At 68.8% G+C, this 57,671-nt stretch carries 27 protein-coding genes and 4 pseudogenes (2 of these 31 running past the window's edge); 23 read left to right on the top strand and 8 right to left on the bottom strand.

Annotation, left to right across the window (positions count from 1 at the left end; all coding sequences use genetic code 11):
* From LK06_RS25670 to LK06_RS25655, 4 genes are all read right to left on the bottom strand, one after another.
* Window positions 1–10,503 carry the 5' portion of a type I polyketide synthase gene (locus LK06_RS25670; protein WP_086083503.1) on the bottom strand. 8,073 nt of this gene lie to the left of the window's left edge, so 10,503 of the gene's 18,576 nt are visible here — the first part of the coding sequence; it begins with the start codon at window positions 10,501–10,503; its stop codon lies off the left edge, out of view.
* Between the two features lie 91 nt (window positions 10,504–10,594).
* Window positions 10,595–12,148, bottom strand: a complete 1,554-nt coding sequence (locus LK06_RS25665) for a long-chain-fatty-acid--CoA ligase (RefSeq protein ID WP_043432538.1) — start codon at window positions 12,146–12,148, stop codon at window positions 10,595–10,597.
* Window positions 12,145–13,413 carry a 5-aminolevulinate synthase gene (gene hemA, locus LK06_RS25660; RefSeq protein ID WP_043432510.1) on the bottom strand — a complete coding sequence of 423 codons (1,269 nt, stop codon included), beginning with the start codon at window positions 13,411–13,413 and terminating at the stop codon, window positions 12,145–12,147. Before hemA ends, LK06_RS25665 begins: the two co-directional genes overlap by 4 nt.
* Window positions 13,414–13,470: 57 nt before the next feature.
* Entirely contained in the window at window positions 13,471–15,054 is a 1,584-nt protein-coding gene (locus tag LK06_RS25655; RefSeq protein ID WP_043432507.1) for a class I adenylate-forming enzyme family protein, read from the bottom strand.
* Window positions 15,055–15,738: 684 nt separating this feature from the next.
* On the opposite strand from LK06_RS25655, the gene LK06_RS25650 reads away from it, so the two are divergent.
* The 13 genes and pseudogenes from LK06_RS25650 (at window position 15,739) to LK06_RS25595 (ending at window position 30,546) form a co-directional block, all read left to right on the top strand.
* Window positions 15,739–16,491: a thioesterase II family protein gene (locus tag LK06_RS25650; protein WP_043432505.1), complete on the top strand. Its 753-nt coding sequence runs from the start codon at window positions 15,739–15,741 to the stop codon at window positions 16,489–16,491.
* Window positions 16,492–16,577: 86 nt separating this feature from the next.
* Window positions 16,578–16,808 carry a hypothetical protein gene (locus LK06_RS25645; protein WP_043432503.1) on the top strand — a complete coding sequence of 77 codons (231 nt, stop codon included), beginning with the start codon at window positions 16,578–16,580 and terminating at the stop codon, window positions 16,806–16,808.
* Between the two features lie 92 nt (window positions 16,809–16,900).
* Window positions 16,901–17,693: pseudogene (locus tag LK06_RS25640) on the top strand (IS256 family transposase); the annotation flags it as partial.
* A 19-nt stretch (window positions 17,694–17,712) separates the two neighbouring features.
* Window positions 17,713–19,805, top strand: a pseudogene (locus LK06_RS25635) (ISAzo13 family transposase).
* Window positions 19,801–20,277 (top strand): annotated as a pseudogene (locus tag LK06_RS25630) (IS256 family transposase); the annotation flags it as partial. The pseudogenes LK06_RS25635 and LK06_RS25630, both read left to right, overlap by 5 nt.
* A 43-nt stretch (window positions 20,278–20,320) precedes the next feature.
* Window positions 20,321–20,497, top strand: coding sequence for a transposase (locus LK06_RS35345; protein ID WP_078859023.1), 177 nt, complete (start codon window positions 20,321–20,323; stop codon window positions 20,495–20,497).
* Window positions 20,413–20,850, top strand: coding sequence for a hypothetical protein (locus LK06_RS25620; RefSeq protein ID WP_043434933.1), 438 nt, complete (start codon window positions 20,413–20,415; stop codon window positions 20,848–20,850). The genes LK06_RS35345 and LK06_RS25620 overlap by 85 nt, the downstream gene beginning before the upstream one ends.
* A 351-nt stretch (window positions 20,851–21,201) precedes the next feature.
* Window positions 21,202–21,663: a CU044_2847 family protein gene (locus LK06_RS25615; protein WP_234367503.1), complete on the top strand. Its 462-nt coding sequence runs from the start codon at window positions 21,202–21,204 to the stop codon at window positions 21,661–21,663.
* Complete coding sequence (locus LK06_RS25610; protein WP_043434930.1) at window positions 21,656–23,755, top strand: VMAP-C domain-containing protein; 2,100 nt, start codon at window positions 21,656–21,658, stop codon at window positions 23,753–23,755. The genes LK06_RS25615 and LK06_RS25610 overlap by 8 nt, the downstream gene beginning before the upstream one ends.
* A 48-nt stretch (window positions 23,756–23,803) precedes the next feature.
* Window positions 23,804–24,808, top strand: a complete 1,005-nt coding sequence (locus LK06_RS25605; protein ID WP_043434927.1) for a MoxR family ATPase — start codon at window positions 23,804–23,806, stop codon at window positions 24,806–24,808.
* Window positions 24,805–26,289, top strand: a pseudogene (locus tag LK06_RS34940) (SAV_2336 N-terminal domain-related protein); the annotation flags it as partial. The gene LK06_RS25605 and the pseudogene LK06_RS34940, both read left to right, overlap by 4 nt.
* A gap of 1,071 nt (window positions 26,290–27,360) precedes the next feature.
* Window positions 27,361–28,044 carry a molybdopterin-dependent oxidoreductase gene (locus LK06_RS25600; protein WP_078859022.1) on the top strand — a complete coding sequence of 228 codons (684 nt, stop codon included), beginning with the start codon at window positions 27,361–27,363 and terminating at the stop codon, window positions 28,042–28,044.
* Between the two features lie 1,050 nt (window positions 28,045–29,094).
* The gene (locus LK06_RS25595) at window positions 29,095–30,546 is read left to right on the top strand and encodes a hypothetical protein (protein WP_234367502.1); all 1,452 of its coding nucleotides are present in this window, start codon (window positions 29,095–29,097) and stop codon (window positions 30,544–30,546) included.
* Between the two features lie 64 nt (window positions 30,547–30,610).
* Here the strand turns inward: LK06_RS25595 and LK06_RS25590 are convergent, their stop codons facing one another.
* The 3 genes from LK06_RS25590 to LK06_RS25580 all read right to left on the bottom strand — a co-directional run bounded on the left by LK06_RS25590 (window position 30,611) and on the right by LK06_RS25580 (window position 32,819).
* A complete protein-coding gene (locus LK06_RS25590; RefSeq protein ID WP_043434925.1) occupies window positions 30,611–31,699 on the bottom strand; it encodes a tyrosine-type recombinase/integrase in 1,089 nt (362 codons plus the stop codon).
* A 66-nt stretch (window positions 31,700–31,765) separates the two neighbouring features.
* The gene (locus LK06_RS25585) at window positions 31,766–31,972 is read right to left on the bottom strand and encodes a helix-turn-helix domain-containing protein (RefSeq protein WP_043434922.1); all 207 of its coding nucleotides are present in this window, start codon (window positions 31,970–31,972) and stop codon (window positions 31,766–31,768) included.
* A gap of 229 nt (window positions 31,973–32,201) precedes the next feature.
* Window positions 32,202–32,819 (bottom strand): tyrosine-type recombinase/integrase, encoded by a 618-nt coding sequence (locus LK06_RS25580; RefSeq protein WP_052319025.1) that lies wholly within the window; start codon window positions 32,817–32,819, stop codon window positions 32,202–32,204.
* 924 nt (window positions 32,820–33,743) lie between these two features.
* Between LK06_RS25580 and drmD the strand changes: the two genes are divergently transcribed.
* The 10 genes from drmD to LK06_RS25530 all read left to right on the top strand — a co-directional run bounded on the left by drmD (window position 33,744) and on the right by LK06_RS25530 (window position 56,845).
* Window positions 33,744–36,893, top strand: a complete 3,150-nt coding sequence (drmD, locus tag LK06_RS25575) for a DISARM system SNF2-like helicase DrmD (RefSeq protein WP_234367501.1) — start codon at window positions 33,744–33,746, stop codon at window positions 36,891–36,893.
* Complete coding sequence (locus tag LK06_RS25570) at window positions 36,890–40,918, top strand: Eco57I restriction-modification methylase domain-containing protein (protein WP_043434915.1); 4,029 nt, start codon at window positions 36,890–36,892, stop codon at window positions 40,916–40,918. Before drmD ends, LK06_RS25570 begins: the two co-directional genes overlap by 4 nt.
* Window positions 40,918–44,667: a DISARM system helicase DrmA gene (gene drmA / locus LK06_RS25565; RefSeq protein WP_043434912.1), complete on the top strand. Its 3,750-nt coding sequence runs from the start codon at window positions 40,918–40,920 to the stop codon at window positions 44,665–44,667. The genes LK06_RS25570 and drmA overlap by 1 nt, the downstream gene beginning before the upstream one ends.
* Window positions 44,664–46,691: a DUF1998 domain-containing protein gene (gene drmB / locus LK06_RS25560; RefSeq protein ID WP_043434909.1), complete on the top strand. Its 2,028-nt coding sequence runs from the start codon at window positions 44,664–44,666 to the stop codon at window positions 46,689–46,691. The genes drmA and drmB overlap by 4 nt, the downstream gene beginning before the upstream one ends.
* The gene (gene drmC / locus LK06_RS25555; protein WP_043434906.1) at window positions 46,684–47,415 is read left to right on the top strand and encodes a DISARM system phospholipase D-like protein DrmC; all 732 of its coding nucleotides are present in this window, start codon (window positions 46,684–46,686) and stop codon (window positions 47,413–47,415) included. Before drmB ends, drmC begins: the two co-directional genes overlap by 8 nt.
* Window positions 47,416–47,683: 268 nt before the next feature.
* Window positions 47,684–48,034, top strand: coding sequence for a hypothetical protein (locus tag LK06_RS25550; RefSeq protein WP_052319024.1), 351 nt, complete (start codon window positions 47,684–47,686; stop codon window positions 48,032–48,034).
* A complete protein-coding gene (locus LK06_RS33430; protein ID WP_159025338.1) occupies window positions 48,031–48,825 on the top strand; it encodes a hypothetical protein in 795 nt (264 codons plus the stop codon). Before LK06_RS25550 ends, LK06_RS33430 begins: the two co-directional genes overlap by 4 nt.
* Window positions 48,826–48,911: 86 nt before the next feature.
* Window positions 48,912–50,177 (top strand): restriction endonuclease-related protein, encoded by a 1,266-nt coding sequence (locus LK06_RS25540; protein WP_043434904.1) that lies wholly within the window; start codon window positions 48,912–48,914, stop codon window positions 50,175–50,177.
* Entirely contained in the window at window positions 50,174–53,461 is a 3,288-nt protein-coding gene (locus LK06_RS25535; protein WP_234367500.1) for a hypothetical protein, read from the top strand. The genes LK06_RS25540 and LK06_RS25535 overlap by 4 nt, the downstream gene beginning before the upstream one ends.
* Before the next feature lie 201 nt (window positions 53,462–53,662).
* Window positions 53,663–56,845, top strand: a complete 3,183-nt coding sequence (locus tag LK06_RS25530) for an RNaseH domain-containing protein (protein ID WP_052319021.1) — start codon at window positions 53,663–53,665, stop codon at window positions 56,843–56,845.
* Between the two features lie 646 nt (window positions 56,846–57,491).
* Here the strand turns inward: LK06_RS25530 and LK06_RS25525 are convergent.
* Window positions 57,492–57,671 carry the final stretch of a class I SAM-dependent RNA methyltransferase gene (locus tag LK06_RS25525; RefSeq protein ID WP_043434898.1) on the bottom strand. The gene runs 1,149 nt beyond the window's last position, so the window shows 180 of its 1,329 coding nt (coding positions 1,150–1,329); its start codon lies beyond the right edge, outside the window — the gene reads right to left on this strand; its stop codon occupies window positions 57,492–57,494.

Below are 57,671 nucleotides of genomic sequence, written 5' to 3'. Positions count from 1 at the left end.
TGCGAGCAGGGTCCGGGTGGCCTCCTCCAGCCGGACGGTTTGGCGCAGATTGCTGAACCAGTACGAGCCGTCGAGCTCCGTGCCGTCCAGCTGCTGCCCGGTGACGGTGGAGAGGAAGGGCACATCGACGGCGCGCGGGGTGAGCGAGGACAGGGCCTCGAGTAGCTCGTCCCGCACGCTGTCCACGTGCGCGGAGTGGGAGGCGTAGTCGACCGGGATCCGCTTGGCGCGCAGGCCGTTGGCCTTGCAGTGGGCGACCAGCTCCTCCAGGGCGGTCACCTCTCCGGCGACCACCACGGAACGCGGACCGTTGTGCGCGGCGATGTCGATCGCGCCGTCCCACCGCGCGACGAGCTCACCCACCTCACCCGCAGGCAAGGCCACCGAGACCATCCCACCCGTACCCGCCAGCCGCACGATCGCTCGACTGCGCAACGCCACGACCTTCGCCGCGTCCTCCAGCGACAACGCCCCCGACACCACCGCAGCCGCGATCTCACCCTGCGAATGCCCCACCACCGCATCCGGCTCCACACCCACCGAACGCCACAACGCCGCCAACGACACCATCACCGCCCACAACGCCGGCTGCACCACGTCCACCCGATCCAGACCAGGCGCACCCTCCACACCCCGCAACACATCCAGCAACGACCACCCCGTGAACGGCACCAACGCCCGCTCACACTCCCCCAGACGAGCAGCGAACACCGGCGACACCTCCACCAGCCCCACCGCCATACCCCGCCACTGCGACCCCTGACCCGGAAACACGAACACCGTCGTGCCCGGACCGGTGACGGTGCCCCGCACCAGGTTCGGCGCGGGCCCGCCCGAGGCCAGCGCGTCGAGACCGGCGAGCAGTTCGTCGTGGCCGGCGCCGGAGACCGCCGCCCGGAAGGGGAGGTGCGGGACGCGCGTGGCGAGAGCCGACGCCACCCGTGCCGGGTCGACGGTCTCCGGGGCCATCAGCTCGCGCACCTGGCCGGCGCGCGCCGCCAGGGCCGCCTCGCTCTTCGCCGAGACCACCAGCGGAAGCCCCGCCACCACCGGCTCGCCGGCCGCGGCGGGCTCGGGGCCCTGCTCCAGGACCACATGGGCGTTCGTACCGCTGATACCGAACGAGGACACGGCCGCGCGGCGCGGACGCGCCACCTCCGGCCACGGCCGGCGCTCGGTGACCAGCTCCACCGCACCCGCCGACCAGTCGACGTGGGGTGTGGGCTCGTCCACGTGCAGCGTCGGCGCGAGCTCCCCGTGGCGCATCGCCATCAGCATCTTGATGATGCCCGCGACACCCGCGGCGGCCTGCGTGTGACCGATGTTCGACTTGACCGAACCCAGCCGCAGGGGCTCCTCGCGTTCCTGGCCGTAGGTGGCGAGCAGCGCGTTGGCCTCGATCGGGTCACCGAGCCGGGTGCCGGTGCCGTGCGCCTCGACCGCGTCCACCTCGTGCGGGGCGAGACGGGCGTTGGCGAGGGCCTGGCGGATGACGCGTTCCTGCGAGGGCCCGTTGGGGGCGGTGAGGCCGTTGCTCGCACCGTCCTGGTTGACCGCGGAACCCCGGATCACCCCCAGCACGGTGTGTCCGAGCCGCTGGGCGTCCGACAGCCGCTCCAGCACCAGCATGCCCGCGCCCTCGCCCCAGCCCGTACCGTCCGCCGACGCCGCGAACGACTTGCAGGTCCCGTCCGGCGACAGACCGCGCTGACGCGAGAACTCGACGAAGGTCGTCGGCGTGGACATCACGGTGACCCCGCCGGCCAGTGCCATCGAGCACTCGCCCTGGCGCAGCGCCTGAGCGGCCAGGTGCACCGCCACCAGGGAGGACGAACACGCCGTGTCCAGCGTCACCGCCGGTCCTTCCAGACCGAACGTGTAGGCCACCCGGCCCGACAGGACACTGGAGATCGTGCCCGTCAGCAGATGCCCCTCGAAACCCTCCGGCGCACGTCCCAGCCGCGACCCGTAGTCGTTGTACATCACACCCGCGTAGACACCGGTCGAAGTGCCGCGCAGCGATGCGGGGTCGACTCCCGCACGCTCCAGCGCCTCCCAGGCGACCTCCAGCAGCACCCGCTGCTGCGGGTCGGTCGCGATCGCCTCACGCGGACTCAGGCCGAAGAACTCGGCGTCGAAGTCGGCGGATCCGTAGAGGAATCCGCCCTTGCGGGTGTACGACGTGCCGGTCTTGTCGGGGTCCGGGTCGTAGAGGCTCTCCACGTCCCATCCTCGGTCGGCCGGGAACTCGTCGATCGCGTCCCGGCCCTCCGCGACGAGCCGCCACAGGTCCTCCGGCGAGGAGACTCCGCCCGGATAGCGGCATCCCATACCGACCACGGCGATCGGCTCGTCCGTTCCCTGGGCGTGGGCGGCCACCGACGGGACGACGGCCGTCCCGGTCTCGTCGAGCCGGTCCAGCAGGAAGTCCGCCACCGCCCGGGGCGATGGGTAGTCGAACACGAGGGTGGTGGGCAGGCGCAGCCCGGTCACCGCGCTGAGCCGGTTGCGCAGTTCGACACCCGTGAGGGAGTCGAAGCCGATGTCCATGAACGCCTTGACCGGGTCGATGCCGGCGTCGGCCCCGTGCCCGAGGACCAGCCCCACGGTCTCCCGTACGGTCCGGAGCACGGCCTGGGCCCGCTCCTCCGCGCCCAGCGCGTTCAGCCGCCCGGCCCACGACGAGCCGGCGCCGGCGGTGGCGGCCTGCCGGCGGCGGACGCGGACCAGGCCGGTGAACAGTTCGGGGAGCGTGTTCTCAGCGGCACGGGCCCGCAGGGCGCGCAGGTCGAGTTCGGCGGGGACCAGCAGCGGCTCCGTCGAGGCGAGCGCCGCGTCGAAGAGGTCGAGGCCCAGTTCCGGGGTCAGCGGGACGATCCCGTTCCGCCTCCACCGCGCGACATCGGCGTCGGCGAGGGTCGCGGCCATGCCGTCGGCGCTGTCCCACAGGCTCCACGCGAGGGAGGTGGCGGGCAGGTTCCGGGCGCGGCGGTGCTGGGCGAGGGCGTCGAGGAAGGTGTTCGCGGCGGCGTAGTTGGCCTGGCCGGCGTTACCGATGAGACCCGCGATGGACGAGAACATCACGAACGAGGCGAGGCCGTGGGACTCGGTGAGGCGGTGGAGGTTCCAGGCCGCGTCCACCTTCGGACGCATCACGCGCTCCAGCTGACCGGCCGACAGCGAGGCGACCGTCGTGTCGTCCAGGACACCCGCCGTGTGCACCACGGCGGTCAGCGGACGCTCGGCCGCGACCTCGTCCAACAGTCCGGCCAGCGCGCCGGGGTCCGACACGTCACAGGCCGCCACGCGCGCCCGTGCGCCCGCCTCCGCCAGCTCCGCCACGAACTCGGCGGCCCCCGGCGTCCCATCCCCGCGACGCGACACCAGCAGCAGGTGCCGGGCACCGTGATGCGTCACCAGGCGGCGCGTCACCAGCCGGCCCAGCGTACCCAGAGCACCGGTCACCAGGACCGTGCCCTCCGGGTCGAGATCCTCCGCCACGCCCGCCGCGACACCCTCGGCACGCGTCAGGCGCGGCACGAACAGCGCGCCGCCGCGCACCGCCACCTCGGGCTCACCCGACGCCAGCACGGTGGGCAGCAGCTCCGCCCCGCCCTCGTCGACGTGGACGAGGACCAGCCGGCCGGGCTGCTCGGTCTGCGCGGTGCGGATCAGGCCCACGAGCGGGGCCGTGTGCAGCGCGCCGTCCGGGACGACGAGGACGAGGCGGCTGTCCGCGAACCGCGGGGCGACCAGCCACTCCTGCACCGTCTCCAGCCCACGCGAGGCGGTGGAGTGGGTCCGGTCGAGTACGTCACCGATGCCGTCGTGGACGAGTTCCCGCTCGCCGATCACCACGAACTCCGGCACATCTGATCCGGCGTCGAGCGCGGCGCCGAGGGCGGCGAGGTCGGCGTAGGGCGCCTCGCCCAGCCGGACCCACCGCCGTCCGGCGACCGGCTCGGCCGCCGGGACGGGCTCCCAGGCCATCCGGTACAGGGACTCCGCGGCCGGGCCGGCGACGGCGATCCGGTCGCGGGCGACCGGCCGCAGGGTGACCGACTCGATGGTGGCCACCGGAGCGCCGGCACCGTCGGCGAGAGCGAGACGGGCCGTGTCCTGTCCGGTCCGGGTCCAGTGGACCCGCACCACCGTGGCGCCGACCGCATGCGGCGCGAAGCCCGCGAACGAGAACGGCAGTCGGATCGTGGTGTCGTCCTGCGCCGAGGCCGCGGCCTCCAGCACGAGCGGGTGCAGGACCGCGTCGAGCAGGGCGGGATGCACCCCGAAGCGCGCGGCTCCCGGATGGAGCTGCTCGGGCAGGACGGCCTCGGCGAACAGGTCGTCACCGGCGCGCCAGGCGGCACGCAGCCCCTGGAAGGCCGGCCCGTAGCCGTAGCCCAGGTCGCCGAGGCGGTCGTAGACGCCGTCGAGCGGGACGGGCGTGGCGCCTGCTGGGGGCCAGGCCTCCAGGGAGACACCCGGCGAGGGGACGGCGGAGGTGAGCAGGCCGGTCGCGTGGACGGTCCACTGCTCCTCACCGGTCCGTGCGTACACGGTGAACCGGCGGTCACCCCGCACGTCGGCCCGGTCGACGGTCAGCCGCAGCTGAGCGCCCGTCGTCCCCGGGAGAGCCAGGGGGGCCTGGAGGGTGAGCTCCTCGACGCCTGCGTATCCCAGCTGTTCGGCCGCGGCGCCCGCGAGTTCCAGGAAAACCGTCCCCGGTACCAGGACCGTCCCCCCGATCGCGTGATCGGCCAGCCACGGGTGCGAGGACGACGAGACCGAAGCCGAGAACTGGACCGCGTCACCGTCCGGCTCCGTGATCACCGCTGCCAGCAGCGGGTGATCCACAGCCGTCAGACCCAGACCCGCCGCGTCACCGTAGCGCGGCGCGTCCAGCCAGAAGCGTTCGCGCTGGAAGGCATAGGTCGGCAGCTCCACCACACCGGAGCCCGGCAGGAACCGCTCCCAATCCACACCCGCGCCGTGTGCGTGCACAGCGCCCAGGGCGGCGAGCAGGGAACGCTTCTCGGGACGGTCCTTGCGCAGCACCGGAACCGTGACGACGCCCTCGGCGCCGTCCAGGCACTCGCCCGCCAGAGCCGCGAGCGTCCCGTCGGGGCCCAGCTCCACGAACGCCGTCACACCGAGACCGGCCAGCGTGGCGATGCCGTCGGCGAAACGGACCGCCGAACGGGCCTGCACGGCCCAGTACTCGGGAGTGAACTCCTCGACCACCTCACCGGTGACGTTCGAGACGACCGGGATCCGGGGAGCCGAATGGGTCAGGGTCCGGGCGATCTCGGTGAGCTCCGCCAGCATGCCGTCCAGGTGCGCGGAGTGGAAGGCGTGGCTCACCTTCAGCCGTGTGGCCCGCACGCCCTCCCCGCGCGCCAGCTCCAGGACGTCGAGCACGGCCGTCTCGTCACCCGAGATCACGGTGGCGGCGGGGCTGTTGACCCCGGCCACCTCCACCCCGGAACGGCCCTCCAGCCACCCGGCGACGCGCGCCTCCCCCGCGTTCAGGGCGGCCATCGTCCCGCCCTCGGCAACACCCTCCATCAGACGCGCCCGCGCGCACACCAGACGCGCGGCGTCCTGGAGCGACAGCACACCCGCCACATGGGCCGCCGCCAGCTCACCCACCGAATGACCCACCAGATAGTCCGGGGTCACCCCGTAACGGGTCAGCAGACGGAACAGGGCCACCTCGACCGCGAACAACGCCGGCTGGGTGTAGAGGGTCCGCCGCAGCAGCTCCGGCTCACCCTCGATCACTTCGGCGAGCGAACGGTCCAGGTGGACGTCCAACGCCTCCGCGACCTCGTCGAACGCAGCCGCGAACACCGGCTCCGCCGCGTACAGCTCACGGCCCATGCCCACCCGCTGACTGCCCTGCCCCGAGAACAGGAACGCCACCGGGCCCGCCGATGCGGCCTCACCCGGAGTCAACGCCCGCAGGGCGCCGAGGAGTTCCTCACGGGTCTCCCCCACGACCACCGCGCGGTGGGCGAATCGGGCACGTGACACGGCCAGCGCACGGCCCACGGCCGCGGCGTCCAGCTCCGGCCGTTCCTCCAGGTACGACACCAGCCGTTGCGCCTGCTCCGACAGAGCGGCCCGCGACCTGCCCGACACCACCCACGGCACCGGTCCCGGCACCGCCACCGGGGCTTCGATCTCCGTCACCTGCTCGACGATGAGGTGTGCGTTGGTACCGCTGATGCCGAACGACGAGACGGCTGCCCGGCGCGGGCGACCGCGCTCCGGCCACTGCTCGGCCCGCGTCAGCAGCTCCACCGCGCCGGCCGACCAGTCGACGTGCGGGGTCGCCTCGTCCACGTGCAGCGTCGCCGGGAGCACCCCGTGCCGCATGGCCATGACCATCTTGATCACGCCCGCGACACCCGCCGCGGCCTGCGTGTGACCGACGTTCGACTTCAGCGAGCCGAGGCGGAGCGGCTCCTCGCGGTCCTGGCCGTAGGTGGCCAGGAGCGCCTGCGCCTCGATCGGGTCGCCGAGCCTGGTGCCCGTGCCGTGCGCCTCCACCGCGTCCACCTCGGACGCCGACAGGCGGGCGTCGGCCAGCGCGGCGCGGATGACCCCCTCCTGCGCGGGCCCGTTCGGGGCCGTCAGGCCGTTGCTCGCCCCGTCCTGGTTCACGGCGGAACCACGGATCACCGCGAGCACCCGGTGCCCGTTGCGTTCCGCGTCCGACAACCGCTCCAGCACCAGCAAGCCCACGCCCTCGGCCCAGCCGGTACCGTCCGCCGACGACGAGAACGCCTTGCAACGCCCGTCCGGCGACAGCCCGCGCTGCCGGGAGAACTCCACGAACATGCCGGGCGTGGCCATGACGGACACACCGCCGGCCAGCGCCATGGAGGACTCGCCCTGGCGCAGCGACCGCGCGGCGAGGTGGAGCGCGACGAGTGAGGACGAGCAGGCGGTGTCGACCGTCACCGCCGGGCCTTCGAGACCGAAGGTGTAGGCCAGCCGACCCGAGGCCACACTGGCGGTGTTGCCCGTCAGCAGGTAGCCGTCGTGTCCGCCGGACGGCTCGTGCAGCCTCGGCCCGTACTCCTGCGCCGTGGCGCCCACATACACACCGGTTCGGGTGCCGCGCAGCGCGGCGGGGTCGATGCCCGCCTGCTCCAGAGCCTCCCAGGCCGTCTCCAGCAGCAGCCGCTGCTGGGGCTCCATCGCCGCCGCCTCCCGGGGGCTGATGCCGAAGAACTCGGCGTCGAACCGGTCCGCGTCGTGCAGGAAGCCGCCCTGGGTGGCATAGGTCGTGCCGGGGCTGTCCGGATCGTCGGTGAAGAGCGCGTCGAGGTCCCAGCCCCGGTTGGCCGGGAATGCGCCGATCGCGTCGACCTCGTCGCTGACCAGGTTCCACAGGTCCGCGGGGGAGGCGACCCCGCCCGGCAGCCGGCACGCCATGCCCACGATCGCGATCGGCTCGTCGAGCGCCACGGCCTCGTAGGCGTCGCCGTCCAGGCCCTGGTCCTGGCCTTCGTACAGGTCCTCGTACAGCTCCCCGTCCGGTTCCTCGGCCAGGTCCGGGAGCTGAGTGCCGAGGTGTGCGGCGAGTACGGCCGGGGTCGGGTGGTCGAAGAGGAGGCCGGTGGGCAGCGACAGCCCGGTGGCCCTGTTCAGCGCGTTCCGGAGCTCGACGGACGAGACGGAGTCGAAGCCCAGGTCCTTGAAGGTCGTGTCGATGTCGACGTCACGCGCCGAGCCGTGGCCGAGCGCCGCCGCCGCGTGCGCACGCACCAGCTCCAGGGCGTCGCCGCGCGGCGCCGACCTCTTCCGGCCGCTCCGCCGTGCCACGGCGGTCCGGACCGGGGCCGGCCCGGCCGCCGGGCCCTCCAGCCAGTAGTGCTCACGCTGGAAGGCGTACGTGGGCAGATCCACCAGCCCCGGACCCGGCAGCAGACGCTCCCAGTCCACCTCCACGCCGTTGGCGTGCGCCTCCGCGACCGAGGTCAGGAAACGGTCCTGCCCCCCGTCGTCGCGGCGCAGCGATCCGACGACGACGGCGCCGCCGACTCCGGCCTCCTCGGCCGTGTCACTGAGGGCCGAGGTGAGCACCGGGTGGGTGCTGACCTCGATGAAGACGTGATGCCCGTCGTCGAGCAGAGCGCGGGTGGCCTCCTCCAGCCGGACGGTTTGGCGCAGGTTGCTGAACCAGTACGAGCCGTCGAGCTCCGTGCCGTCCAGCTGCTGCCCGGTGACGGTGGAGAAGAACGGGATGTCACCCCCACGCGGCGTGACATCGGCCAGCAGTTCCCGCAGCTCGTCCCTCAGCAGGTCGACGTGGGCGGAGTGGGAGGCGTAGTCGACCGGGATGGTGCGGGCACGGTACCCCTCGGCCTCACCGCGCTCGACGAGGTCGGCCAGGGCCTCCGGGTCGCCGGAGACGACCGTGCTCCGGGGACCGTTGTGCGCGGCGATGTCGATCGCGCCGTCCCACCGCGCGACGAGCTCACCCACCTCACCCGCAGGCAAGGCCACCGAGACCATCCCACCCGTACCCGCCAGCCGCACGATCGCCCGACTGCGCAACGCCACGACCTTCGCCGCGTCCTCCAGCGACAACGCCCCCGACACCACCGCAGCCGCGATCTCACCCTGCGAATGCCCCACCACCGCATCCGGCTCCACACCCACCGAACGCCACAACGCCGCCAACGACACCATCACCGCCCACAACGCCGGCTGCACCACATCCACCCGATCCAGACCAGGCGCACCCTCCACACCCCGCAACACATCCAGCAACGACCACCCCGTGAACGGCACCAACGCCCGCTCACACTCCCCCAGACGAGCAGCGAACACCGGCGACACCTCCACCAGCCCCACCGCCATACCCCGCCACTGCGACCCCTGACCCGGAAACACGAACACCGTCCTACCGGGGCCTCCCGGTACCGCACGGCCCGTCACCACACCAGCCGCGGGCAGCCCCTCGGCCAACGCCCGCGCACCCGCCAGCAGTTCGTCGGGGGTCTGCCCCACGACCACCGCACGGTGATCGAATCGGGCACGCGACGCCGCGAGCGAGCGGCCCACCGCCTCGGCGTCCAGCTCCGGCCGCTCCTCCAGGTACGACACGAGCCGCCCGGCCTGGCCGGCCACGGCTTCGGCCGACCTGCCCGACAGCACCCACGGCACCGCACCCGTGCCGGACGCGGCGGCAGGCGGACCCTCCGCAGGCCCGGTGCGCCAGTCCGACAGCACGACGTGGCAGTTCGTACCGCCCACGCCGAACGAGCTGACGCCTCCGTAGAGCGGTTCGTCCGGCCGCGGCCACGCCTCGACGCCGCGCTGCACGGCCAGCTTCAACGCGTCGAAGGGGATGCCGGGGTTCGGGGTCTCGAAATTGAGGCTCGGCACGAGCTCGCGGTGACGGATGCAGAGCGCCGCCTTCAGCAGGCCGACGATGCCGGCGGCACCCTCCAGGTGCCCGACGTTCGTCTTCACCGATCCGACCCGCAGTGCGGCTCCGTCCGCGCGGCCGTCGCCGAGCACCGCGCCCAGAGCCGACGCCTCGATCGGGTCCCCCACTTTGGTGCCCGTGCCGTGCAGTTCGACGTACTGGACCTGCTCGGCGGCCACGCCGGCACGCCGGTACGCCTGCCGCAGGACCTCCTGCTGGCCGGCCGAACTGGGCACGGTGAGGCCCTCGGTGGTCCCGTCGTTGTTCATCGCGCTGCCGCGCAGCACGCAGTAGACCGGGTCCCCGTCCGCCACGGCGGCGTGCAGTGGCTTGAGCAGGACGAACGCGCCGCCCTCACCGCGTACGTATCCATTCGCCCTCGCGTCGAACGTGAAGCTGAGGCCGTCCGGTGACAGGGCGCCGAGCCGCTCGGCGCTGGTGGTGCTGTCCGGCACCAGGTTGAGGCTGACCCCGCCGGCCAGGGCCATGGTGGACTCGCCGCGGCGCAGGCTCTCGGCCGCCAGGTGCACGGCGACCAGTGAGGAGGACTGGCCGGTGTCCACGGCCGCGCTCGGCCCGTGCAGACCCAGGGTGTAGGAGATCCGGTTGGCGATGACACCACGGTTGAGACCGGTCAGGGTGTGGCGGGTGACGCCGTCGCCCGCGTGCTGACGCGTGAGCGCGGCGTAGTCGTCGGCGATGACACCGACGAAGACACCGGTCCGGCTGTCGGCGAGCGCGGACGGGACGATCCTGGCGTCCTCCAACGCCTCCCAGGCCAGCTCCAGCATCAGCCGCTGCTGCGGGTCCATCGACGCCGCCTCACGCGGGCTGACGCCGAAGAAGCCCGCGTCGAAGCCGCTGACGTCCTCCAGGTAGCCCCCCGGCCGGGAGGGCAGTCCGGGGCGCCCCGCCGGTGGCGCGCCGATCGCACTGCGGCCCTCGCGCAGCAGCCGCCACAGTTGCGCGGGGTTCTCCGCGTGCGGCAGTCGGCAGGACATACCGACGACGGCGATCGCCTCGGCCGATATCGACGTGTCAGCTTGGAATTCAACCATGGTCGAGTACGCCCTACCTATTGATCCGTACGATTCCTGAGCAGGGGCACAGCACCCGCAGCCGTGCCGCGGGTGCTGTGCCGATGTGCCTCTATTTCGTCTGCAATGACGAGCCGGCCGTCTCGTAGGCCGCGACCAGCATCCGTTTGAGGACTTTTCCGCTGGATCCCAACGGGAGGGCGTCGGTGAACTCGACGCGCCGTGGGTATTTGTAAGCGGAAAGGCGCTGTCTGCCCCATTCGATGATCTCGGCACCCGTTCCGGCGGTGACTTCCTCCGGCCGGGCGGGCACGACAACCGCCCAGACCTCTTCACCGAGTTCCGGGTGCGGGACACCGATGACCGCCACCTGCGCGACGGCCGGATGCCCGGCGAGGATCTCCTCGATCTCCCGCGGATGGACGTTGTAGCCACCGCGGAGAATCAGGTCCTTCTTCCGGCCCACGACCGAGAGGTAACCGTCGCCGTCCAGCGTCCCGAGATCACCGGTGAGGAACCAGCCGTCGGTCAGGACCTCGGCGGTGATGTCCGGGCGACCGAGATATCCGGCCATGACGTTCGGACCACGCACCACGATCTCGCCCACCTCGCCGGCCGGCAGGAGATCGATCCTGTCGGTGTTCGGCCGGGCTATACCGACCGTGACGCCGGTGATGGGAACACCGACCGTTCCGGGGCGGAACGTCACGCCCGGATAGTGATAGGCCACGCTGCACGAGGTCTCGGTCATCCCGTAGCCCTCGTACACAGGACATCCGAACGTGCTCCGGACCTCTTCGAGGGTCTTCACCGGGAGCGCCGATCCCCCGCTGTACACGCGGTCGAGCCGAGGGGCCTGCTCACCCCGCGCCACCGCGTCGAGCAGCTTGACGTACATGGTCGGTACGCCCATGAACACCGTGCACCGGTGTTCCGTCATCAGCGCGAGTGCCTCCCGCCCGGAAAACCTCGGCATCAGGACGATCGAGATACCGGCGCGGAAGCCGGTCAGCATGCCGCAGATCTGACCGAAGCCGTGCGACAGCGGCAGGCAGCCGAGCAACACGTCGTCACTGCGGAACATGTACGGAGTGGCGACCATCCTCTCGACGTTGTGCAGGATGTTCCGGTGGGTGAGCATCACCCCCTTCGGCTCGCCCGTCGTGCCGGACGTGTAGAACACGACCGCCACGTCGTCGGCTTCCCGCACCGCGGCGTCGCCGATCGGCGCCGTGTCCTGTGCCGCGCTCTCCAGGTCGACCGCGCCCCCGGGGCCCGGCCCGACGGTGAGGAGCACCGTGCCGAGCGGCTCCGCCGCCTCTCTCGCCCCGGCGAGCAGGGGGACGTCGCACACTAGGAAACGGGCGTCGGCATCGGTCAGTACTTGACCGATCTCCGAGGGGGTCGACATGACGTTCAGCGGAACCACGACCGCGCCGGCCGCCAGCACGCCGAAGTACACGACGGGGAACCGCGGGGTGTCGGTCAGGAGCACGGCGACCGCGTCTCCCGGCCGCGCCCCGCCGGCCCGCAGTACGGCGGCGTAGCGACGTGCCTGGTCCCACAGCCACCCATAGGTGACACGCTCGGAGCCCTGGATCACGGCCGGGTGGTCGGGTCGCCGCGCCGCCGCGCCGGCGAGTACGCCCGCGACAGACATGGTCATCCGGCGGTGCGGGCGCCGCGGCCCCGGAGAGCGGACGTGGCCCACTCCCGTGCACTCGCGGTCGGGATCTCCAGTTCCTTCCAGATCCCGTGCAGGGCGTCGGCGAAGGTCTCGACATCCTTCTGCTCGTGCACGGCGGACGGAGCGATCCGCAGGATCTCCTCGCCCGCGGGCACGCTGGGGGCGTTGATGGACTGGACGTAGATCCCGTGCTGCTCGAACAGCAGCCGGGACGCCCGCTTGCACAGTTCGTCGTCACCGACGAAGGCCGCGACGATGTGGGAGTCCGTCGAGACGAACGGGATGTCGGCCTCGATCAGAAGGCTGTGCAGCAGCCGCGCGTTCGCCGCGAGGGCCTCCCGCTCGGTGTCGGAGGACCGCAGGTACTGGACCGACGCCAGCGCAGCAGCCGCGACCGCCGGCGGCGGGGAGGTGGTGAAGACGAACGAGCGCGAGTAGGTCCGCACCGCGTCCACGAGGGCCGCCGGGCCCGCGATGTAGCCGCCGACCGTGCCGTAGCCCTTCGCCAAGGTGCCCATCACGACCGTGAACCGGTCGGCTATGCCTTCCCGCGCGGCGATGCCGGCGCCCTGCGGTCCGTACATGCCGACCGCGTGGACCTCGTCGATGAAGGTGGTGGCACCGTACTTGTCCGCGATGTCGGCGATCTCGGCGAGCGGCGCGACGTTGCCCGACATGGAATAGACCGATTCCACGGCGATGAGCTTCGGGCAGTCGGCGGGAGCAGCCGCGATCAGTTCTTCCAGGTGGGCGACATCGTTGTGCCTGAAGATGTGCTTCTTCGCGCCGCTATGCCGGAGGCCGTCGATGATCGAGGCGTGGTTCTTCGCGTCGGAGAACACGACGGTGTCTTCCGGCAGCCCCGCCAGCACGCTGAGGGAGCCCTCGTTGGCGGTGTATCCCGAGGTGAAGAGGAGAGCGGATTCCTTGCCGTGCAGATCCGCCAGCTCATTTTCGAGAAGGACGTGGTAATGGTTGGTTCCGCCGATGTTCCGGGAACCTCCGGAGCCCACGCCATGGGTGTCTATCGCGGCGTGCATGGCGGCGACGGCCTGGCTGTTCTGGCCCATGCCCAGGTAGTCGTTGCTGCACCAGACGCTTACTTCCGAATCCACCCCGTCGCGCCGCGCAGTGGCCATGGGGTAATCACCGGAACGCCGGCCGATCTCCAGGAACTCCCGCTTGCTTCCGGCGAGATCGCCGGCGGTGGTCCCACTCAGATATGATGCCAGGTGAACGTTCATGCACTCGCCTTCTCGACGTAGTGGTCGAATTGACCTGCGAACCGAAGGTTTCACGGTCTAGGAATACTGGGACTTCAGGAGCACCTTGTCGGGCTTGCCGTTGCTGTTCATCGGCAGAGCGCTCAGGACGTGTACTTTCTCGGGCACGTGAATCGGAGAAAGCCTCTCGGCGATCCGCGTACGGATGTCTTCCACGTCGACCACCGCGGCCGGGTCGCATTCGACAGCGGCGTGGATGTGATCGCTTCCGTCCTCGTCCTGCACGCCGTAGACGGCCGCGTGCAGAACTCCGGGGTGGGAGAGGATTTCCGCCTCGAGAACGATGGGATGAACCTTGACGCCGCCGACCTTGATGACGTGGGCCACCCGCCCCAGGAGAGTCAGATACCCCCGCTCATCGAGGCGCCCGATATCACCGGTGAAATACCAGCCGTCCCGGATGACCTGTGCGGTCAGTTCCGGGTTGCCGTTGTAGCCGTCCATCATCTGAGGCGAGCGGACACGGACCTCGCCGATCTCTCCCGGCGCCAACTGCGCGCCGGTGTTGGAGTTGCAGACGGCGACCTCCACCTCGGGAAAGGGCCGGCCGACCGTGGCCGCGAGTTCCGGTTCGCCGTGCTCCAGAGGAGTCAGGATCGTGATCCGGCCGCTCTCACTCGTGGCGTAACCCTGCGCCATGGCAGGGCCGAACAGCTGAAAAGCCTGTGCGATGCGCGCGGGTGCCGCAGGGCTTCCGCCGTAGACGATCCGCTTCAGCGAGGAAAGGCCTGCGGCTTCCAGATCGGCAGTGTCACGAATTCCGCGCCCAGCCAGATGGTCCATGACCTGGAACACGTGGTTCGTCGCCATGAACGTCCACGAGATCTCCTTCTCGGCGGAGACGGCGTCCACGAACTTCTCGGCATCGAAGCTCTCATGGAGATGGAGCGCTCCGTCCAGCGCGAAGACCGCGTCCACCATCGCAGCGACGCCGTGACTCAGCGGGGTCGTCACCAGGATCGACGCACAGTCGTATTCACCACCGACATCCATCCACGCGCGAACCGTGGCTTCCCACGCGCGACCCGACAGCCGGATGCCCTTGGGCCGGCCGGTGCTGCCACTCGTGAAGCCGATGAAGGCCAGCGCCTGCGGGTCCCATGACGCGAGCTCCGGGGCACCCATACCCTCGGCCAGGCCGGCCTCTCCGCTTCCCCCGTCCTGAACGCGCGTGAGAGGAAGCCCACCGGCCTCGGCCAGCTCGGTCGCGCGCTCCGAGCACTCCTCGTCGGCATAGAGGGTCACCGCATCGGTTTCGCGCAGGATCTGCATCTGGTGATCCAGCGGAAGTACCGTTGTCCTGGTACCCGGATTGGTGGTTCGCAGATAACACACGGCGCCGCCGAGCAGATGGGTCGCGTAGCGCACGGTGAGCATCTCGGGGCTGTTGGGTGCGACGAATATCGCCACCACATCGCCCTTGCCCACTCCACGGTCGCGCAGCGCAAGGAATGCGTCCGTGACGGACCGGACCATTTCACCACCGGAGAACGCCTTACCGCGCCAATGAACGACATCCCGGTCCGGCGTGGCTGCGAACAGCGTGAGGATCTCCGAGACATAACTCCGACTTGCGCTCCACCAATGCTGCGGCAGGCTCATGGGACCTTCCTTTTACCTTGCCAACTGTCACGACGTCGTCCGATCGGGCATTCAATCTTCACCGTGCGGGGGAAGGAGGCGGTAGATCGTTCGACCGGCTACAACGGAGAGCCGGAAGGCATCCCGATCGGGGTAGCCGTTCGGGGCACACGCCGGGCCGCCTCTCGGGGCGTCGGCGCACCCGGCGAGGTGACCGCACCTCCGGAGCCGGGGAGGGAGCGGGAGTCCTGGGCCACCGAAACTCCTCGGCCGACGCGCCCCGGCACTTACGGCCCGCACTCTGCGCCGGGAGGAACACTTACGTGCCTTACGCGGAAACAGCAGGTCAAGCCCTTCGTCTCCTGCGGCTCTGCTCGCGCCGGCCAGGGTTTCCGCGAGCCGGCACGCGCAGAGGGCCGCGCCCTGGCTGACCGCGATGACCGGCGAACTCGCGGGCTTCGCCGAGGTCATCGACGGCGGGGGACCACACGGTTCCGGGGCGGCAAAGTCTGGCCGGCACCGGTTCGCCCGCAAAACGGAGGGCGTCGCCGGCGACGGGAGGGCTACAGCGGCCTCGATGTGACCATGGACTGGCGCTGATCCCCGGTGCCCCGCGTCGCACACCGACACGGGCGCCGACCGAACCCGGCGGCAGCCTCACCCCGCCGGGCGAGACACTCTCCTGCTGAAGATCGGAAACCTGACATGCCCCTGTCCCCGCCCTCGTCGTACCTGACCCGCCACACCCGGCCCGAGCGCCCCGCACGCCGTCTGGTCTGCTTTCCCCACGCGGGCGGCGTGGCGGGCTTCTACCATCCCTGGGGGCAGTATGTGGACCCCTCGGTGGAGCTCCTGGCCGTCCAGTACCCGGGGCGCGAGAACCGGTTCCGCGAACCGCTGGTCCCGGCGATGGATCCACTGGTGTCGGCCATCGCCGGGGAACTGCTGACCCTGCCGTCGTTGCCGACCGTGCTCTTCGGACACAGCATGGGCGCGGCCGTCGCGTACGAGACGCTCCTGCGCCTCGAACAGGCGGGGGCCGCGCACGACGTCACCCGCCTGTGCGTCTCGGGCCGTTCCCCCGACAGTTGCGCAGCGCCCGCGGTGCGGACGGACGATGAGATCATCGCGGCCGTCAGCTCCCTGGGTGGCACGAACGCGGCCCTGTTCAGCGACCCCGACCTGCGGGAGCTGGTTCTGCCCGCCATCATTAACGACTACCACCTGATCAACGACTACCGCCGCCGGCCCGACGCGCCGGCGCTGCGGACCGCCGTCCATGCCCTGACCGGTGACCGGGATCCACAGGTCACCCCCGACGAGGCGGCAGGATGGCGCGCGGTCACCTCGGGTCCCTTCAACCTCACCATGCTGCGGGGCGACCACTTCTACCTCGTACCGGCGGCCGAGGAGGTGGCCCGTATCTCCATGGAACCGGCACGATCTCTTCCGGTTTAGCGGCATACCCGAGGTCGGGACAGCGCGCACCGAAGTCGGGGGCCCGTCGGATGTCTTGAGGCCGGCCGGAAGCGGAACCTGGTCCTATGGCACGCATCCGGTCCGTACTCATCCTGCTGGTGGGGCTGCTGTCCTGCACGGGCATCATCGGCTCCGGCACCCCGCCACCGCCCGAAATGCGCGCGGTGGCGGCCGCGGAGCGCGGCACCCACCCGCTGCGCACCACCGGCCCGCGCGGCGACCTGGGCGACCTGCGGCCTGGGTGGGAGTGTAAATCTAACGGCGGATCCGACGATCAAGGGAGAGACGTCAAGTGACTGATACCGCCGTGGAGTTGGAGACCGTGGAGCCTGTCGAGAGCGCCGAGTCCGGGCAGCCTGTGGCTGTGTCCGACGAGCAGCTGGTCGCGATGCTGGTGGAGCGGGCCCGGTCGGAGGGGCTGCAGCTGACCGGGCAGGGTGGTCTGCTGCAGCAGCTGACCAAGCGGGTGCTGGAGTCCGCGCTGGAGGGTGAGATCACCGATCACCTCGGCTATGACAAGCACGATGTGGCCGGCAGGAACAGCGGCAACAGCCGTAACGGCACCCGGGCCAAGACGGTGCTGACCGATGTCGGCCCGGTCGAGGTGAAGGTGCCCCGCGACACCGCCGGCACCTTCGAACCGCAGATCGTCCGCAAGCGGCAGCGCCGTCTGACCGGCGTGGACGAGATGGTGCTGTCCCTGTCCGCGAAGGGCCTCACGCACGGGGAGATATCGGCTCATCTGGCCGAGGTGTACGGGGCGGAGGTGTCCAAGCAGACCATCACCACGATCACCGACGCGGTGATGGAGGGCATGGCGGAATGGCAGGCCCGCCCGTGGAAACCGCCGCGTGTACCCGGTCGTCTTCGTGGACGCTATCAACGTCAAGATTCGCGATGGCAAGGTCGCCAATCGCCCTGTCTACGTGGCGATGGCCGTCACGGTCGAGGGCACCCGGGACATTCTCGGGATCTGGGCCGGTGACGGTGGTGAGGGCGCCAAGCACTGGCTGCAGGTCTTCACCGAGCTGAAGAATCGCGGAGTTGAAGATGTCCTGATGCTCGTCTGCGACGGGCTGAAGGGTCTACCGGACGCTGTTGAGACGGTCTGGCCCCGCACGGTCGTCCAAACGTGCATCGTTCACTGGAGCCGTACGGAAACAAGATGTCGCTTCCGGCAGTGTGCCTCGTTGACCTGGTATGGCGTTTTCGGAGGGGGAGCACGGTCAACTCGCCGTGCGGTTCGAGGTATTGCTGCCGCATCTGGACGAGCGGCAGCGGCGTTTGCTGCTGGCGGCCGAGGCGAGGTTGCTGGGGCATGGCGGTGTCCGGGCCGTCGCGCGGGTCGCGGGGGTGAGCGAGACCACGGTCCGCAGGGGTGTCTTCGAGCTGGAGGCAGGCGAGGCCCCACCACCTGCAGGCCGGACTCGCAGGTCGGGCGGGGGCCGCAAGCGGGCCGAGGAGGTCGATCCGGCTCTGCTGCCTGCGTTGATGGCGCTGGTCGAGCCGGATGAGCGGGGCGATCCGATGTCGCCGCTGCGGTGGACGACGAAGTCGCTGCGGAACCTCGCCGAGGAGCTGACGCGTCAGGGGCATCCGGTGTCCGCGATGACGGTGGGTCGGCTGCTGAAGGACAGCGGGTTCAGCCTCCAGGCCCAGGCCAAGACTCTGGAGGGAAAGCAGCACCCGGAGCGGGACGCCCAGTTCCGCTACCTCAACGAGCAGGTCAAGCAGCACCAGGCCGACGACGAGCCGGTCATCAGCGTGGACACGAAGAAGAAGGAGATGATCGGCCGACTGCCCAACCCCGGACGGCAGTGGCGTCCGAAGGGCGACCCGGTCCGGGTCGACGACCACAGCTTCTTCTCCGGGCCGACGGGTGAAGCGGCGATCCCGTATGGCATCTACGATCTTTCGGCGGACACCGGCTGGGTCAATGTCGGCACCGACCACGACACCTCGGTCTTCGCGGTCACTTCGATCCGTCGCTGGTGGGAGGTTCGGGGTCGCCACGACTATCCGCAGGCCACCCGGCTGCTGATCACCGCGGACGCGGGTGGCTCCAACGGCTACCGCTTCCGCGTCTGGAAGGCGGAGCTGGCCAGACTCGCCTCCGAGACGGGCCTGGCGATCACCGTCTGTCACTTCCCTCCCGGTACGTCGAAATGGAACAAGATCGAGCACCGGTTGTTCTCCCACATCACGATGAACTGGCGGGGCCGCCCGTTGACCAGCTATGAAGTCGTTGTCCAGTCCATCGCCGCGACCCGCACCCGTAGTGGGCTGCGGGTCGAAGCGGAACTCGACACCAGCCGCTATCCCCTTGGGCATCGCCATCAGCAAGGCCCAGCTGAAGGGCCTGCCCATCGAGTACCACGACACGCACGGCGCCTGGAACTACACCGTCCGCCCCATTGCCGACCATGTCGATGGCGAACTCGCCCAGGTCGCGGATCAGGACACAGCCCGCCGGCGGGTGCTCGACCTGCTGTCCGAGCCGGCCCTGACCGGGATGAGCCGCGAGGAACTGGCGGCCCTGTGCGGGAAGATCACGCCCGAGCTGGGCTCCCTGCGTGAGGAACGCCTGCACCGCAAGCGTGGCGGACCTCGCCGCCACGGGGCCGGAGACAACAAGCACCCGGTCCTCGCCCCCGCGGACCGGGTCCTGCTGAGCGTGATCTACCTCCGGCACGTGTGCTCACAGAACCTGCTGGCCGAGATGCTGGGCCTGTGCCAGCGCACCATCGGCCCGTCCATCAAGGAGGTCCGACGGCTCCTTCAGGAAAGCAGCATCTCCATCACACCCACCACGCTGTGTTTCTCAAGCGGTCAGGAGATCGAGGACTTCGTACGCACCGGGGCACCGGTCACCGCCCGGCTCCAGCTCACGCACCGCCTGGCCGACCCGTCCCTGACCGGGATGGACCGCGCTGAACTCGCCGACCTCATCGACCAGTTGTCGCTGCAGCAGGCCGCCTTGATCGAGCGGCGCCGCCACCATCAGCGCGGCGGACCGCGTCAGCCAGGCACCCGCGGAGGCGTCTTCCGTCAGAAGATCACCGATGCCGAACGCCTCCTGGCCGCCGTCCTTTATCAGCGCAAGCTCGGCACTCGGCAGGTCCTGGCGGATGCTTTCGGCGTCAGTCTCGGCACCCTCAACAACGCCCTCGCCGCTCGCCGACGCCCACCCCGTCCTCCACGAAGCCGGAATCGCCCTGCCGCCCGCCCCGACCCGCTTCACCAGCGGCGCCGAATTGCTCGCATCCGTCAGCAGCGACACGCCAACAGGTTGATTCTCTACGGCTCCACTTGATTCGCAACAGCATCCGGTACTGTGCTCGTCAGGACTGGGACAAGGTCGCCAAGGACCTCAAGCCCGTCTACACCGCGCCGAGCGAGGCCGCCGCGGCCGAACGGTTCTTGGAGTTCTCCGAGAAGTGGGGCACCAAGTATCCGGCCGTGATCAAGCTGTGGTCCGACGCCTGGGCCGAGATGGTGCCTTTCTTGTCCTTCGACGTCGAAATCCGCAAGGTCATCTGCAGCACCAACGCGATCGAGAGCGTGAACGCCCGCATCCGCAAGGCGGTCCGGGCCCGCGGCCACTTCCCCACCGAGGGCGCCGCGTTGAAATGCGTCTACATGGCGCTGATGAGCCTGGACCCGACCGGCAAGGGCCGCCGCCGCTGGACGATGCGCTGGAAGCCACCCCTGAACGCCTTCCAGATCGCTTTCGATGGCCACCTGACCCCCACCGGCCAGCGATAGCTCAACAACCAAGATCAGCCGTTAAGTTGACACACCCCCCACACTGCCCCGCACCAAGACGTTCCGGCTGGTCACCAGCCTGCTGGATCCCAAGCTGGCCCCGGCCCGCCAGCTGGCGACGGCCTACCATCAGCGGTGGGAGATCGAAAACGGGTTCGCGGAACTGAAAACCGCCTGCGCGGCGCCGGATTCATCCTGCGCTCCAGGGCACCCGAGCTAACCTGCCAGGAGATCTACGCCCTCCTCACCGTCTACCAGGCACTGTGCGCACTGCAGACGCGCGCGGCCGAGCACGGCGGCACCGATCCCGACCGGATCTCCTTCACCATCACCGTGCAACTCGCCCGGCTGGCCGTCGCCGCTCAAGCCGCATCCGACCCGACCGTGTTGGACTCCGCACGCCACGAGGTCATCACCGAGCTCCTGGCCGCCCTCCTCCCGACCCGCCGCCACCGACAGTGCCAACGCATCAAGAAGCCGTCCAAGAACACCTTCGAGGTCAGAAAACGCGACCAACCCCGCACTCCCAGTAACGTCCACTACACACTCAGAGTCACCAAGCACCCCACCTGACCTGCACGGACTCGCTAACTCACCGGCATTGGCAGGTCAGCGGCCCTTTTCAGCAGGCTCAAGGATCGCGACGCACTCAACATGGTGCGTCATCGGGAAGATGTCGGCCTGGGCGCAGTCAGGAAAGCAGCAGGTCAGAGATGCTTTTGGGTCCCAGATGAGGACCGTCGGGCGCCCGGAGCGTCAAATGAGCGTCATGGTCCTACGTCGGTTCGGTATTGGCAATCAGAGGGCCGCCGTACTGCCGGTGGGGTGAGAATCCCGGACTGGGCGCGCCGGCCCTCCGCCAGGAGAAGACCGTGAACAGGCCCGCGCGTCGGTGCCGGGAAGTAACCTGAACAACTCAAGTGTGTGACCGTGGTGTTGTCGCCCAAGCAAGGTGCGGACGGCACGGAGATCGGCGACGGGAGCGGCGGAGCTGTGGCGTACCGGGTGCGGGAAGTGGAGATCGGCGGCGAGACTGTCCTCGCCCGAGTGGAGACGCTCGACCCGGACGAGGTGGATCTGCGTAAGCGGCTCACCGAATACGGCGAGGAGGAGGAGGTCACAGCCCTCGACACCCTGATGGCGCGGGTCGACAGCGTCCAGCGGGTAATCCGGTCGGTCGGCACCTCCGTGCTCGAAGCCGCCCGCGAGGCCGCCCACCCCGACGAGGTGAGCGTCGCGTTCGGTGTCGAGCTAGCGGCCAAGTCCGGTAAGGCGGTAGCGTTCCTCGCCGACGGCGAGGCCAAGGCGGCCCTCAACGTCACGCTCACCTGGCGGCCTGGCGACCGGAACGACAGCACGACCGCCGGTGCGCAGGGGAATGCCTGACCAGATTCCGCGCCTGGACCGGCTGGCTAGGGCGGCAACGGCGGCGATCAGTGCACAGGAAGGCGCGCACTGGGGGTCCGCCGGCTTGATCGCACCCGGCTGGGCGCTGACCGCGGCCCATGTGGTCCGGGCCGCGGGAGCCGCCCCGTACACCGTGACCCTGTGGAACGGCCGCTCAATCTCGGCGAGGACGGGCTATCTGCTGTCCGGGGTGCCTGACAGCGGCCCTGTCCCCGCGGAGTCGGACATCGCTCTCGTACGCCTGCTGGAGGACGACACCGATCACGCCTGTGTCTGGCTCAGCGACCGCGGCGACCCACCCTCGCACGAGGTGCGGGCCTACGGCTGGTACGTCGCCGGCGGCAAGCGCGGCGGGGAACTGCTCGACTGGAACGGCGTCTGCGTGGTCGCTGGGAACGACGGTCCCTACAGCTTCCGCCTCGGCCCGCAGACGGAGATTCCGAAAGGGGCTTCCGGGGGACCGGTCATCGACCTCTCGCAGGGCGCCCTGGTCGGCCTGACCAAGGCCAGCAGACGCACATCCGAGGGCGACATCAAGGACGGCGGCCGGGCCGTGCGCAGCACTCTGCTGCGGGAGTTCGTCAGTCCCGTCGTCGTGGACCCCGACCATGCCCTCGGGCCGGACCCGTACTACGCCCTGGTCTGCGCCCATGACCGGTGGCACGCCGAAAGCGACCTCCGCGACGGATGGACGGACGTCCAGGGCGAGCTGCCGGGCAACGGCCTGCCAGACAGCACCACCTCCTGGTCGCCTGGCGACCGGTTGGAGCTGTTCGAGCTGCTGGCCGCTCTCCCGGCCCCCGACGACCCGACGCTGGTACGGAGCCTGCTGCGCGTGGTGTTCCACAACCGCGCGAAGTTCCCGGCCACCTCCGCCCTGCGGCACTGGCGGGACGGGCACGGCGAGATCCATCAGTACCGGATGCAGTTCACGATCGAGGCCCTGCCCTATCTGCGGTACGCCAAGCTCGTCGCCCTCGCCGTCGCATCGACGCCGGGCGCGGCATCCACGGCGGCCGACCTGGATCGCTGGGTGGGACGCCGCATGCGCCGCCTGGGTCTGGAGGCCGACGTCAGCGTGGGCGAGGTCACCCTGCCCGGGCGGGTCGACGGAGACATCACCGTGCAGGGCGGGACGAACGCGACGGGGATCCTGGTCCACCCCGGCGGGCATGCCCAGAACCCGCCGCTCGCCGCAGAGCCCGTACAGGTCGGCATCCTCGACGCCCGGCCGGGCGACGGGCCCAGCGTGCTGCTGGAGCTCGAACCCGCCCTGTGGTCGCCCTCGGCGGCCTTCCACTGGCGGCTGCGGGTCCTTGACCCCGAGCAGGACGACGACGCAGTCGTCGACGCCGACGAGAACGGCGACGGGGTCCCGCCGGACGACCTGCCGCTCCGGCTCCAGCGCCCGCTGGCCCGGCTCTTCCTCCAGCTGGACACCCCTGAACGCCACGCCCCGCTGGAGGTCGTCCTCCCGCCCGAGCACTTCGACCTCGCCGTACAGCACTGGCTGCCGCAGGCCGCCGTCACCGACCTGGACCTCTCAGACCCCGCCTGCTGGCCGCTGGGCGTACGCCGGCAGGTCGTCGTACGGGACGCGTCCCGCCGAGGCGGCGTCGACCCCCTGTGGGAGATGCGGTGGAAGGACACGGCCGCGGCGGCGCCGCTGCGTGCCCTGCCGACGCCGCAGCCCGGCCGGCTGCTGCGCCGCGCCGGTCTCGCCGGTGCCGGGCCCGACCAGGTCCCGGTGGTCTGCCGGCCGGCTGCCGACGCCACCGGCCGCGAGGTCCTGCGCCTGGCCCTGGAGAGCGGACACGGCGTCTTCCTGTGGAACGCCGGGTCCCACCCTCCGGACGGCTGTGACGAGCGGTGCCGCAGCTTCAGCAGCAATGCCGCCCGGCTGCTGGCGGACGCGGGCTCCGCGGCCGAGCTGCCCGAGCGGCTGCGCGTCCTGCGCGAGCGGATCCACCGCCGCGATCCGCACGCCTACTGGGCCAAGCCCCTGGCCCTGATGTACGACGACGCCGACCGGCCCCTCGCCGAGCCCGCAGGTGTTCTCGACGCACCCTGACCCTCGCCCGCACTCCGCCGCCCCCGCTTCCCGCACCGAAGGAGTTCCGTGAACAGCGACTGGTTCATCTACCAGGGCGTGAGCGAACCGCACGACGGCATCAGCCGACTGCCCCCGCCACCCCCCTGGCGCACGTTCGACGGTGAGCTCGCGGGGTCACCGCCGGCCCCCCCGCTCGACAGCGCCTCCACTCGCCGGCTCGGCACGTCCCGGGGCCGGTTCGCCGTCCGTGGGCCGCTGGACGAACTCGAACTGATCAACGCGGCCCTGTATCTGCGCCGCCCGCTGCTGATCGCCGGCGACCCCGGCACCGGCAAAAGCACGCTCGCCCACTCGATCGCGCACGAGCTGAAACTCGGCCGCGTGCTGCAGTGGCCCATCGTCAGCCGCAGCACGCTGCGCGACGGGCTCTACCAGTACGACGCCATCGGCCGGCTCCAGGAGTCCCAGCTGCCCGGAACCACCGACACCGGCATCGGCCGCTATCTGCGGCTCGGTCCGCTCGGCACCGCGCTCCTGCCCTCAGAGCGGCCCCGCGTGGTGCTGATCGATGAACTCGACAAGGGCGATGTCGACCTGCCCAACGACCTCCTCAACGTGCTGGAGGAGGGGGAGTTCGCCATTCCGGAGCTGGAGCGCGCTCGCCGGGACAACGAAGGCGGGACGGTGTCCGTACTCACCCATGACGGGTTGTCCGCGACGGTCGTGGACGGGCGCGTGCGCTGCCGTGAGTTCCCCGTGGTGGTGATGACCAGCAACGACGAACGCGACTTCCCCGCCCCGCTGCTGCGCCGCTGCATCCACCTCGACATGCGCACCCCGAACGCCGACCGGCTCGCAACGATGGTCCAGGCACACTTCGGCAGCGCGTCCGCGGAGGAGAACGAGGACATCATCGAGCGGTTCCTCTCCGCGTCGCCCGGCGGGCTGCGCGCCGCCGATCAGCTCCTGAACGCGATCTATCTGACGCAGTACAGCGCCCAGGAGGATCCTGTTGGACGCGAGCGCCTCGCGGACCTGCTGATGCGTCCGTTGGGACCTGGCCGGCCATGAGCACGGAGCCGGGAACGCCCGGAGGCGCACGGCCGGGGGAGAGGGGGACACAGCCCCCGGGCCAGGACACCGCACCGGCCCGCCCACCGGTGGAGGAGCTGGTGCGCAGGCTCACCGGCGCGGGCCTGTCCACGGCCCCTGACACGGTCGCGGACGCTCTGTGGCTGGCCAGGTTCGTCACGCCTTCCCCCACGGGGCCCGGAGACGCCGGGACGGACGCGCCGCCCCCCGCGCCCGGGGACGCGCACGCCGCGTCCGCCGACGCCCCGCCGCCCCCGCCCAACCTCGGTGCCGGCCCGGAGGACGAACACCTGGTGCGCGTACGGGCGCAGGCCGGCCAGGCCACCGCCCCGGTCGGCGTCCAGCTGCCGGGCGGCACCGCGTTGCCGGACACCCAGCCGCTGCGCCGCGCCCTTCGCCCGCTCCGGCACTACAGCCCGCCGATGGGGGCGCCCTCCGATCCCGCGCTCGACGAGGACGCCACAGCCGAACTCGCCGCCGAGACCGGCTTCCTGCTGCCCGTATTGGAGAAACGGGAGCGGCCTGCGGCGCGTCTCCAGCTCCTCATGGACGTCTCCACCTCGATGGCGCCCTGGCACCAGCTGCTGCGCGAACTCCGGCGTGCCTGCGGACGTTCGGGCGCCTTCCACGACATCGCCGTGCACTACCTGCACGAACTCCCCGGCACCGGGATGGTCGTGGTCTCCGACTCCCCCCGCCCGGACTCCGTGTCCACCCCGGCCCCCGGACTCCGCGCCACGGGCGGGCGGACGATCGCCCTGGTCCTTTCCGACTGCACGGGCCCGTTCTGGCGCAGCGGCCGCATGCAGCGTGACCTCCACCGGTGGGCGCAGTCCGCACCCGTCGCCGTACTCCAGCCGCTGCCGCAGCGCATGTGGTCACGCACCCACCTGCCGCCGGTCCCGGGCACCCTGCGGCGGCAGGAACGCAGTGCCCGCTGGGACTTCCGCGCCCACCGCCAGGAGCCGCCCGATCCGGCGTCGAACGCACTCGCCGTCCCAGTCCTCGCGCCGACAGCTTCGGCGCTCGGGGCCTGGTCCCGCGTGCTGGCGGGCACTACCCCGGTGGTCAGAGGAGCCGCCGCCTGGGTGCTTCCCCGCCACCTGGCCTCCCGTGCACCGAGGACCACCACGGCCGTGAGCGACCCCGCGCGCCTCCTGCGTGCCTTCTTCACGGCCGCCTCGCCTGACGCCGTCCGGCTCGCGCACTACCTGGCGACCGCCCCCCTCATCCTTCCGGTCATGCGCCTCGTGCAGCGAGTGATGCTGCCCCACACCGGCCCCTCCGAGCTGGCCGAGGTGCTGCTCAGTGGCCTCCTTGTACGCCGTCCCGAGACATCGGCCGACATCGACGACATCTTCTTCGACTTCCGGGATGGTGTGCGGGAGCAACTGCTCCTCAGGGTCGACCGCGGCGAGGCCGCCCTCGTCCTGCGCGAGGTCTCGCACTACGTGGAGCGCCAGTTCGGCCGTGGCACCCGGAACTTCCCGGCGCTCGCAGCGACTTACCTCGACGGCACAACCGGACACATGAGCGATCCAGCGGGAGCGGGCGAGAGGTACGCGCACCCCGCCGAGCAGGCGTTCGCCCGCGCGGCAAGCCAGGTGCTCCGGCGCTTCTACCCGACCGCGAGCGATTCACCCCGCCCTGCGCCGACGGAGTCCGCCGGACCCATCCGGCTGCTCAACGCCGAGTGGTTCGCCCACTTCCGGCGTGCTGACCGCCATCTGCAGCGTTACGACGAGGACGGTGCAGTACGCGATCTGGAGGAGGCCATCCGGCTGCTCCGCGTGCTGCGGGAGAGCCCGTGCGACAACACACGGTCGACGTGGCTACGCGGGCTCCTCTCCAGCACGCTGCTGCGCCGCTGGCGGGCCCTCGGCATGCCGGAGGATCTGACCGAGGCGGTGGAGACGGCCCACGAGGGGGCCCGGCTGCGGGACCTGAACCGCCCGGTCGTGCCTGGCGACTTCGTCACCACCGGCGCCCTGGGGGACGCGCTCGTCGCGTTGGCGGGCGAGCACGACAGGACGGAGGACTGGACGCGGCTCGTCCCCCCGCAGCTGCTGGAGGGCCCACCCGGGCATGCTGGCCCGTCCTGGGCGGTGTACGGGCTGCTGACGCGGGCGGCGGACGCCTACGGAGTCGTGGCGGGCCATCCCGATCAGGAGGCCCACGTGGACCACGCCGAGCGCAGGGCCGCCACGATGGTGCTGGCGGCCGACGCGCTGGCCCGGCTTCCCGCCGGGAATGCGGGGGACAACAACACGCTCGCCGTCGACTACGAAGGCTGTCTCGTCGGCGCTCTGGCCCTGCTCGAACACGGACCAGCCAAGGATGCAGCCCTCCTGGCGACGACCGCGATGAAGCTGGCCCGTCACTTCAACGGGCAGGGCCCGCTCACCCGCGCCGAACGGCCCGATCTAGCGGAGACCCACGCACGCAAGGCCGCCTCGGCGCTGGCCGAGCTGCTGGCAGACCAGACCGAGCGGCTGGGCCCCGACCACCACGACACCCTCGCCACCCTTCGCATGCTCTCCTTCTGGCAGCGGTGGACCAGGGACAGCGACCGGCTGCGCGGGGCTCAGGGCCCGGGCCCGCTCCCCACCCGTCCCCGCGACGACGAGGCCCTTCCGCCCGGACAGCGTTCGGTGGCGGGCTGGCCCGCGCGTTACTACGGCCCCGTCCCGAAGTTCAAGCCGGAGCGGTGGGAGTTCCGCGTCTTCGGCGCCACGGCCTCCGGCGACAAGTACACCTGGAACTTCGAGGAGTTCACCGAGCTGCCGCTGACGACGGTCGTTGCCGACCTGCACTGCGTCTCCGGCAAGACCGTCCCGGACAACGAATGGTCGGGGGTGGCCACCTCGACCCTACTGGCGCTCGCCCCTCCCGCGCCGGACGTCACCCACGTCATGGTCTGGGCCGAATACGGCTACAGCGCCAACCTCCGCCTGCATGAATTCGCCTCCGCCCAGTCGCTCCTGGCGCGGTTCCGCAACCGGGAGGCCCTGACACCGGAGCATGGATTCCCGGTCCGGCTGGTGGTACCCCCGCTATACGGCTGGAAGGGCCCCAAGTGGGTCCGGGCCATCGAGTACATGACGGGTGACCGCCGGGGGTTCTGGGAGGAGCGCGGCTACCACAACATCGGCGAGGTCCGACGCGAGCAGCGCTACAGCTATCAGGAGGAGCCGGGTGAAGGGCCGGTCCTGTAAGGGCGTCTCACCCCACCGTCAGCACCGCGTTCCCCCGCGCTCATCTCCGGTGTGGCTGACGGTATGCCCTGGCCTTGGGTGACCACCTTGAGCCCAGTAGGGGACTACACCAGCACACCGTCGCCCGTGGGCAGGCTCAGTAATTGCGCCTCGTACGAGGCCCCAACGCGACTCGATCGGTGCCCCTCCCTCTGTATTGCCGAACCCGTCGGGTGGTGCCGGAGTGGTGAAATTCGCAGCGTCCGCACCGCAGCTCGACTTGCTGCGCGAGATCGCGTCGGCTTCCGATGCCGTGTATATCCCACCCGCCCGTACACATACCGCTTGGGCTCTGGAGCAGCGCGGGCTGATCAAGAGGTACGGCGAGGCGCCAGGAACCGACGGACTTCTGCCAGCGCGTACGCGATCGACCGCCGCACCGGCTGAAGCGGACAACGGGATGCCCGCCTCCCATCGGGACGGCCTCACGAAGGAAGAGAGCGTCCTCTCCTCCACTTGCCGGCGAAACAGCCGACCGGGCACACCTGACGCACCCTCGGAAACAGCGTCACACGAGCGTCAGGACGGCTTGCCACCCGTCCTGGAGAGAAGGGCAACGCAGCCGTCGTCCCATAGGAAACCGCAGGTCAGACGTACTGCCCGCGTTCCACGTCGTGCATCCTGGAAAACAGGTCGGCCCAACCCGCCCGAAACCTAAGGAACGAGAAGAACCCCAGTTCAGAGGCCCTTCGTGGCGGGTTCGAGAATCGCAACGCACTCCACGTGCGAGGTCATCGAAAGGGTGTCGGCCTGGGCGGCTGGGCACGAAACAGCAGGTCAGGCATCGTTTTTCAACTCGGCCAGGGAGACGTACGGGGCTCGGAGCGTCAAATGAGCGTCACGGCGGTGAATTGGCGACACTGGGGATGATCGCGGCGAGGTCCTACACCGCCGCCATAGCGGCCGCAGTCGTTGACAGCCTGATGCACCCGTACGGAGGACCCCTGCACGCCAGGCGCCTGTAACGCCCCTAGGTTGGCCTTCCCGACCCCGGACCGTCGAGGAGCCGACGTGGTGAAGTACGCGTTGACGGAGCCCCAGGTCGACTTGCTCCGCGAGATCGCGACAGCTTCCAACGCTATGCCCATCCCACCCGCCCGGACCCAGACGTCCTGGGCGTTGGAACAACGGAACTTGATCAAGCGGACCTGGCGCGGCAGCGGACACGTCGCCGTAGTCACTGCGGACGGCCGCTACTACCTCAAGCACGGCAAGCATCCCCGACAGGTCCAGGCCGAGAAGGAACGGCTGAAGGGCGATGCCGCCCAGGCCGCGCGGGCTCCGGCCGACGGAGCCGAGCTCATCTCCCGTCTGCAGTCGGCCTCGGGGAAGATCACGGTATCCGATCCTGCCGCGCAAACCCGGGGCCGATGGCGGGCGGCGTACTACGACGCGCTCCACCATGGGCACGTACCCACAGGACACAAGCTGCGGTGGAGCGGCCGACAGCGCGGCGACTGTGTCTTCGCACTGATTGACGAGGAGGCTGAGAAGGCAGTCCAGCCTCCTCCCGTTCCGGCGGTCGACGTGCCGGAGACCCTCGATCGCCCTCATCGTCTCGTTCGTGCGACGCGCAAGGCTCTCGGCCGATCCCAAAGGGTGGTCGACACCCGGGGCAAGCCGGAAGTCATCCCGCTGTACCTTTCGCGTCCACTCGCCGACCGGGCCCTGCGGATCATGCACGCGCTGTTGACGGAAGCGGAAGGCCGCGGCTACGCGGTCGAGGCCCAGAGCGACCTGAAGCACGACGAAGCCGTACACATGGTCTCGATCGTGATCCGGTGCCGGGCCTTTCCACTCGCTCTCACGGAGCGGACGACCAAGGTCCCGCATGAGCCGACCCCGCAGGAGCTCCGTCAGCAGGAGCGCAATCCCTGGACGCGCCTGCCCAAGTACGACGAAAAGTTCAACGGCCGCCTCGCTCTCGGCGCGCCCTCCGGGAGCTGGTACCAGCACTCGTACTCCTACAGCGACGGTGCCCGGTGGACATTGGAGTCACGGCTGGGACATCTGCTGCGGGATCTCGAACGCATAGCGGCGGAAGCCGACCGACGGGAGCTGGAGAAGGAGCTGCGTGAGGCCAAACAGCGGCGCCGCTGGTACGCGGCCGTCGCGCGGGCTCGCGAGCAGCAGATCGAGCATCACCGGGCGACGGCTCTTACCGGGCAGATTCGGGCCTGGCGGCAGGCCGACGAGATCCGCGCCTTCTGCCAGGCAGCCCGCGCCCGTGCCAGCGACGCACCGGTTGCGGCGGACGAGGCGGATTGGCTGGAATGGGCTGAAGCGTACGCGGTGCAACTCGACCCCCTACAGGAACCCTTGCGCACTCCTGTGGATCCGCCGGCCAGGCGGGAGGTGCTGCGTGAGCTGGCGAAGATCGATGCCTACGCCTACCCGTGGCCGTTCGACACCGACGGCCGCTGGGCGCTTCCCGACGACCGGCCAACCGACCCGCGAACGTGACCCGGCCCCCATCCAACCGGGAAACGACTTCGCCCTGTCCGTGGAGGACAGGGCGAAGGAACGTTCATGCGGCGATGGTGAGCGGGGTTTCCATGCGTTCCCATGCTCCGAGGACAGCCTTGTGCGCGTCCGGCTGGAGGTGGGCGTAGCGCTGGGTGGTCTGGAAGCTCTCGTGGCCGAGGAGGTGCTGGACCTCGTAGAGCGAGACTCCCCTCTGGACCAGCCACGAAGCGCAGGTGTGGCGCATGGAGTGCGGCGGGTAGTGCGGGACGAGCTGCAACTCGCCGTCGTCGCCGAAGTAGTAGGCGGTCTCGACGGCGGGCCACCAGGTCTGCCGACGCCAGTTGCTGTCGGCGAGGAGGCGTCCGGAGCGGCCCTTGGTGATGGTGGTAAAGACCACTGCGTCACGATCGAGCCGGTGGATGTGGCGTTCGAGGGCCTCCAGGGCGTGGGGTGGGAGCGGAACCTCGCGGCGGCTCTTGGAACTCTTGGGGTACTCCTTTATGCCGCTCTTGGTATTGACCTCCACCACGAACAGGCGCGAGCGGCGCGTGTCGATGCGGTGGCGGTGCAGGCCGGAGAGCTCTCCCCAGCGCAGTCCGGTGTAGAAGCCGAGCAGGCACATCGTCCGCCAGGCGGGGGCGAGTCCGTCGAGGATGCTCTGCGCCTGGTCGGGCGTGAACCACTGCGGCGGTTTGACCGCGATGGGCGGCAGATCGATGCTCCGGCACGGGCTCACCGCGATCACATCGTCGTCGACCGCAGCGCGCATGATGGACGACGTCAGGTTGTAGGCCCGCTTGATCGCGGCGGGGCCTGCGCCCTTCTCGACCAGGGACCGGATCCAGCTCTGGACGTCCATGCGGGTGATGGCCCGCATTTCCCAGTCCGCCCAGTAGGGCATGACGTGGTTCTTGATGCTGGACGCGTCACCCCGGAGGGTGTGGGGTTCGACTATGCGGGCGTTCCACCACCGGTCGTGCCACTCCCGGAACGCGATCTCGCCGGCCCGTGGGTCGCGCACGCCTCCGCGGGCGAACTGGGTCTCCAGCTCGATGCCCCAGGCCCGCGCCTGGGCCTTGAGAGGGAAGGACTCGCTGAACCGGTCTCCGGCCCGGTTACGTACGGTCGCCTGCCACTTGCCGGACTTCAATTTACGCAGGTACGCGGTACTACTCCTTTGTTCGGAAGCGGTGAGGGCTGGACTGGGGGCGAGAGATCACCGACGGGGGCGCGGGGAACCAACCAGCCTCCTGGCGATGAACTCCTCCAGCCCGGCAGCAGGGACACGGACGCGGGAGCGTTCCGTCCCGGTGCGCAGGTCGACGACGGGGAGGTCTCCGGCGGCGATGAAGCGGTAGACGGTGCGGCGGTCGACGTCCAGGGCGGCGGCGACAGCGGGAATGGACAGCAAATGGGCAGGCATGCGCGAGTCCTCGGAGTCAGAGAGGGAAGTGCCAAGCAGGCGAATTGATTCAGCCGGGCTGTCGGCGGTCCACGGCGCAGGTCAACCGGCCCTGTCAGGGCACTGGGACCAGATCGCTGAGGGGCGGAGCCATGTAACACGGCCGCGTGAGGCGTGGACCGCCGACGTTCAGGATGTGCTCGACTGTGGTCCTGCGCTCGGATCGTGAGTCGGAGCACGGGACGGGAAACTACCGCTCGGGGATATCCGGAAGGCGCAGAATCTCTTCCAGGTGGCCCCAATCGATCTCGACGTCTTCGAGCCCGAACCGGTGCGGGTACCGCAGCGCAATCCAGCTCGCACTCACACCGGCCCACTCAGCGACACCCCACGCAGGAACGCCCGCCTCGAGCCAGCGGTCCAGACAGGAGTCACGCAGGCTGGAGACCTGCTCCCCCAAGCCCGCCTGCACCTCGCCCGGGCTCAACACCGCTTGGCGAGCCCGCCTCCACGCCCTCTTGTACTCGGAGGACGCCAACGGCCCACCCCGCTCAGCCGGGAACAGCAGATCTTCAAATTCCAGATCCGCCTCGTCGATCCAGCGCCTCAGCACACCCACGATGTCCGGGGAGACAGGGACTCTCCGGCCCTCGCCGGCACGGACCAGCACCTCCCCGAACTCCCCTTCCGGGAGCGTCAATTCGTGCACCCGAACAGAAACTGCTTCACCCGGCGAAAGCGCGGTGCCCGCCATGAAGGCGAGGAAAGGGAAAACAACCCCCGAAGATTCCTCCTGGATCGAGTCCAGTAGAGCGCGAACATGGTCCGCAGAGAGCAAGGACGATTTGCCTATTGCCAGCTTCGACAAGCTACATGACTCCTCACACGAGGCATCGGGACGCATCGGCGTCCCCTGGTCATTCAATGGTCTGGAGAAGCGCCGGTTTGGCCAACCGGCGATCGTCGGCTATGTTGCGCCCGCGACGCACCTCTCGCGGTCTCGGTTGATGCACAGAGAGAGGTCCTACTTTCCCAAGACCGCTCTAGGTTTGCTTCCTTCGCCGGGTTAATCCAGTCCGTACGGGACTCAATGTGTCTGCCGTCGGCGAATCATCACGAAACCACCCACAACTGGACCTCGGCGGCCAGGAAACACGAGAACAGAGCAGGCGCCTTCTAAGCGCTAGCTCCATCCAACAGTTCCACTCCTTGTCACCTCGGCATGCCGAGGGCCACCGGAATGCAAAAGAGAATCGGATGGCTTTCGTCCGCGGCTACATAACTCATCGAAAAAAGCCTCTCGTCGGCGCAGTGGGCGCGGAGGCCAGCTTCGCTGCGGGAGCCGAGGGCCGTCGCGATGTGTTTGGAGGCGTCCGGATTACAAGTGTCCGAAGATGATGAAGCGTGAGTGCTGGGCGCTTTGCGGGCGGCAGCCGTCCACCGCAAGAGACCAGTGAGGCTGCGTTCCGCAGCGAGCGCGGCGGGGGGCGACTCCGGACCAGCCCACGTAGCCGGTGGAGAACCCTGCACGCCGAACGACACGATGTCGGGCCGAGCGAAGCCGCTCGACCGGAAGAGTTGCCGTCGTCCTCATTGAAGACCCGTTGAAGCCGGCCACAAAGGGGGTAGCGAGTCGGCGATACTGGTGCTCAGGTGATCCCTCGGGGCAGGTTGCGAGCGCAGTGCCGGGGGTTGTCACGGTCCGGCAATGACGGCGTTAGCGAAGGAGTCTGCCCAGGTGGCGACCGCTACGGAGCACCCGCAGGGATCAGCAAGCAGTACCGCGAGCGCGGTGGCTCTTCCACCGGTCCCGGAGCCCGGACAGGTCGTCAAGGTCCGGGGCTCCACCTGGGCCGTGTCCGACATCCAGAAGCAGGGCCTTCCCCGCAGCCCCGCCGATGAGGGCACGCCGGGGCTCACTCATGTGGTCAGCCTGCAGTCGCTGGATGAGGACCGGCTCGGGCAAGAACTCACGGTGGTCTGGGAGCTGGAGGTCGGCCATACCGTCGCCCCCAACCAGGGACTTCCGGAGACCGTGCGAGCCGAGGCGTTCGACGACCCGAACACCCTCGCCGCGTTCGTGGACGCGGTCCGCTGGGGTGCGGTCACCTCGGCGGACGCTAACTCCTACCAGGCCCCGTTCCGCAGTGGCGCGAACGTGGAGGCGTACCAGCTGGTGCCGCTGAGCCGCGCTCTGCAGTCGTCGCGTACGAACCTGCTGCTGGCGGACGATGTCGGTCTGGGCAAGACCATCGAGGCCGGCCTCGTCGTGCAGGAGCTGCTGCTGCGGCACCGTGCGCGGTCCGTGGTGATTGTCTGCCCGCCGAGCCTGTCCTTGAAGTGGCAGGACGAGATGCGGGAGAAGTTCGGCCTCGACTTCGTCATCGTCAACAGCGAGCTGATGGCGAAGGTGCGGCGAAGCCACGGGCTGAACGCCAACCCCTTCCGGCTCTTCCCCCGCGTGATCGTGAGCATGGCGTGGCTGCCGTCGCTGCGGGCGCAACGTCTGCTGCGTGACGTGCTGGCGGACGTGCGCAGCGCGGAGACCGCCAGGCGGTACGCGTTCGACGTGCTGGTGGTCGACGAGGCGCACCACGTGGCACCGGCCAGCCCGACGACGGCACCGGGGCAGCGCGGCTACGCGGTGGACAGCAAGCGGACGACGGCGACGATGAAGCTCGCCGAGGCGTGCGAGCACCGTCTGTTCCTGAGCGCGACGCCGCACAACGGCTATTCGGAGTCGTTCACGGCCCTGCTGGAGATGATCGACGGCCGTCGGTTCACCCGCGGTGCGAGCATCGACGAGCGCGCGCTGAAGGAGGTGATGGTGCGGTGGCTGAAGACAGACCTGCCGGAGAAGGGGTTCAAGACCCGGAAGTTGGCGCCCCTCCCGTTCACGCCGTCGGAGGAGGAGCAGCTGCAGTTCGCGAAGCTGGAGCGGCTCCTGGCGGACAGCGCCCGTGCGAACGGCAAGGGGTCGGGTGGTGACATCGTCGCCATGCTGCTGAAGAAGCGTTTCCTGTCCAGCCCGTGGTCGTTCGCCCGCACCCTCGAGCTCTACGAGGGTGCGGACAGCGGCCACCGGCAGTTCCGGCTGGACGACGAGGACGCGTATTACAACGAGGTCCTGGGCAGTGGCCAGTCGGATGAGGAAGAGGGTGCTGCCGAGCATCCCGAGTTCACCGCGCTGCGCCAGTCCAAGGGATCGGATGCTCTGGCCGCAGCCACCGGCAGTGAGATCGCCTCGCTCATCGAGTGGGGTCGCCGGTACGAGTACAAGCCGGACTCCCGGCTGGAAAAGCTGCTGACTTTCCTTGCTGCGGTCTGCCGGCCGGACGGCACGCACTGGAGCAACGAACGCGTCGTGGTGTTCACGGAGTACGCGGCCACCCTCGAATGGATAGAGCGCGTCCTGCGGCAGCGCGGTTACGACGACGTACTGGAGGTCATCCAGGGCTCGACCCCGACCGAGGAGCGGGAGAAGATCCGCGCCCGTTTCACCGAGAGCCCCGACAAGCACCCGGTCCGCATCCTGCTCGCCACCGACTCCGCCGGTGAGGGCATCGACCTGCAGACCCACTGCCACCGTCTGGTCAACTTCGACATCCCCTTCAACCCGTCCCGCCTGGAACAGCGCATCGGCCGCATCGACCGGTACGGGCAGACCGAGCACCCGGAGATCTTCCACTTCGTGCCGGTCTCCAGCTCCACGACGTACGACGCGGACATGAAGTTCATGGGGATCATCGCGACCAAGGTCGGACAGGCCGCCGAGGACCTCGGCAAGGTCAACCAGGTCATCGACGCCGAGGTGCAGGAGCACTTCGTCCCCACTCGCACGTCGCGCAAGGCCCGGTTGACGGCGCCGGACGACGGCAACGAGGTGATCACCCGTGTGCTGGCCGGCGGGATGGAGCTGAACCGTCAGCTCACCCGCATGTCGGAGACGTACGACGAGCACAAGGCCGCCATGCACCTCACGCCCGCGAACGCACGCCGGGTAGTGGACACCGCGCTCACCCTGACCGCCCAGCCCCCGCTCGTCGAGATCGGCGACGACCGCACCGAGGCACAGGTCTTCGAGATCCCGAACCTCGGACGCTCCTGGCAGCCGGCCCTGCGCGGCCTGGACACCCGCCTGGAGCCGGGGGTCCCGCGCCCCATCACCTTCGACGATCAGGCCGCCCAGCAGCGCACCGACCTGGTCCACATCCACCTTGGGCACGCCCTCATGCAGCGCGCCACCCGCACCCTGCGCTCCGCGCTGTTCAGCACGGACTCCCCGGTCAACCGGGTCACCGCCGTCATCGCCCCCGGCCTTCCCGAGTCCTGTGTCGCCGCCGTCTCCCGGCTCGTCCTCGTCGGACGCGGCGGGCTGCGCCTGCACGAAGAGGTGTTCCTCACCGGCGTCCGGCTACGCGGTCAGGCCCTTGCCGAGTCCAAGGTCGAACAGGTCCTCGACGAGACCCTCGACTCCGCGGACCTGCTCCTGGCCGACGAGAAGGTGCGTACTCACCTCGCCGACCAGTGGAACGATGACGGCTCCCGGCTGCGTACGCGCCTCCTGACCGCGATGGAACGCAAGAGCGCCAGCCGCCAGGAGAAGGTCACCGAGGCACTCACGCAGCGTCGGGACTCCGACATCAAGCGGGCCCACGAGATCTTCGAAGCCTTCCGGGTCAACCTGCGCGACTCCCGAGACCGCCTCGAGCAGGCCATCCGTGCCGAGGAAGAACTGCTGTTCACCGACGACCAGCAGAAGCAGCGACGCCGGGACCTGCACCACATGAACGAGCGCCTCGACAGTCTGGACGACGAGGAGGCACGCGAGATCGCCTCGATCCAGGAGCGCTACAGCGACATCAGGCCGTACGTGTCCGCCGCCGCGGTCGTGTTCGCCCTCACCCCCGAAGACGCGAAGAACGGAATGGTCCAGGCATGAGCCGTCGCAACCTCCCGACCGCCGCCGGCCTGCACCGCGCCTGGCTCGAACTCGTCGACGCGGATGGCCCCTTCCTCGCCGTCCCCGCCCTGGAACGCGTCTACCCGCAGGGGATCCCCCAGCCCGACTCCCGGGCCCTCGACGCCATCAAGGACGCCAAGCCCGCCTTCGAGAAGGCGTGGGAGAACTGGGACGAGCACCCGGGCGACGAAGCCGCCCTCGACCTGTACCGCGAGGCCCGCGACACCTGGGTCGACCTCGTCCTGCGCCAGGGGCTGCGCTGGAGTACCGCCTACACCGCGCCGGCCCCGGCCACCGCCGAGGTCCGCTCACCCGATTACACGGTCACTGTGCGCGCTGACGGCGCCCTCGTCCACGGCGACACCACCGGCGCCCTCGTCCTGGTCACCGATCCCACGGGCTCTCTTCGCGATCCGCTCACCGACGGCTGGTCGGCCAGCCCCATCGACCGCATGGAGGAGCTGCTGCGCGCCTCCGGCGTCCCCATCGGCGTCGTCACCGACGGCCGCTGGTGGGCGATCGTCAGCGCCCGCCCGCAGACCATGGTCGCCTCCGGCATCGTCGATGCCCAGACCTGGATCGAAGAGCCCCAGACCCGCAATGCCTTCATCGAGCTCCTGCAGCGCCGCCGCCTGGTCGGAGGCAAGCAGCAGGACCGGCTGACCGAGCTCTTCGGCGAGTCCGTCACTGCTGCGGAGAAGATCACTGAAGCGCTCGGCACCCAGGTCCGCCGCGCCGTCGAACTCATCGTCCAGGCCCTGTCCGAAGGCGCCCTGGACGCACAGCGACGCGGCGAGCCCGACCCGCTGCCGGCGGCAAGAGGCGAGGTCTACGAGGCTGCCGTCACCGTCATGATGCGCGTTGTCTTCCTCCTCTTCGCTGAAGAACGCGGACTGCTGCCGCAGAGCCGCCTCTTCGCGATGGGATACGGCATCAGCGACGAACTCGACCTCCTCGACGCCCGCGAGAAAGAGGAAGGCGAACAGGCCCTCGACGCCACGTTTCTGACCTGGCACCGGCTCCTGGCCACCTCCCAGGCCCTGTACCGGGGCGCGAGCTTCGAGGACCTGCGCCTGCCCGAGTACGGCGGCTCCCTCTTTGATCCGGCCCGCTTCCCCTTCCTCACCGCCTGCGACTCCCAGGACACCCTGGCCATCACGGTCAGCGACCGCGTCATGCTCGAAGTCCTGCGCGCCGTCCAGATCGCCCAGCTGACCGGCGGAGCACGCCGGATCTCTTTCCGCGATATCGACGTCGAACAGATCGGCTACATCTACGAGGGTCTGCTCGGCTACTCCTGCGAACCCGCCGATGAGATCACCGTCGGTCTCACCGGCAGCGCGGGATCCGAACCCGAGATCCCCCTCACCACCCTCGAAGAACTCAGCCAGGCCAAGCGCACCGAGACCGCTCTGGCCGACGCGATCCTCGCCTGGATCAAGCAGCACCAGCCAGCCGCGAAGCCGTCCAGCAAGGCCGCCCTCACCAAGGCTCTGAAGGCGGGCGAGACGCTGGATGACATCGAGATCGCCCTGCGCGATGTCACCGACGACCCGGACCTGCGCGACCGGCTGCGCCCGTTCATCGGAATCATCCGCCGCGACCTGCGCAACCGGCCGCTGGTGGTCGAGCCCGGCGGCGTTCTCCTGGTGGAGACCCCCTCGCGCGCCTCGGCCGGTGCGCACTACACGCCCCGCTCGCTGGCCGAGGAAGTTGTCCGGTACGCACTGGAACCTCTGGTCTACTCGCCCGGACCACACCAGACCGCAGACCAGGACGCGTGGCGGCCCATCGACTCCGACCAGATCCTCGACCTGCGCATCGCCGACATCGCCTGCGGCTCGGGCGCCTTCCTGGTTGCCGCGGCGCGCTACCTCGCCGACCGGCTCGTCGAAGCATGGCAGCGCGAGGGTGTGGCGTACGGAAGGACACCGCACGACCTGCTCGTCCACGCCATAAGGACCGTCGTCGCAACCTGCCTGTACGGCGCCGACATCAACGGCATGGCCGTGGAGATGTGCAAGCTGTCGCTCTGGCTGGTGTCGCTGGACCCGAAGCTCCCCTTCTCCTTCGTCGACGACAAGGTGCTCCACGGCAACGCGCTCCTCGGTCTGACTGACGCCCAGCAGCTGCGGGACCTCCACATCCACATCGACGCAGTCCGCGATCAGATCAGTCTCTTCGATATCGATATCGACGGTACTCTCGACCGCGCTGCCCGGCTGCGCCGTCAGCTCGCCACCGAGGTTAACGACAGCGACCCGCAACGCTCCGCGGCCACCAAGCGACGGCAATGGCGCGAGTACCAGAGAATCACCGCCCAGCTCGCTGATGTGGCCGACGCCGTGATTGCTGCTGGTCTCCGTTGGGGAGGCAAGCCCGGCAAGCAGATGCGAGAGGCATACGAGAACCTGCACATCGCCGTTGAACTTGCCTACCCCGTCGAAGGCGAGGAATCCAATAGGGTCATGCTTGACGGAATTTTGGAAGCAGGACTCGCGCCGGCGGTCGCTACAGATTACATGCGGTGGAAGCCCCTGCACTGGATTCTTGCGGTACCGGACATTATGGAGCGTGGAGGGTTCGATGCCATCGTCGGTAACCCCCCATTTCTTGGCGAGTACAAAATCCCAAAGGCGATGGGGTCTAATGTCCGGTCCTGGTTGGTCGAGATCCTTGCTTTCGGGAGGAAGGGTAAGGCTGACCTTGTTGCATATTTCTTCCTTCGGGCAATGATGCTAGTCAAGGACCGCGGTACTCTCGGGCTCATCGCTACTAGTTCCGTTGGGGAAGGTCAAACGCGCGAAGTCGGCTTGGACCAGATGGCTCGAAAAGGTTTCACGATCAGTCGAGCCATCCAGAGTAAGTCGTGGCCTACCTCGAATGCCGACCTCGAGTATGCCGCAGTATGGGGAATTCGCGGAGAGATTCCGCAGGATGTTCCGCGGATTGTTGACGAAATTGAAGCGAAGAGAATTTCCACGGTCCTTGAACCCATGGGGAGCGTGGACGATTACCGAGTAAGGCTGACAGTCAATCGAGGTATTGCATTTAAGGGCTGCGAGCCGTACGGTGGAGGATTTATTGTTTCCCCGGAGCAGGCTTTGGAATGGATTGCCGTCGACGCGGAGAATGCGCGCGTGCTCAAGCCGTTCCTTGGGGGAGATGACCTCAATGCCCGGCCTGACGGCAAGCCCTCCCGGTGGGCAATTGACTTCACGGGGCTTTCCGAAGAGGAGGCTCAGGCGTTCGCCTTGCCCTATGCACACGTGCTGGAGCGCGTGAAACCTGATCGCGCCAAAAAGGCCAAGGCGGTGCGAGAGGCACCCTGGTGGCTGTTTCACCGGCCTCGCCCTGCTTTGCGTGCGGCGATCTCCTCGCTGAAGGAAATGCTTGCTATCACGCGGCATAGTAAAACTGCGCTACCCATGCGCATCCCGACCGCCTGGTTGCCCAGCGATGCAACCATCGCTTTTGCTACGGATTCCTTCGGGGATCAGGCGGTACTGTCGTCAAGTCTTCATCAGGTCTGGGCTATTAGATTTGGCTCGGGGATGCGTAATGATCCTCGCTATACCCCGTCTTCCGTGTTCGAGACCTTCCCTTTTCCGCAAGAGAATGGACGAATGCCTGAAGCTGGAAGGGCACTTGAGCTTGATCGGCGGGAAATCATGACTCGCCGTGGACTTGGTCTGACGGACCTCTATAGCTTGGTCAATAATCGCGCCATTACTGATTCCGCCGATTCTGATGTGGCGAAGATCCGCGCGATCCACGTGGAACTCGATCGGGCCGTAATGGCTGCCTACGGATGGGACAGCGTCCCCCTGGATCACGGCTTCCATACCTACCGTCAGATGGAGCGTTGGACGGTGAGCCCTGCCGCCCGGGTGCAGATCCTCGACCTCCTCCTCGAAGAGAATCATCGTCGCGCTGCCCTGCAAGGCGTTGTCAGTCCCGCCGGTAACAATGAGGACATCGACGAGGATGAGGAGGACGACTAGTGACTACCCACGGCGCCCGGCCGGCCGCGACACCTGGCGTCCTCCCGGCCCCGGCCTATCGGCTTGCCCTCGACCCCGACGACCGTTCGTGGACCGCCCGCGAGAACTTGGTCGACATCCTGGAGCGCGAACTCCTCGGCCCGGCAAACGGCCCGGACGAGATCCTCGACGGTGTCCCCGACTCGGCGTACCTGATCGGCCGGATCGCGCCCGTGCGTCTCACCGCCGGCCAGGACGACCCCGGCGAGGCGGGGTCGGACGACGCCGCGACCGACGTGGGCGACGCTGTGGATGCGGCCGAGAGCCGTGGCGTGCCGCTCACCGCCGTTGACGACAGCAGCGCGAGTTCGGATGAGGACGAGGTCGAGGACCAGCCGCAGAAGCGCGGGCTGATGATCCCGGCGTCGATGGGGCTGCGCTTCCAGTTCCCTGACGATCTGGACGAGTTCACGGTGACCGCCTCGTGGGGCACGTACGAGGCGGTGAAGGAGAAGCGTGGCGAGGGCACCGAAGGCGGCGGGGGCGAGGGGGCGGCATCCGCTCCGGTGCTCCGTCGTTTCCAGCGCACCCCGCACGCCATCGCGAAGGCGATCAAGGTTGCCGACCTGAGGCCGTCCCGTACGACCGAGATCGTACTCAAGGACAAGGTCCTGCTTCGGGTGGATCGTTACGACGACTCCGAGCGTGGCTGCCGGCTGATCGAGGTGGCGTTGTGCAATGACCGGGAGACGCCTCGCAAGATCCCAGTCGAGGCGTGGCTGTACCAGACCAAGCTGTCGGTGTCGGCCAGTGGCGCTGAGGTGTTCCTGCCGGTCAATGACGTACTTCTGGACACGCGCGAGGAGCCGGACGACGAGCTGCGGCGGCTGCGGCTTCAGTACCGCAACCGTTTGGAGTTCGCCCATGGTCGGACCTGCTCGGTGGACTGGGAGGTAGCCGAGGGAGCGCGCCGGGCCAGTGAGGTCTGGACGACGTGGCTGCCGGTGACTGAGACGCCGCAGACGGCCGCTGAGGAGACCGGCGCGGCCCTGCTGGACATGCGCAAGCTCCAGGAGGCGTCGACCGACGAGCTGCGTACGGGTCTTGAGCCGATCGTCGCGGGTTACACGGCCTGGCTGGACGGCGAGGAGCGGCGGGCCAAGGCTCTTCCGGAGCATCTGCGGTCCGAGGGTCTGGACGCGGTCACCGAGGCGCGCCGGGTGCAACGCCAGCTTGAGGAGGGTCTGAAGCATCTCCTCGGGGACGAGGAGGCGTTGCGCTGCTTCCGGTTCATGAACCGGGTGATGGCCGATCAGCGTGTGCAGTCCCAGGTCGCAGAGCGGCGGGCGAGCCGGCCGGAGGAGAGCATCGACGAGGCTCGCGAGGCGATCCTCGAGGACAAGAAGGAACGGGCGCATTCGTGGCGTACCTTCCAGCTCGCGTTCGTGCTCATGCAGTTGCCGTTGCTGTCCGATCCGGCGGCGGAGAAGCGGTCGGGGGATCTGGCCAAGGCGCAGCTGCTGTTCTTCCCGACCGGTGGTGGTAAGACGGAGGCGTATCTGGGTCTGGCCGCGTACACGTTCGCGATCCGTCGCCGCCAGGGTGTCGTGGATGCCTTCGACGGTCCGCTGGACGGGCGGTCCGGAGTGGCCGTCCTCATGCGGTACACGCTGCGCCTGCTCACCGCCCAGCAGTTCCAGCGCGCCACCGCCCTGGTGTGCGCGGCGGAGCTGGCGCGACGCGATGATGTGGCGACGTGGGGGGACGAGCCGTTCCGGATCGGCCTGTGGGTCGGCACCGACGTAAGTCCGAAACGGTACGACGAGGCCGCCGAGCAGTTGCAGAAGGCCCATGGGGGCCGTGGCTATCGGCTGACGGTGCTGCAGATCCAGCGCTGCCCGTGGTGCGGGACGCGGGTCGAGGCGCGCGATGTGCGCACGGAGCCCGCGCTGCGCCGGGTGTACGTGTACTGCGGGGACGAGCTGGCCGACTGTCCGTTCGCCGACGGCGGTGAGGTCCCGGACGGGCTGCCGGTGCTCACGGTGGACGAGGAGATCTACCGGCTCGCGCCGGCGTTCGTCATCGCCACTGTGGACAAGTTCGCCCGCCTGGCGCGGGAGGGCGAGGCCGCCTCGCTGTTCGGGCACGTCTCGCGGCGCTGTGAACGGCACGGATTCGTGCATCCCGACTATCAGCAGTGCGACATCAAGGACGGCAGCAAGCATCCCAAGAAGGACAGCTGGCCGGCGGCCCCCATTCACCCAGCCATGCGGCTGCGGCCACCGGATCTGGTCATCCAGGACGAGCTGCACCTGATCACTGGGGCACTCGGCACGACGGTGGGCCTGTTCGAGGTGGCCATCGACGTGATGACCGACTGGCGGACCAAGGACGGGCGCCCGGTGCGTCCGCTGCTCGTCGCCTCCACAGCCACCGCCCGTAACGCGTCGGAGCAGGTGCGTGCGCTGTACGGGCGTGACGTCACCATCTTCCCGCCACAGGTCCTGGACGCCGGCAACACGTACTTCTCCAAGGAGATCCCGGTCTCCGAGAAGCACCCGGGGCGCCGGTACATCGGGATCAGCACGACCGGGGTGCGCCTGACCACGGCGGAGATCCGGGTCGCCGAGGTGCTCCTGGCCGGCGGACAGCTGCTCCTCGACCGCTCCGGCCGCGTGGCCGACCCGTACATGAGCCTGGTCGGCTACTTCAGCGCCACCCGCGAACTCGCTGGCATGGCACGGTACATGAGCGACGACATCCAGACCGCGCTCGCCAAGGGCCGCCCCTGGTCGAAGCTCCCCCGCCGCACCGGCACCGACTACGGTTCGCTGCACGTCGCCGAGCTGACCTCGCGCGTGGCCAGCGCGGACATCACCGCGACCCTGGACCAGATGGCGACGGCGTTTAACCCGGGCTTCGACTCCACCGCGGGCAAGCGGAACCGGCGCGCGCTGCGGGAGGCGAAGAAGCCGGAGCCCACGCGTGAGGTCAATCCGTACGACGTAGTTCTGGCCACCTCCATGCTCCAGGTGGGCGTGGACGTGACCCGCCTCGGCCTGATGCTCGTGGTGGGGCAGCCGAAGAACACCGCGGAGTACATCCAGGCGTCCTCCCGTGTGGGCCGAACGGCGGACCGGCCGGGCCTGGTAGTCGCGCTCGGGAACTGGGCGCGGCCGAGGGACCTCGCCCATTTCGAGCAGTTCCGCCACTACCACGAGACGTTCTACGCCCAGGTGGAGGCGCTGTCGGTGACTCCGTTCTCGGTGACCTCGCTGGAGCGCGGCCTCGACGGCGTGCTGGTCAGCGCCGCCCGTGTCCTGCAGGCGGCCAAGGCTGGCCCGGGGCTGTCCCCGGAGGACGGGGCGGCCCGTATCGAGGCCGAGCAGCACTTCGCGGGCGAACTCGTCGACGCCCTCGTGCGTCGCGTCGCGCGGGCCGGCGACGAGGATGCCGCCACCCGCGCCCGCCTGCGCCTGGAGAACCGGCTCGACCAATGGGGCAAGCGACGCAAGAGCCTCATGGAGGACCGTAAGTCGTTGGTGTACGAGAGGGTCCTGGACGACGGCCGGCACGACGCACTGATGATGAGCGCGGAGAACGCCAAGGCAGGCATCGACACCCGAGACGCCGCGCCGTTCATCGTGGCGAACTCGATGCGCGAGGTGCAGCCCGAGATCAATCTTCTGGTGAGCCCGATCAAGGAGCGACTGGTGTACCGCGCACCCGACCATGCCCCTCAGTGGAAGATGCCGGAGGACAACTCGTGAGTGACGAGACGCGCTTCGTCTACGACGTCGCCCACGCCGTCGACCCACTGGGCGACCTGGAGCAGGAGGCGGACAAGGCCACCAAGCACAACCGTGCCAAGGTCGGATCGGCCCGCCCCTCCTCCCTGCTCTACACCTACGGTCCCGGCGCGATCATGGACTTGCCGCAGTTCACGATCATGCCGACCGGTCTGGACGACTGGGACCGCATCTGGCGACGCCGCGAGTCCGCGCCCCCGCAGATCCACGCCCCGCGCCTGCGTGACGTGGTCCGGATGATGCTTCGTTCGCCCGACGTACAGCTGCGGCCGTATCCCTGGCAGCCGAAGAAGTACAGCCGGTCTGCCGAAGGCAACGACCTCGGAGTCCCATCCCGGGTCTTCCCGCAGTGGCTGCGGTGCACGGGCTGCGACATGCTCGGACTGCTCGCCCAGTTCGACTACCGCAACACGCACCCCTTCCGCACCGACCTGGCGGTCTTCGAGCACGCCAAGTGCACGGGCCGGGCAGGGTCCGGCACCCGCAAGGCGATGCGCCGCACCGCCATCCCGGCCCGGTATCTGCTGGCCTGCGTCGACGGGCACCTGGACGAGTTTCCGTACGACCTGTGGGTGCACCGCGGGCAGCGGTGCAGCAAGGCGGAACTGCCCGCGCTGAAGATGGTCGACCGGACCGCCGGCAAGGGTGCCTCGGCCGTCATCCACTGCGCCTCCTGCGACATGCGGCGCCCCATGAACGAGGCCCAGGGCGAGGCCGGCAGGGAGAAACTCCCGCAGTGCCGAGGCCGCCACCCTCACTTGGACGCCTTCGAGCCCAAGGGCTGCCGCAACGAGACCCGCCTGATGCTCGTCGGCGCCTCCAACTTGTGGTTCCCGGCCACCCAGTCGATCATCGTGATGCCGGAGTCCCAGGAGGAGAAGGCCAGCGACCTGGCCGACCGGGTCCGCACCGCCCTCGGCGACAAGCTCGCCAAGTACCGCCACAACCTGGAAATGATCCGGGATCTTCTCGACGACCGCGTCGACGTCACCGCCATGCCCGACCACGACCTGGAACAGGTCCTTCAGGCGGCCTCCGCTCCCACGGACAGTCCGGAGGAGCAGGAGGAGAAGCTCCGCGACTGGGACCCGGTCGACCTCTTGGTCCCCGAATGGCGATACCTGCTACGCGACATCGTCGGCACCCGCGTCGAGGACCCCAAGAGCGGACTCACCCTCTCCACCCGTGATCGGGGCGACGCCCTGCAACCAGAGATCACCCGCGTACTTGCGGTCGAACGCCTCCGCAAGGTGAACGCCCTGGTCGGCTTCACCCGCATCGACGACATGGACCGCGTCGGCGACCTCCCGCGCCGCCTGGCCCCACTGACGCGCACGTCCCGGCCGAACTGGACGGTGGCCACGGAGGACCGAGGCGAAGGCATCTTCCTCCAGCTCGACGAGAACGCCGTCGCCGCGTGGGAGAAGCACGTCCTGGACACTGACCTGTGGGAGCTCCACCGCAAGGCACACGAGAGAAATTTTCGGCGCCGTTTCTCCGAGACCGCCGACCAGGTCCACCCCGACACCCGACTGAAGCCTCCGCGCTACTGGCTCGTTCACACCCTCGCCCACATCCTCATCCGCGAACTCGCCCTGACCTGCGGATATTCGGCCGCCAGCCTTAGCGAACGCCTCTACGCCTGGCCCGCGACCGAAGGCCGCGACCCCGCGGCCGGCCTTCTCATCTGCACCACCGCGTCAGACAGCGACGGCACCCTCGGCGGCCTCGTCCAGCTCAGCGAGCCCACGCGCCTCCAACAGGTCGTCGGCAGTGCGCTGCGCAAGGCCGCACGCTGCTCATCCGATCCCATCTGCTCCAAGCGCACCCCCCAGGACCCCGAGGACTTCCTCCACGGCGCCGCCTGCCATTGCTGCGTCATGGCCTCGGAGACCTCCTGCGAGCGCGCCAACCGCTTCCTCGACCGCCGCTTCCTCCTCGACCTGCCCGGCAGCGACCTCGGCTTCTTCCAGACTCATGAGTGACGCGGACGCGCCACGCCAGCTCGGCCGGATCCTGACCGGAACCGAGGCCAAGGACATAGCGGACCGCCTGGCCGACGGCGACACCTTGACCACTGCCCTCAAGGTCGTCGCGGTCGGCCAACGGGCGGAAGTCCGGAGGCTGCTGGAAGCCATCGGTGGCGGTCCCGGAGCAGTACCCCAACAGATCCTGGTCCTGAGGGCGATCGAGGGGGCACGGGCGCTTCCGGCCACGCTGTCACCGCTGTGGACCATGCCCGGACACCTCGCCCAGAGCGGACCGCTCACCACCTCGGTCACCCGCCTCGTCGGCAGCGCCCGCCAGGCGATCACCTGCTCGACCTTCAACTTCCAGCGCAGCTCCGCACTCTGGACGTCACTGCGGACGGCCGCACAGCGCGACGGCGTCGCCGTCCGCGTCTACATGGACACCCAGGCCGCCGACGGCAGCGAACAGCGCTGGACGCCATCAACCAGCGAGGTAGCCGCGCACTTGGCCCCCGCAGAGGTCTGGAGCACCAAGGAATTCGACGGCGTCTACGTCCGCAACCACGCCAAGTTCCTCGCCATCGACCACCACCTCCTCCTGGTCACCAGCGCGAATTTCTCCTGGAGCGCCGAGAACAACAACGTCGAGTTCGGCGTCCTCATCGACAACCCGAACCTCACCGAAGCCGTCGAGCGCGAGCTGCGGGAGGCGGAGGATTCCCTGTACGAACGCGTGTAACGTCGGCTCCCCGCCTGCCGGCCCAGGTGCTCGCCGAATCAGCCTGGGCCGCGACGCCTGGCGGGGAGCGCCCTCAGGACCGTCGCCCAGGGCGGGCTCGCCTCCGCCGGTGGGTGTTGAGGACGGTTGCGACGAAGACTTCATCGCGGTTCCCTGGGTGCGTGCCCCAGCCGGCATGGAAGATCGACACGACGAAACTGGCCAAGATGCGGAAGGAGCGCGGCTTGTCCCCAGAGGACGTGGCAGACCGGATGGGGGTGTCTGCCCGTTGATCCACTACTACGAGGCAGGCGTGCATTCGCCCTCGGTGTCTGACCTGGGGGATCTGGCCTTGGTCTTGGAATACGCCCCGGACGACTTGATCGCCAGCCCACGCGGAGAAGTGTCCCTGGTTGACCTTCGGTACGCGGCCGGCCTCACAGCAGCTAGCGTGGCAGCCCGGCTACGGAGAGACCCGACGGGCCACGGACAACTCATCGACCACCGCAAGATCCGGGACCTGGAGGAGGGGAGGAAGGTGGCAGGGAAGATGCTGCGGCGCCCGAAAGCCTCGGGGCTGTTGACCGGCGCCCTGGCCCGGACGTACGGAGTCCTTCCCCGGGTTCTGATGGACGCGTGATGCAGAGCCGACCTGATGACGTCCCTCCGAAGCCCTCTTCCAAGGGCAGGACACACCCATCCGTACGGGCAGCGGAGATCTGGGAGGGCCTCAATGACCGGCAGCGCATCTATCTGACGGCCTGCTACCAGGAGGACCAGGAAGCTGAGCGTCAGGTGACGGCTGCACGGGCGGCCGCTTCGGGAAAGCGGATTCCTGCGGCGGAGTGGAGAAAAGTCCCGTTCACGATCAAAGCCGACCCGGAGTTCACGGGGTACACGGCCCTTCAGGACCGCCTACGGGTGCTGGGCGAACACGACGCCGGCGCCGGCCAGACATTCAAGGCTCTCGCCACGCGCGGACTTGTCATGCTCTCGGAGGACCAGGTCGAAGTGTTTCCCCTGGGCTTCGTTCCACGGGTCCTGGTGGAACTCACCCGCTTGGGCCGAGCCTGCGCGCGAGCTGGCCTCGGTGAAGCACTTCCGCCACGGCGGCCGGCGCACCTGCTTTCAGAGTGGCTGTGGTCCAGCCTGATGAAAGTGGCTTCTGCCGAACCGGATGGCCTATCAGAAGATGATATGTGGGGGAGGTCGAGGTTCTACCTGGGAACGGGATACCGACCGAACGGGCCTCGAGGAGCAGGCAGCCGCGGCCTGATCGACGAGTTTCCGGTGACCGAAGGGGAAGGCGAGGAGGCGTTCGTGAGGGAGTACCGGTGGCGCCTGACTGACGCCGGACGCCAGCACATCACCCAATACCGGGACGCCTATCGAGACATGTACCCAAACGTCCCCATCGTGGAGCTTGCGTAAGAGGCTTCCGCACACTTCATCACCCGAACTGATGAATTACCACTCAGATCGCTGCGGGACATCGGTGCACACCTAAGGTCGACCAGGTGAACACACGCTCTACTTCCGCCAGTTCATTGCGTGACGCTGAGGTCCGGCATGTCGTCATGACCGCTGCCGCCATGGCCGCGAGGGCATTGACCGGGTCCGACAGCAGCACAGACCCAGAAGTCCGCCTCAAAGAGATGATGGACGCCCACGCGAGGATCCTCTGGGCGTGGGGTCCCGGAAAGCCCCTGACCTTCACCAAGTTCCGGGAGATGCTGACGGAAGACCTGTCGGCGCTCCTGCCCGACGGTGTGGACGCCGGCGAGATGTCGGGCTTCTACGCCATCACCGAGGACGGGGAGTTCGAGGAGGACTCCTACGATCTGGAGCTGGAGCAGCGGACCGTCCTTGAGGCGCTCGAGAAGGCGTCGTGGAACGGACGGTCAGCGATGGGTGATCGGGTCAGCGACGAGCTGCACCAGACACTGGTGCACCGTGAACTGCTGAAGGGTCGCTCGCAGGAGTCCTACTGCGCATGGCGGTCGGCCCTGATCACGACTCCGGCGGGGGCGGCCGGGGAACTTCGCCGTCTTGATCTCCCCGCGAAGCTCGACGAGTTCTACGAACCTATCCGGTTCGACGCGCTCTACGACCAACGGTGGTGGTTCGCGTGCCCGTTCTGCTCGTGGCCCATGAAGATCACGCTGCATGGCGAGAAGCGCGGCTCCGCGGGGAAGGTCCGTTGCTTCCACCGGCCGCACGCCCGGCAGGGAGCGCGGTACGAGTTCACGGTTCCGGACAGCGGCAAGGCACCGGAGCTGCGGTCCGTCGGCAGGCCGTTGAAGCCCGAGGGGAGTGCGAGCGTCCTGTTCAAGGACATCACGGACCGGATCCCCGAGCCGACCCCGGAGAAGGGGCACCGGGCCCTGGTGCGGGGGGTGTGGCGGTGCACGACGATCCCGGGGATTCCCGAGCTGGGCCTGTATGACGCGCTGTCGAGGCCGGCCCTGAAGAAGAAGGGGGTGACCGTGGCACTATGGCCGGATATGGACACATACGACCTGCTGGTCACGGTGTCGCGGAAGCACGGGGCGAGGACTGAGTTCAAGGTCGATGTGAAGGACTACACCCACGCGACGCTCCTAGCCGACAAGATCACCGCCGACCGGGGTGACGGAGGCGGTGCTGACTGGTTGGTCGTTCCGGACTTCCGGTACGACACGGTGCCGCTGCTGGAGGACGTCAGCCGGAAGTGGATGCGGGTGGCGACCGCCGGGGACTTCGGCGCGAAGGTGTGCCAGGAAGCGGGTGCGACGTGGGCGTGACGAAGAAGCTGTCGAAGGGTGTCGGTTCGGCGTCCGCCGCGCTGGCCCTGGCGGCGCACTACTTCCCGGAGAAGGACGATGAGGGCCGCTTGGTGGCGTCGTTCCGTCACGCGTCGTTCTTCTTCACCGGCCACCTGGACCTGTGGGACCAGTGGCGGGAGATGCCGCTCGCGGACAAGCAGCGGATCGCCGGTGTCATCCACTACGGGCGGCAGGACTTCGCCTCATCGGGGGTGTTCACCCGTTTCGTACGTGGCTGCCTGGCGGAGCAGTCTCCGGATGGCGGTATCCCGTTCGAGGCCGTGGGGGATCCCGGCAGCGCGGTGTCCGCGAGGCCGCGGGTCGGCGGCGATCTCCTCGCCCACGTCGACCGCATGCTGGAGAGGCTGTCGAAGTCGTACGGGCGCAGGAGAGCGCATCCCCCGGCAGGGCCGGGGACGTGGCTGACGGCCAAGCGGTACGCGTCGGGAAAGGGTGAGATCGTCGGCCGGGCGGTCATCGCGGCAACCGGCACCTTCACCAGCGGGAAGGACCTCGATGACCTCCCCGAGGTGCACACGCTCCCCTACGAGCCGGACCTGAAGATCGCCACCCCTGATCTTCTGGAGCACGCGAGGGAGGTCGACCGGGTCCGCTACGAGGAACACGGCAAGGAAGGGTACCTCTTCGACGTCCTGTCCAAGCTCTTCGACGAGCTGCACACGACCGACGACATCAGCGTCGGTGACGCCCTGATGCTCCTTGCCGGGCCCATTGAGATCTTCAATGCCCCTACCGGAACCGGGAAGAGTGTCCTTGTGCGGGTCGCGGCGTCCTGGCTCGCGGTCAACGGGTACGCGATCACTCTGGTTCTCCCGACCGTCGAGGCGACCTTGTCCGCCGCGTGGGAGATCAAGGAAGACCTCAGGGCTCTCGGCAGTACGAAGACCTGTGCTCCTCTGATGTCGCCCTCCCGGCTCCACGACCGGGCCATGAAGCTGGTCTCCCGCATCGAGGGCCCTCTCATCGGCCAGGACGACGAGACGCTGTGGCGTATCGACACCCTCTCCTACGGGTGTGCTCTCAAGCACGCGACGACCAGCACTCACCCGTACCCGCCGGGCAGCGAGTCGTGCCGGTACCTGGGTCCCATCCCCCCGATGACGGGGAGTCGGTCCTGTTCGTGGATGCAGACCTGCGGGAAGTACGAGCAGCAGCGTCAGGCGTGCGAGGCCGCGGTCGTGGTGACCAACCACCACAACTTCATGGCCGGGCGGTTCCACATCGGCGTCATGCTCGACGGCAGGAAGGCCGGCGACTTGTCCGTGGCCGAGTTCGCGTTCCGCCGCTCACACGCGGTCCTGATCGACGAGGTCGACCAGTTCCAGTCGGTAGCGGTCGACATGTGCTCCAGCGACCTGGTCCTTGACTCCCGGCAGCGAAAGAGCGTTCCCCTTCGGGATCTGGACGACGACCAGAGGATCATGTCGTCCGAGGCGATCAAGGAGCTGTGCCCCACCATCAGTCACGCCCGCTACCTGGCGGAATTCCTCCTTGCCGCGCTGTGTACCGATGAGCTTCACCTGCGCTACTACGAGGGACGGGACGAGGCGAAGGACACCCACGGTTCGAACAGCAGCATGTGGCACCTGTCCGGGTCGCGGGACCGGCGACTGATCACGCTCTTGTTCCCCGAGGAGGACGTCACCGACGCCCAGGAGATCCCGGCCGAGCTGTTCGACAAGCTGAACGCCCTGCACCCTGTGCACCCGGAATCGTCCGAGGACGCGCTTCCCCCGGGCCGCATCCACGACATCTCCTTGGAACCGCATCTGAAGGAGGTGCGGGAGGTGCTGGGGAACCTCCTCGCGTCACGGGGAGAAGACCTGCTCACCCAGGCCCGATCGGCGATGGACAAGATTCTCAAGGACGCCGTCCCCAACGGCTATGACCGGGGCGAGGCCATCGAGCTTCTGATCATCCGCGTATGGCTGGCCGAACTGGACATGACCCTTGAGCGTCTCCGAGGGAAGACCGCTCAGTTCAAGGCCGCGGGACTCCCCTCCGCTCAGAAACTCGGAGAGAAGCTGGAGACCGGCGTGGCGTCCGGCATCCTGCCCTACGGCATGCTCGGCAAAGGCGTCTTCGGCTACCGAGTCACCGGCCTGGACGACCCGGAGAAGTCCGCCGAACTCACCTCGCAGAGCATCTCCGGCGATCCCCACACCTACACCGCGCAGCTCGGCGGCATCGTGTCTCTCGTGCTGGCCGGCGTCGAGCGCCCGGTCATGGGCCTGTCGGCGACCGCCTACTTCCCCCAGGCCGTACGCGAGCACGTCCACGGCCACGTGAAGTGGTGGATGACCGACGCCGACCCGGAGAGCATCAGCGCCATGCAGGCGCCGCTCAAGGACGCACTCAACCGCGACATCCAGATCTCCGGTCTCCCCCAGCACCTCAAGAGCAAGGCCCTCAACGCGCTCGGGGAGAAGCTCTACACCGACAGGATCCACCCCGAGCTCGCCGACCTCCTCGAAAACGACCCCGACCGCGCGCACGTGGCGGTCGTCGTCAACTCCTACGAGCACTGCCGCCACATCGCTGCCGGCATCTACGCGTCCGGCGACTACCGCGACGGCCTGTGCGTCGCGGTCCCCCCGGACAAGTACCGGCGTGACCGGCTCAGGGAAGCCATCAAGCTCCCTCCTGGCGTCATCGAGCTGACACCAGAGGAGTTCACCACGTTCCCCAAGCGCGGGAAGATCCTCGTCGTTCCCATGGCGAGGATCGCGCGCGGCCTGAACATCGTCATCGGCCGCCGGTCGGCGATCACCAGCGTCTACCTGTGCACGCGGCCTCTCGCTCTGCTCACCGACCCTCCGGAGATGTACGCCTCCATCAACGCTGCCGGGATCAACGCCGTCACTCCCGCGAGTGACCCTCTGGAAGTCCTTCACAAGGCGCGAGAGGCGGCCTGGTCCCGGCTTCGGCTGATCATGCGCTCCGCCCCCGGGTTCGTCAGTGCCCACAAGACCCTTCAGGAGGAGATCGTCGCCGGGATGATCGTCGACATGATCCAGCTCGCCGGCCGGGCCCGCCGCGGCGGCACGGACATGACGCTGCACCTGGTGGACTACGCCTTCCACAACGACTCGTGGAAGTCCGACCTGAAGAACATCCTGCGCCGGATGCACGAGAAGTGGACTCCGGACGTCCGGCGGAGAATGGACGCTATCTACCGCGAAGCGCTCGCCGCGTTCCTCGCGTACGCCGGAATCAACTCCGGGGAATCAGAAGGTCATTGATCGCCCGTCCAGCCGTGCTATGGTGACGCACGGCTGGACGCGCACTGCCCAGGCGAATGACGGAAGCTCCCATGCAGCGACCGTTGGCCAAAGGCCCCGTTGGACCCGCGCGAAGAAGTCCCGTTTTCGGGCACGCACATCACTGCCAGGCATCGTCAACGTCTCGGCGGGAAGCATGGGATACCGCGCGAGGGAACAGACATGCCCAAGCGGCAGAACCCGTTGCAGAAGGATGCCCGGAAGCTCCAGCGGCGCACGGACTACACCTACACGCAGGCCCTGGACATCATCCGCCTGCTCCAGAAGCCCGCAGCACGATCGCCGCGGGAACTCACCTCGGTAGCCGAAGCTCTCCTCGCCGGCCAGGATCAGGTACACCTCTGCCCTGTCTACGGCGCTCTTCCCCCGGCGATGGCCGGCAAGTTGCGCTTCCACTACTTCATCGGCATCCATCGTCTCGGCAGCTACCTCACCAAAGACGACTGCCTGATCGGCCGCAAATCACGGCCGGCGGGCGACGCGGCACCCGATGACGAGAGCCTCTCCTCTGCCTCGCACTCCCCCATCCCGGCGTACCGCCGTACGGCCAGAAACGGAGCACGCACCCCGATGACCGCTCAGCCCCTCACGGGCCAACCGCCCAGGGTCAACAAGAAGCAGCGGCTGAACGTCGCCGCGTACCTGTGCACCCCGCAGCTCCTCGATGGCGCCGCCGTCATGGTCCGCGAGTTCGACAACGGGTTCAAGAACCTCTGGAGAGGCTTCGACCGCGCGTACAAGGACCTCGCCGGCCGAGAAGAGGTCCAGGCTCCCCACTCCATCGTCACGACCGCGCTGCGCTGCCTGACCGGTGGCTACGTCCACTTCGACCCCTGGGCCGGCGTCCTCGTCACCCGCGTCGAGATCGACGACGACACCCTCCGCGACGCCTTCACCCTCATGGTCGGCATGGCCATGGGCACGCCCATCGACCAGATCAGCCTCAACAATCCCGACCCGCTGGCCGTGAAGGTCGCCAGCACCCCGGAGGAACGCCGCCTCCTCGCCGACTACCTCATCACCAACGAGAACGGTCAGCCGGACGCACCGGGCTGGGTGTACCGGACGGTGACGTGGGACCTGTCGATCCGCCTGGCCGCGCGTCCGTGGAAGGTTGACGGGCAGGAGATCACACTCCGCCCGGACAGTGAGGGCGGCCTGATCGCTTGGGGCCACCCCTGGTCGAACAAGAACGGCACCGCGCACGCCGTGGCACGCATCCGGCTGTCCATGAAGACCCTCCCCAACCTCTCCCGCCCCGTGATCCTGGCCTCCTCCCAGGTGACACGCCTCAAGTCCAGCCTGGCCTACGCACGGAAGGTGCTGGTCGAGCAGGCCGACCCCGGACTCCCGCTGATCGAGGTCGAGCTGGACGGCCGCGGCAAGATCCGTCGGATCAACCGGATGGCGCTCCAGATCCTTTCCAAGCTCGGCATGGACTACACCACCCTGAGCCTCATCCAGAACCGGGCCCAGGCCGAGGCCGACTACGACGCCGCCACGCAAGACACCGAAAGCGGCGAGGGTGAGATCCGGGAAGCACTCCCCCCGATCGGCCCGGACAGCAAGATCCGCCCCATTCAGGGCAAGAGCTACAAGTTCCCCATCGGGCGCGGCGTCGGCATGCACCACATGCGCGAGCTGGACCGGCACATCCGCGACGTCTTCGGCGACGCCGCGACCAGCCCAGACATTCACCTGAGCACCCGCGGATTCCCCCGCAACGACCCGAAGAACCCTCTCCCTGCCCCGGCCGAGGTGACCCGCTCCCTCACGTCCATGGGGTACGAGCACCTGCGAATCGTCTGTCTGTGGAGCAAGGACGAGAACCGCACCCGCATGATCAACGGGCTGTGTGACGCCTACAGCCTGCCCGCCACGAGCATCGACCCCTCCGACGGCGTCCCCGTCCCGCTGCACGGCGACACCGTCAGCGTCGTGTTCCACCACGCCCCCGCCTTCCTCGCGCACGGCCCCGCCACGGGTCGGGCCGGGCTGGTCGACGGACTCCCCTCCCTTCGCCGAGAACCGGGAACGCTCGTAGCGGTTTGGGCAGAGACCGAGTACACGGCCGAGTCCATCGAGGACACCACCGAGGAGGAAGCTGCCGAGAACCGGCGAGACCGGCGCCTGCGGGCGAAGAACGACGAGTCCGACGCCAAGTACCAAGGACGCCGGATCATCGCCCAGAGGGGCATCGTGTCGCAGTACATCGCCGACATGAAGCAAACCAAACGCAAGCGAGACCAGGGCAAGGACCACCAGGCGCTCTACTCCCTCGTCGACCTGCACCGCAACATCGGAATCCTCGACGAGCGCATCGACACAGCCCTGATCGACCCCATCGGCGCCCACGCACCTCATGGCGTCGCACACGTCGGGATCCACGTACGCCGACAGAGCAAGCAACACCCCAAAGAGAAGGCCAAGATCTGCATCACCGCAGTCGCCCTGGTACCTCCCTCCGTAGAGGGAGGCGCCTGGACGCTCCACGGCTGGAGCTACACCAACCCGAAGTGGCAGCACTACAACGACGCCATCGCCGCCTTCCACGCCCTGGACTACCCAACTGGCAAGATGACCGAGCTGGTCGACGACAACCAGGGTTACAAGAAGGTCGCCGAGCAGATCGACCAGGCCCTCTCCGACCTGACCGTCCGCATCGGTCGCCTCCCCTACACCGTCACCGTGGACGGAGTCGGAACCCGCAGGCTGTGGGGCGGCCTCCACAACAACAAGCAGGGCCTGACCGGAGACCCCGGAGACACCTGGCTCCCCGGCAGCACGCTGCGCCATCATGACCGGCCCATCGCCGTGATCCGGATCAACAAAAGCGCGGACGAGGTGCCGCAGCCGATCAGCGTCAGCCGGTTCGACGCGGACGGGAACTTGATCGGCGCGAACAGCACCACGACGTCGCTGTACCGGCTCGACACCGACCTCGGCCCCGCCACCTGGATCCTGTCGAACGTCCCTCACCAGTATGACGGGAACGGGGCGGGCCGCCTCGGCGGAGACAAAACCCGGTGGACCGCCGGCCACGGCTCCAATGAAAAGGGCAACATCTCGAAGAACGAGGTCGCCGCCAACTGGTACACGATGAACGGCACCGAGATCTACCCCTTGCCACTGACGCCGGGGGTGGGCCAGGAGGTGCTCGCGAACCTCACCGCGCGCCTGTGCAACCGCCCCCTGGCATGGAGCAACCGAACCCGCTACCCCGTCCATCTCCACGCGGCCCAGCAGATGGACCTGGACCACCCGCAGTACCGCCGCACCGCCCCTCAGGAGGACAATGAGGCGGAAGCGACTGGCGACGCACAACAGACCGCCGACCAGGAGTAGACCAGCCATCCTCAACGGGCTGCACGCTACGGGGGCGACGGTCGCTCAGTAAGCCTCGACAGCCTCAACCAAGAGGCCGTGGAAGCGGCACAACATAGCGGGGGATCGCCGGTTGGCCGAACTGGCGATCCTCCGCATCATTCATAGCCCGCCGCCGCTACTCGCCCGTCCATCGAGAGACATCATCGGATCGAAGCAGGGAGTGCGCCTGCACAAGACCGCTGCCGCCGTCTACGCTGCCGCTCAGCTCGCGCGGAATAGGTCCTGGGCGCGCTCCAGGTCCTGCTCGGCGCGAAGCCTCAACTCCTGTTTGCCCCTTGCCCTGGTGGCCGAGTCACGTCACGTCCCGGGTGAACCCGGGATCCAGGTCGCCGTAACAGCCGGGTGCCCGGTGACCGACGCCACAGTCACACGGCGCACACAGCGGATGTCTCTGCAAGCACACCTACTCGGCCGTCGAGGGCGCGCACGACCCCTTGGGCGTCAGACAGGCCGCCCACGCTACACCCCAGTTCACGGCACCCCGGAACCTACCTAACGCCCCATCAGAACGAGCGTCAAATGAGCGTCAAGAGCGTCATTTCGGCGTCAAGATATCGCCCGTAACGCCCACACCGCACATAATGCACACGGGCAAAACCGCAGGTCAGGAGCCCTTCGCGGCCGGTTCGAGGATGGCGACACACTCCACGTGATGCGTCATCGGAAACAGATCGAAGGCTCGCAGCGTCCGGACCCGGTACCCGCCGTCCCGGAAATACCCCAGGTCCCGAGCCAGCGCGGCGGGGTCGCAGGCGACGTAGGCGATCCGGCGGGCGCCCAGGGA

Source organism: Streptomyces pluripotens, assembly GCF_000802245.2.
GTDB lineage: Bacteria > Actinomycetota > Actinomycetes > Streptomycetales > Streptomycetaceae > Streptomyces > Streptomyces pluripotens.
The sequence above is the reverse complement of the archived record's forward strand: the minus strand, read 5'-3'. Positions and strand labels throughout refer to the sequence as shown.

What these genes read in the sequence shown, in the direction of transcription:
- LK06_RS25585 (WP_043434922.1), bottom strand. Translation starts at nt 31,972, where the DNA reads ATGCCTGCCCATTTGCTGTCCATTCCCGCTGTCGCCGCCGCCCTGGAC.
- LK06_RS25570 (WP_043434915.1), top strand. Translation starts at nt 36,890, where the DNA reads ATGAGCCGTCGCAACCTCCCGACCGCCGCCGGCCTGCACCGCGCCTGG.
- LK06_RS25655 (WP_043432507.1), bottom strand. Translation starts at nt 15,054, where the DNA reads ATGAGCCTGCCGCAGCATTGGTGGAGCGCAAGTCGGAGTTATGTCTCG.
- LK06_RS25610 (WP_043434930.1), top strand. Translation starts at nt 21,656, where the DNA reads ATGCCTGACCAGATTCCGCGCCTGGACCGGCTGGCTAGGGCGGCAACG.
- drmC (WP_043434906.1), top strand. Translation starts at nt 46,684, where the DNA reads ATGAGTGACGCGGACGCGCCACGCCAGCTCGGCCGGATCCTGACCGGA.
- LK06_RS25650 (WP_043432505.1), top strand. Translation starts at nt 15,739, where the DNA reads ATGCCCCTGTCCCCGCCCTCGTCGTACCTGACCCGCCACACCCGGCCC.
- LK06_RS25530 (WP_052319021.1), top strand. Translation starts at nt 53,663, where the DNA reads ATGCCCAAGCGGCAGAACCCGTTGCAGAAGGATGCCCGGAAGCTCCAG.
- LK06_RS25645 (WP_043432503.1), top strand. Translation starts at nt 16,578, where the DNA reads ATGGCACGCATCCGGTCCGTACTCATCCTGCTGGTGGGGCTGCTGTCC.
- LK06_RS25665 (WP_043432538.1), bottom strand. Translation starts at nt 12,148, where the DNA reads ATGACCATGTCTGTCGCGGGCGTACTCGCCGGCGCGGCGGCGCGGCGA.
- hemA (WP_043432510.1), bottom strand. Translation starts at nt 13,413, where the DNA reads ATGAACGTTCACCTGGCATCATATCTGAGTGGGACCACCGCCGGCGAT.
- LK06_RS25600 (WP_078859022.1), top strand. Translation starts at nt 27,361, where the DNA reads ATGCTCTCCTTCTGGCAGCGGTGGACCAGGGACAGCGACCGGCTGCGC.